At 62.5% G+C, this 56,240-nt stretch carries 53 protein-coding genes, 1 tRNA gene and 1 pseudogene (2 of these 55 only partly in view); 26 read left to right on the top strand and 29 right to left on the bottom strand.

Annotated elements, in window-relative coordinates:
• Positions 1–315, bottom strand: the 5' portion of a protein-coding gene (locus SINAR_RS0123575; protein ID WP_028001364.1) for a DUF2125 domain-containing protein. It extends 699 nt beyond the left edge of the window; 315 of the gene's 1,014 nt are visible here — the first part of the coding sequence; the start codon lies at positions 313–315; its stop codon lies off the left edge, out of view.
• Positions 316–562: 247 nt separating this feature from the next.
• On the opposite strand from SINAR_RS0123575, the gene SINAR_RS0123570 reads away from it, so the two are divergent.
• Positions 563–1,117 (top strand): gamma-glutamylcyclotransferase, encoded by a 555-nt coding sequence (locus SINAR_RS0123570; protein ID WP_028001363.1) that lies wholly within the window; start codon positions 563–565, stop codon positions 1,115–1,117.
• A 38-nt stretch (positions 1,118–1,155) separates the two neighbouring features.
• Here the strand turns inward: SINAR_RS0123570 and SINAR_RS0123565 are convergent, their stop codons facing one another.
• The 4 genes from SINAR_RS0123565 to ftsE form a co-directional block, all read right to left on the bottom strand.
• A complete protein-coding gene (locus SINAR_RS0123565) occupies positions 1,156–1,944 on the bottom strand; it encodes a lysophospholipid acyltransferase family protein (protein ID WP_028001362.1) in 789 nt (262 codons plus the stop codon).
• Positions 1,945–2,099: 155 nt separating this feature from the next.
• On the bottom strand, positions 2,100–2,798 hold the full coding sequence (locus SINAR_RS0123560; RefSeq protein WP_028001361.1) for a YdcF family protein: 699 nt from the start codon (positions 2,796–2,798) through the stop codon (positions 2,100–2,102).
• 104 nt (positions 2,799–2,902) lie between these two features.
• The gene (locus tag SINAR_RS0123555; protein ID WP_028001360.1) at positions 2,903–3,919 is read right to left on the bottom strand and encodes a cell division protein FtsX; all 1,017 of its coding nucleotides are present in this window, start codon (positions 3,917–3,919) and stop codon (positions 2,903–2,905) included.
• Positions 3,912–4,535, bottom strand: a complete 624-nt coding sequence (gene ftsE, locus SINAR_RS0123550; RefSeq protein WP_234710661.1) for a cell division ATP-binding protein FtsE — start codon at positions 4,533–4,535, stop codon at positions 3,912–3,914. The genes SINAR_RS0123555 and ftsE overlap by 8 nt, the downstream gene beginning before the upstream one ends.
• Positions 4,536–4,957: 422 nt before the next feature.
• Here ftsE and SINAR_RS0123545 point away from each other — a divergent pair, with 422 nt between their 5' ends.
• Positions 4,958–5,416, top strand: coding sequence for a hypothetical protein (locus SINAR_RS0123545; protein WP_028001358.1), 459 nt, complete (start codon positions 4,958–4,960; stop codon positions 5,414–5,416).
• A 2-nt stretch (positions 5,417–5,418) separates the two neighbouring features.
• Here SINAR_RS0123545 and SINAR_RS1000000135725 read toward each other — a convergent pair.
• A pseudogene (locus SINAR_RS1000000135725) lies at positions 5,419–6,078 on the bottom strand (protein-L-isoaspartate O-methyltransferase family protein); the annotation flags it as partial.
• A gap of 33 nt (positions 6,079–6,111) precedes the next feature.
• Positions 6,112–6,339: a hypothetical protein gene (locus SINAR_RS1000000134730; RefSeq protein ID WP_028001357.1), complete on the bottom strand. Its 228-nt coding sequence runs from the start codon at positions 6,337–6,339 to the stop codon at positions 6,112–6,114.
• 376 nt (positions 6,340–6,715) lie between these two features.
• Between SINAR_RS1000000134730 and hpt the strand changes: the two genes are divergently transcribed.
• Both hpt and SINAR_RS0123530 read left to right on the top strand, forming a co-directional pair.
• Positions 6,716–7,261, top strand: a complete 546-nt coding sequence (gene hpt / locus SINAR_RS0123535) for a hypoxanthine phosphoribosyltransferase (protein WP_028001356.1) — start codon at positions 6,716–6,718, stop codon at positions 7,259–7,261.
• Positions 7,262–7,453: 192 nt separating this feature from the next.
• A complete protein-coding gene (locus tag SINAR_RS0123530) occupies positions 7,454–7,813 on the top strand; it encodes a response regulator (RefSeq protein WP_026168803.1) in 360 nt (119 codons plus the stop codon).
• Between the two features lie 106 nt (positions 7,814–7,919).
• Here SINAR_RS0123530 and SINAR_RS0123525 read toward each other — a convergent pair whose 3' ends face one another.
• From SINAR_RS0123525 to argH, 4 genes are all read right to left on the bottom strand, one after another.
• Positions 7,920–10,577, bottom strand: a complete 2,658-nt coding sequence (locus SINAR_RS0123525; protein WP_028001355.1) for a TIGR02302 family protein — start codon at positions 10,575–10,577, stop codon at positions 7,920–7,922.
• A 138-nt stretch (positions 10,578–10,715) separates the two neighbouring features.
• Positions 10,716–11,984 (bottom strand): diaminopimelate decarboxylase, encoded by a 1,269-nt coding sequence (gene lysA, locus SINAR_RS0123520; RefSeq protein WP_028001354.1) that lies wholly within the window; start codon positions 11,982–11,984, stop codon positions 10,716–10,718.
• A gap of 15 nt (positions 11,985–11,999) precedes the next feature.
• Entirely contained in the window at positions 12,000–12,200 is a 201-nt protein-coding gene (gene lptM, locus SINAR_RS0123515) for an LPS translocon maturation chaperone LptM (protein ID WP_084617608.1), read from the bottom strand.
• A gap of 345 nt (positions 12,201–12,545) precedes the next feature.
• Positions 12,546–13,949, bottom strand: coding sequence for an argininosuccinate lyase (gene argH / locus SINAR_RS0123510; RefSeq protein ID WP_028001352.1), 1,404 nt, complete (start codon positions 13,947–13,949; stop codon positions 12,546–12,548).
• A gap of 25 nt (positions 13,950–13,974) precedes the next feature.
• Here argH and tlpA point away from each other — a divergent pair, with 25 nt between their 5' ends.
• Positions 13,975–14,649: a thiol:disulfide interchange protein TlpA gene (gene tlpA / locus SINAR_RS0123505; RefSeq protein WP_028001351.1), complete on the top strand. Its 675-nt coding sequence runs from the start codon at positions 13,975–13,977 to the stop codon at positions 14,647–14,649.
• A gap of 31 nt (positions 14,650–14,680) precedes the next feature.
• Here tlpA and SINAR_RS0123500 read toward each other — a convergent pair whose 3' ends face one another.
• From SINAR_RS0123500 to SINAR_RS0123470, 7 genes are all read right to left on the bottom strand, one after another.
• Complete coding sequence (locus tag SINAR_RS0123500; RefSeq protein ID WP_028001350.1) at positions 14,681–15,553, bottom strand: 3-hydroxybutyryl-CoA dehydrogenase; 873 nt, start codon at positions 15,551–15,553, stop codon at positions 14,681–14,683.
• A 143-nt stretch (positions 15,554–15,696) separates the two neighbouring features.
• Entirely contained in the window at positions 15,697–16,626 is a 930-nt protein-coding gene (locus SINAR_RS0123495; RefSeq protein ID WP_028001349.1) for an electron transfer flavoprotein subunit alpha/FixB family protein, read from the bottom strand.
• 115 nt (positions 16,627–16,741) lie between these two features.
• Complete coding sequence (locus SINAR_RS0123490) at positions 16,742–17,491, bottom strand: electron transfer flavoprotein subunit beta/FixA family protein (protein WP_028001348.1); 750 nt, start codon at positions 17,489–17,491, stop codon at positions 16,742–16,744.
• Between the two features lie 306 nt (positions 17,492–17,797).
• On the bottom strand, positions 17,798–18,589 hold the full coding sequence (locus tag SINAR_RS0123485) for a rhomboid family intramembrane serine protease (RefSeq protein ID WP_028001347.1): 792 nt from the start codon (positions 18,587–18,589) through the stop codon (positions 17,798–17,800).
• Positions 18,590–18,627: 38 nt separating this feature from the next.
• A complete protein-coding gene (locus SINAR_RS0123480) occupies positions 18,628–19,206 on the bottom strand; it encodes a cob(I)yrinic acid a,c-diamide adenosyltransferase (protein ID WP_028001346.1) in 579 nt (192 codons plus the stop codon).
• Positions 19,207–19,222: 16 nt separating this feature from the next.
• Positions 19,223–19,426 carry a twin transmembrane helix small protein gene (locus tag SINAR_RS0123475; protein WP_028001345.1) on the bottom strand — a complete coding sequence of 68 codons (204 nt, stop codon included), beginning with the start codon at positions 19,424–19,426 and terminating at the stop codon, positions 19,223–19,225.
• 22 nt (positions 19,427–19,448) lie between these two features.
• Complete coding sequence (locus SINAR_RS0123470; RefSeq protein ID WP_028001344.1) at positions 19,449–20,282, bottom strand: SDR family oxidoreductase; 834 nt, start codon at positions 20,280–20,282, stop codon at positions 19,449–19,451.
• 167 nt (positions 20,283–20,449) lie between these two features.
• On the opposite strand from SINAR_RS0123470, the gene SINAR_RS0123465 reads away from it, so the two are divergent.
• Complete coding sequence (locus SINAR_RS0123465) at positions 20,450–21,325, top strand: YihY/virulence factor BrkB family protein (RefSeq protein WP_028001343.1); 876 nt, start codon at positions 20,450–20,452, stop codon at positions 21,323–21,325.
• A 21-nt stretch (positions 21,326–21,346) separates the two neighbouring features.
• On the opposite strand, the gene gluQRS is transcribed toward SINAR_RS0123465, so the two are convergent.
• Complete coding sequence (gluQRS, locus tag SINAR_RS0123460; RefSeq protein WP_028001342.1) at positions 21,347–22,240, bottom strand: tRNA glutamyl-Q(34) synthetase GluQRS; 894 nt, start codon at positions 22,238–22,240, stop codon at positions 21,347–21,349.
• 157 nt (positions 22,241–22,397) lie between these two features.
• Between gluQRS and SINAR_RS0123455 the strand changes: the two genes are divergently transcribed.
• Together SINAR_RS0123455 and SINAR_RS0123450 are read left to right on the top strand one after the other, a co-directional pair.
• Positions 22,398–23,045, top strand: coding sequence for a DNA-3-methyladenine glycosylase family protein (locus SINAR_RS0123455; protein ID WP_028001341.1), 648 nt, complete (start codon positions 22,398–22,400; stop codon positions 23,043–23,045).
• 106 nt (positions 23,046–23,151) lie between these two features.
• Complete coding sequence (locus tag SINAR_RS0123450) at positions 23,152–23,709, top strand: HNH endonuclease (RefSeq protein WP_028001340.1); 558 nt, start codon at positions 23,152–23,154, stop codon at positions 23,707–23,709.
• 146 nt (positions 23,710–23,855) lie between these two features.
• On the opposite strand, the gene SINAR_RS0123445 is transcribed toward SINAR_RS0123450, so the two are convergent.
• The gene (locus tag SINAR_RS0123445) at positions 23,856–24,365 is read right to left on the bottom strand and encodes a disulfide bond formation protein B (protein ID WP_028001339.1); all 510 of its coding nucleotides are present in this window, start codon (positions 24,363–24,365) and stop codon (positions 23,856–23,858) included.
• Between the two features lie 316 nt (positions 24,366–24,681).
• On the opposite strand from SINAR_RS0123445, the gene SINAR_RS0123435 reads away from it, so the two are divergent.
• Together SINAR_RS0123435 and SINAR_RS0123430 are read left to right on the top strand one after the other, a co-directional pair.
• Positions 24,682–24,766, top strand: a tRNA-Leu gene (locus SINAR_RS0123435).
• Positions 24,767–25,105: 339 nt separating this feature from the next.
• Positions 25,106–26,755, top strand: a complete 1,650-nt coding sequence (locus SINAR_RS0123430; RefSeq protein WP_028001338.1) for an AMP-binding protein — start codon at positions 25,106–25,108, stop codon at positions 26,753–26,755.
• 13 nt (positions 26,756–26,768) lie between these two features.
• Here the strand turns inward: SINAR_RS0123430 and SINAR_RS0123425 are convergent, their stop codons facing one another.
• The 4 genes from SINAR_RS0123425 to secA all read right to left on the bottom strand — a co-directional run bounded on the left by SINAR_RS0123425 (position 26,769) and on the right by secA (position 33,736).
• Positions 26,769–28,043, bottom strand: coding sequence for a GNAT family N-acetyltransferase (locus SINAR_RS0123425; protein ID WP_028001337.1), 1,275 nt, complete (start codon positions 28,041–28,043; stop codon positions 26,769–26,771).
• Positions 28,044–28,046: 3 nt separating this feature from the next.
• Positions 28,047–29,435, bottom strand: coding sequence for a lipopolysaccharide biosynthesis protein (locus SINAR_RS0123420; RefSeq protein WP_028001336.1), 1,389 nt, complete (start codon positions 29,433–29,435; stop codon positions 28,047–28,049).
• Between the two features lie 151 nt (positions 29,436–29,586).
• Positions 29,587–30,786 carry a CmlA/FloR family chloramphenicol efflux MFS transporter gene (gene cml, locus SINAR_RS0123415; protein WP_028001335.1) on the bottom strand — a complete coding sequence of 400 codons (1,200 nt, stop codon included), beginning with the start codon at positions 30,784–30,786 and terminating at the stop codon, positions 29,587–29,589.
• Positions 30,787–31,024: 238 nt separating this feature from the next.
• A complete protein-coding gene (gene secA / locus SINAR_RS0123410; protein WP_028001334.1) occupies positions 31,025–33,736 on the bottom strand; it encodes a preprotein translocase subunit SecA in 2,712 nt (903 codons plus the stop codon).
• Positions 33,737–33,983: 247 nt separating this feature from the next.
• Between secA and SINAR_RS0123405 the strand changes: the two genes are divergently transcribed.
• From SINAR_RS0123405 to SINAR_RS0123380, 6 genes are all read left to right on the top strand, one after another.
• Entirely contained in the window at positions 33,984–34,838 is an 855-nt protein-coding gene (locus SINAR_RS0123405) for a peptidylprolyl isomerase (RefSeq protein WP_028001333.1), read from the top strand.
• Between the two features lie 157 nt (positions 34,839–34,995).
• Positions 34,996–36,237, top strand: a complete 1,242-nt coding sequence (gene argJ / locus SINAR_RS0123400) for a bifunctional glutamate N-acetyltransferase/amino-acid acetyltransferase ArgJ (protein WP_028001332.1) — start codon at positions 34,996–34,998, stop codon at positions 36,235–36,237.
• Between the two features lie 74 nt (positions 36,238–36,311).
• Positions 36,312–37,127 carry a GNAT family N-acetyltransferase gene (locus SINAR_RS0123395; protein WP_028001331.1) on the top strand — a complete coding sequence of 272 codons (816 nt, stop codon included), beginning with the start codon at positions 36,312–36,314 and terminating at the stop codon, positions 37,125–37,127.
• 5 nt (positions 37,128–37,132) lie between these two features.
• Positions 37,133–37,540 carry an 8-oxo-dGTP diphosphatase MutT gene (gene mutT / locus SINAR_RS0123390; RefSeq protein ID WP_028001330.1) on the top strand — a complete coding sequence of 136 codons (408 nt, stop codon included), beginning with the start codon at positions 37,133–37,135 and terminating at the stop codon, positions 37,538–37,540.
• 259 nt (positions 37,541–37,799) lie between these two features.
• Complete coding sequence (locus SINAR_RS0123385; RefSeq protein WP_028001329.1) at positions 37,800–38,120, top strand: hypothetical protein; 321 nt, start codon at positions 37,800–37,802, stop codon at positions 38,118–38,120.
• 97 nt (positions 38,121–38,217) lie between these two features.
• Complete coding sequence (locus tag SINAR_RS0123380; protein WP_028001328.1) at positions 38,218–38,391, top strand: Flp family type IVb pilin; 174 nt, start codon at positions 38,218–38,220, stop codon at positions 38,389–38,391.
• A 9-nt stretch (positions 38,392–38,400) separates the two neighbouring features.
• On the opposite strand, the gene SINAR_RS0123375 is transcribed toward SINAR_RS0123380, so the two are convergent.
• Positions 38,401–39,300, bottom strand: coding sequence for a methyltransferase domain-containing protein (locus SINAR_RS0123375; RefSeq protein ID WP_028001327.1), 900 nt, complete (start codon positions 39,298–39,300; stop codon positions 38,401–38,403).
• 258 nt (positions 39,301–39,558) lie between these two features.
• Here SINAR_RS0123375 and SINAR_RS0123370 point away from each other — a divergent pair, with 258 nt between their 5' ends.
• From SINAR_RS0123370 to SINAR_RS0123355, 4 genes are all read left to right on the top strand, one after another.
• The gene (locus SINAR_RS0123370; protein WP_028001326.1) at positions 39,559–40,335 is read left to right on the top strand and encodes a ComF family protein; all 777 of its coding nucleotides are present in this window, start codon (positions 39,559–39,561) and stop codon (positions 40,333–40,335) included.
• A gap of 21 nt (positions 40,336–40,356) precedes the next feature.
• Complete coding sequence (gene grxC, locus SINAR_RS0123365; protein WP_028001325.1) at positions 40,357–40,641, top strand: glutaredoxin 3; 285 nt, start codon at positions 40,357–40,359, stop codon at positions 40,639–40,641.
• A gap of 118 nt (positions 40,642–40,759) precedes the next feature.
• On the top strand, positions 40,760–41,617 hold the full coding sequence (locus SINAR_RS0123360; protein ID WP_028001324.1) for a carbon-nitrogen hydrolase family protein: 858 nt from the start codon (positions 40,760–40,762) through the stop codon (positions 41,615–41,617).
• The gene (locus SINAR_RS0123355) at positions 41,614–42,042 is read left to right on the top strand and encodes a DUF1178 family protein (RefSeq protein ID WP_028001323.1); all 429 of its coding nucleotides are present in this window, start codon (positions 41,614–41,616) and stop codon (positions 42,040–42,042) included. Before SINAR_RS0123360 ends, SINAR_RS0123355 begins: the two co-directional genes overlap by 4 nt.
• 17 nt (positions 42,043–42,059) lie before the next feature.
• Here SINAR_RS0123355 and ubiG read toward each other — a convergent pair whose 3' ends face one another.
• The 3 genes from ubiG to SINAR_RS0123340 all read right to left on the bottom strand — a co-directional run bounded on the left by ubiG (position 42,060) and on the right by SINAR_RS0123340 (position 45,124).
• Positions 42,060–42,806, bottom strand: coding sequence for a bifunctional 2-polyprenyl-6-hydroxyphenol methylase/3-demethylubiquinol 3-O-methyltransferase UbiG (gene ubiG, locus SINAR_RS0123350; protein ID WP_028001322.1), 747 nt, complete (start codon positions 42,804–42,806; stop codon positions 42,060–42,062).
• A 127-nt stretch (positions 42,807–42,933) separates the two neighbouring features.
• Positions 42,934–43,479 (bottom strand): dihydrofolate reductase family protein, encoded by a 546-nt coding sequence (locus tag SINAR_RS0123345; RefSeq protein ID WP_028001321.1) that lies wholly within the window; start codon positions 43,477–43,479, stop codon positions 42,934–42,936.
• Positions 43,480–43,600: 121 nt separating this feature from the next.
• The gene (locus tag SINAR_RS0123340) at positions 43,601–45,124 is read right to left on the bottom strand and encodes an ABC-F family ATP-binding cassette domain-containing protein (protein ID WP_028001320.1); all 1,524 of its coding nucleotides are present in this window, start codon (positions 45,122–45,124) and stop codon (positions 43,601–43,603) included.
• Positions 45,125–45,791: 667 nt separating this feature from the next.
• Between SINAR_RS0123340 and SINAR_RS0123335 the strand changes: the two genes are divergently transcribed.
• The 6 genes from SINAR_RS0123335 (at position 45,792) to clpB (ending at position 55,527) form a co-directional block, all read left to right on the top strand.
• On the top strand, positions 45,792–47,066 hold the full coding sequence (locus SINAR_RS0123335) for an aspartate kinase (protein WP_028001319.1): 1,275 nt from the start codon (positions 45,792–45,794) through the stop codon (positions 47,064–47,066).
• A gap of 189 nt (positions 47,067–47,255) precedes the next feature.
• Positions 47,256–49,523, top strand: coding sequence for a phosphoenolpyruvate--protein phosphotransferase (ptsP, locus tag SINAR_RS0123330; RefSeq protein ID WP_028001318.1), 2,268 nt, complete (start codon positions 47,256–47,258; stop codon positions 49,521–49,523).
• Between the two features lie 69 nt (positions 49,524–49,592).
• Positions 49,593–50,675 (top strand): peptide chain release factor 1, encoded by a 1,083-nt coding sequence (prfA, locus tag SINAR_RS0123325; RefSeq protein WP_028001317.1) that lies wholly within the window; start codon positions 49,593–49,595, stop codon positions 50,673–50,675.
• A 6-nt stretch (positions 50,676–50,681) separates the two neighbouring features.
• Positions 50,682–51,563 (top strand): peptide chain release factor N(5)-glutamine methyltransferase, encoded by an 882-nt coding sequence (gene prmC / locus SINAR_RS0123320; RefSeq protein ID WP_028001316.1) that lies wholly within the window; start codon positions 50,682–50,684, stop codon positions 51,561–51,563.
• A 332-nt stretch (positions 51,564–51,895) separates the two neighbouring features.
• Positions 51,896–52,534, top strand: coding sequence for a DUF4167 domain-containing protein (locus SINAR_RS0123315; RefSeq protein WP_028001315.1), 639 nt, complete (start codon positions 51,896–51,898; stop codon positions 52,532–52,534).
• A 386-nt stretch (positions 52,535–52,920) separates the two neighbouring features.
• Positions 52,921–55,527: an ATP-dependent chaperone ClpB gene (clpB, locus tag SINAR_RS0123310; protein WP_028001314.1), complete on the top strand. Its 2,607-nt coding sequence runs from the start codon at positions 52,921–52,923 to the stop codon at positions 55,525–55,527.
• 174 nt (positions 55,528–55,701) lie between these two features.
• Here the strand turns inward: clpB and SINAR_RS0123305 are convergent, their stop codons facing one another.
• Positions 55,702–56,240, bottom strand: the final stretch of a protein-coding gene (locus tag SINAR_RS0123305; RefSeq protein ID WP_028001313.1) for a M23 family metallopeptidase. Its footprint extends 1,405 nt past the window's final position; the window shows 539 of its 1,944 coding nt (coding positions 1,406–1,944); the start codon falls outside the window, past its right edge; it ends in the stop codon at positions 55,702–55,704.

Raw genomic sequence — 56,240 nt, 5'->3', positions numbered from 1 at the left:
GGGCTGATAAACCTGTGCCGCCGATCGCAGAGCGCCGAAGGATGCGGACGCGCCGCGTCGCGTGTCGTCGAGGCGCACCTTGTCGCAGAAGAGACCGAGCCGGAAGGGAAAGCCGCGCACCTCCATGTCGGTGCATTCGCCGCTGAAGCCCATCGCCTGCCTGTCCGTCAGATAAGCGGTCAGCCGCTTCTGGATCTGGTCCGCGGCAAGAAACCAACCGGCGGAGTAAAGGCCGCTCACGAAGACGATACCTGCTGCCAGCCACAAGAATTTCCTGCCGGTAGGCGATGGCTTGGCGACGGCGGTCACAGTCATGATTTCGGGTACTCCACACTTGCCGCCGGGGGTGGCCTTTCGGGTGGCCGATTTCCATGCGGCGAACTAATCTTCATCCGCAATCGCGCGACACGCGCCTACCGGCACGGGAGGTTCGATTGCAAGAGAAACTGCTGCACAATCTTGTCCTTCGATCGATATGATCTCGGCAATTATGCAGTAAAAATCTCGGTACGCCGCAGCGGCGCCGGTCACTGATTCGGTGATTGGCCGGCGGCATGTTTGAATGGCAGTGGATATGGACGAATTTTGGGTCTTTGGCTACGGGTCGTTGATGTGGAATCCGGGCTTTCGCTTTGAGGAGAAGCTGACGGCGCGCGCATTCGGCTACCGCCGCTCTCTCTGTGTGCGCTCCTGGGTCCACCGCGGGACTGAAACGCGCCCCGGCCTGGTTCTGGGGCTCGACTATGGCGGCTCATGCCTCGGGACGGCATTCCGAGTGGCGCCTGCGCAAAAGGCGGAGGTGATCGACTATCTGCGCGAACGCGAGCTGGTCACGCACGTCTACAGGGAACGAATCATGCCTGTGCAACTCTCCAACGGACGCCGCGTCCTCGCGGTGACCTATGTGGTCGACCGCTGCCATGTGCAGTATGCCGGCGCGCTAAGTGCGGAGGAGGCGGCTGCGGTTGTCGCCGTCGCCACTGGCAAGTCGGGACCGAACAGAGAATACGTCCTCAACACGCTCGAGCATCTTCGCGAAATGGGTATACGCGACCATTGGCTGGAGGAGGTGGTAGCGAGGTTGACGGCCGGCGAAGCTGCGTCCGTCCGAGCCTGAACCGGGGCCTGCAAGCCACGAATCCCCGTCCGCATCGGTCATCGCGGCTCGGCTGCAAGCTCTTGCAGCCGCTGTTTGGCGGTTGACGGCAGCGGCAGATGCGGATTGGCGTTCACCGTTTCGACGAGGAGATCGTCGCTTGCCGCCTCCGTCACTTCCACGAGCCTGGCCAAGAACGTGTCCGGATCCAGGCCGGCCTCGATCGGCGGGAGGATGCGAACCTTGAAGTGCCCAGGAAAACGCAGGAACTTGCGCCGCGGCCAAAACAGCCCCGGGTGCATTGCGACCGGAACCACCGGCACCTGGAGGTCTCGGTAGAGCCGGGCAATGCCGTATTTGTATTCCGGCGGTGCGCCGGGCGGGCGGCGCGTCCCCTCGGGGTAGATGATCAACTGACGCCCCGTCGCCATCTCGTGTTTCGTACGGTCCATGACCTCTGTCATCGCCTTGCCGCGTGCGGCGCGGTTCACCGGAACCATGCGCTGCTTGACGATGTACCAGCCGAACAGCGGTATCCAGGTGAGCTCCCGCTTGAGGATATAGAAGGGATCGTCGAGCCAGGGGAGAAGCGCATAGGCATCCCAGAAGGACTGATGCTTCGGCGCGAAGATGTAGGAGCCCTTCGGAATGTTATCGAGCCCCTCGATCTCGAAGGTCGTGCCGACGATCTTCGCGAGCAGCCAATGGTTGCTTCGCGCCCAGTTCTTGGGCACGAACCAGGCCGTCTTGCGCGGCACAAGGAAGTAGATCGGCGTCAGCACGATCATCTGCACGATCAGATTGGCGTAGAAGACCAGATTGAAGAGGATCGAACGCAGGATGATCATCAGGCAGACTCTCGATGCGGGTGCGGGGCGCCACGCTGCCTACACGAATATGCGACGCAGGAAAACACTTTGCTGGAGGAACGTTCTCGAAGCCGTTTCGTCTGCAGCAAGGCTTCGCCGCGCCGGCTGCGGGCAGGAGGGAGTTTGCGGCGGCGCTATTTCTCCCCCGGTCTGACCTCCAGGTGTTCGGTCCTGAGCCCGTTGGTCCATCGGGCCCCTACGGCGTCACGCAGCGACGCGATCGAATACTTGCCGTATTCGAGCAGGATGGCCTTCAGCACGCGGGGGTTGCGCAGCCAATTGGTCGTCCTCAGATCGGAATTGACGACCGGATAGGCGATGAATTCGGTCTCCGGCCTGGCGCGGCGCAGTTCGAGCAGGCTACGTGGCATATGATAGTTGTTCGTCACGACGAGAATTGCCCGGTAACCGCGGTCGCGGATCCATTGCGATGCTTCGGTGGCATTGCCGATCGTGTCGATCGCCTCATGGCCGATATCGACGCAGCATTTGAAGAGGGCGGCGGAGCTCTGAGTGTTGCGTCGGATCTGACTCCCCGTCGTCGACGGATTCACACCGGAAATCAGCAGCCGTTTTCCGGCTCCGGACTTGAGGAGGTCGACCGCCTGATCGATCCTCTGAAAACCGCCGGTGAGCACGACGATCGCGTCGGCCCTCGGGGAGGCCGGCGGCTGCAGCGAGGCTACGGTATCGGCGAATTGCAGGAAGCCCGCGACGAATACGGCGAGGATTGCCAGCAGCACGAATCCCCCGCGGCGCAGTATTTTTCGCAGCACGCTGCGGGACCGGCGATGGCGCGCGGCCCTAGCCAGCCATTTGCCCCTCCCGGCCATTTCGCTTCCGCGTAGTTCTCCCACCTTCATGATTCTCATCACATAGCCGCAGATTGCGGCAGGGAATAGATCGATTGCGGGTGATTCATGGCTTTCGGCCGATTTCAACCCTGAAAGCTGTCGGTTCGGCCGGGATCGGACCGGACAAGATCGATTTCGTAGATCGTTCGCATGACGGTAAGGCGAGCCGTTAAGGTCGTCAGCAGGGCAATGACGACGATAATCGCGACGATGCCGAGATAGCCGGTGTAGCCGATGGAGAAGGTGCCGAACAGGGCGGTCGCCTGATCCGTTTCCGGAGTCGAGAACGTTCGCGACTGCCAGAAGCTGGCCATTGCAAAGGACAACGCCGCCAGAAGGCCTCCGGCGCCGGCACCCTTCAGGCTGATTCGAAGAAAGTGCTTCTGAAATTCTGCGGCGACGAAACTCGCTTCCGCTCCGACGAAATGGAGGACCTCGACGATGTGGCGGTTGCCCGAAAGGGCGCCGCGGGTTGCGAAAACGACCGTCAGCACCATTGCGGAGAAGACCAGAACCAGGACGCCGGTGCCGATCATCGTGGTAGTACTCGCCATCGCGACCAGGCGATCGACCCAGGTGCGGTGATCATCGAGGAAGGCCTGGGGGATGGTTTCCGTCAGCGCTGTGCGCATCGCGGCGAAATCGGGGGGATTGTTCTCGTCGATCGTAACCACGACGAGCCGCGGCACGGGCAGTTCGTTGAGGTCCAGCCCGCCACCGAGCCACGGTTCGAGGAGGCGTGCCGTCGCGGCGCGGTCGATGATCGTGCCGCCCGTCGTCCCGCTGAATGTCAGCGCCAGGTCCCGCGCATCGGCCAGAGCCTTCTCCATGTCGAGATTGTCGTCCGGCTTGATCTGAATGGTGATCTCACGGGAGATTTGCGATTGCCAGCTTTGTGCGGTCGCACGCACCATGCTGACGCCGCCGAGCGTCAGGCAGGCGAGAAAGGACATGATGGCGATGACGCACATGAGCGCGTGGCCCGAGACATTGGCGGAAGGGACGATCGGCCCCGTCGGACGCACGCGCATCTCGCTGCGGCGCTGCTGCTGTTGCGGCTGAGGGGCGCGCTCGCCGCGGGGGACGCGGTTCTCATTCATAGATATCGAGCCGCCCCTGTGACAGGATCATCCGTCGGGCCTCGACCTGATCCATCAAGGACAGGTCGTGCGTAGCGATCACCACTGCGGTTCCGAGTCGGTTGAGTTCCAGAAAGAGATTGAGCAATCGCCGCGCCATCGGCGGATCGACATTGCCGGTCGGCTCGTCGGCAAGCAGGATTTCCGGCCGGTCGATCAGCGCCCGCGCGATCGCAGCGCGCTGCTTCTCGCCGCCGGACAGCACCGGCGGCAACACGTTGATGCGCTCACCGAGACCCACCCATTTGAGGAGCTCGAGCACGTCGGAGCGATAGCTCGCCTCCTCTTTGCCGCGAACCCTCAGCGGCAAGGCGACGTTTTCATAGGTCGTAAGGTGGTCGAGCAGCCGGAAGTCCTGGAAAACGATGCCGACCCGGCGGCGCAGCATCGGAAACTCCTCGCGGGGGATGGAGGAGATGTTCCGGTCGAACATGCGGATGAGGCCGCGAGTCGGCTTAAGCGACAGGAAGAGGAGCCTGAGCAGCGTCGTCTTGCCGGCGCCCGACGGCCCGGTCAGGAATTGAAACGAACGGCGCGGAATGTCGAAGGTCAGGTCCCGGAGGATCTCTGGCCCCATGCCATAGCGCAATCCGACGTTTTCAAAGTGAATCAATGGGACAGTCCAGTCTCTCGTCACGACCCCCGCCAATCCGCCGAAGGCCGGATTATCGCAGCTCCACCCGTCTATCAGATGCGCCACGGCCGGTGAAGCACTTGAAGCACCCGCATGTCCGCCTACACCGGCTCCGAATTCAGGAACATGCAGCAGGGCGACGCTCCTGCCAAGGCAAAACCGCGCGTGACACGGTTAAGCAAGGGTGAACTTTCCACAAAAAGGCGCCGCTTTCGCGGCCTTCTTTCCAAAGCATTAACCATTTCGGTTTACGTCTCGTCAGGATTCGAAGCAATGCCTTGTCTCCATCGCAGATGGCATGTGCATCGAGCGAAGACGTACGGCGCTGCAGGCAGGACGTTCGGCGCCGCGTTCGGGGAGCGCCCATGCAGGCATTTCGCGCAAAGACCGCGGGCATCGACCTCATTCCACCGGAGCGCGCCTCGCGTTCCGGTGCCGCTCAGCCGAGGCGCCTCGACTATATCGATGTCGAATTCGAGACGGTTGCGCCGACGGCACGGCGTAGCCCCTATCCGGTGTTCAACGACAGGCGGGGGGCCGGCGCCCCACCGAAGGCCAGCGCCGCGGCCGCCCCGGGAATGCGGAGTGCAGCACGGCGGATCCTGGTCGCGGCCGGGACCAGGCTCGATGCGATGCCGCCCCGGCGCTTTGCCGGCCTGGCCGCCTTTCTCGGGCTTACGGTCTTCCTGCTGATCGCCGGTTTCGGAGAAGGACGCGCCGATATGCACCTGCTGCCGACGGAGGGCGGAAACATGCCGGACTTGACGATTTTACCTGCCGAAGACGGTGCTTCCCCCGCGGAATGTGCTCGTAGCGGCGACTGACTTCAATAGACATCGGCAGGGCCAGATCTGGAAAGCGGTTCGTAGGACAGCCCCCAATCCTCACCGGAAAACCACTCATCCGATGTTTTTGCTTTGCCCAAACGCAAACTTCTGATTCTGTCCGCTTGTTTTGTTTCGATGCTATCTTGCAGCTGCCTTAGGTATTTCTTTCTATTGTAATGGATAGCGGTCTCATCATGAGAACCCTCTCCCCAAACAAAGTAGCTGGGGCCCAGCGACGAGGCTTTGTAACCCGAAGGTTCTCGTTGCACGAGCAAACATATACCTTTGGCCGTCTTAGCTCTTTTGTTCTGTGATTGCTCCATAGGTACGCCCAGCGGAAATATTAGCCTGCCACCGACCTGAAGGTTCTCAATCCAAGACTTCGAAGGGCGAGAAGTAGCAAAGTTTACGTAAATTCGATCGACGGGATCTTGTGGCCAGACACTCCCGTCTCCCCAAGTAACCTTTATGTTTTCATTGTCGCGTAAATTTCTTTTGGCGCTATCAGCCAATTCATCATCAAACTCTACCGCTAGAATACGGCCTGTTTCTCCTGTTAACCTGGAGATGATAGACGTGTAATAGCCAGTGCCGCACCCAATGTGTGCGACGCTGTTTCCGCGTTTTATTTGCAGAGAATGCAGAGCCCAAGCGTGTAAAACTGGACTTCCGTTATTGACGTTCCTTTCCTGCTAAATGGAAAGAACACAATCTTGATACAGCACGGCCGGATCCGACGAAGGAATCTCGTAGTAGCCGTCATACCTTGCGAGAAACCAGGGGGGAGGTCCAAGGTAGCGCTCACGGCGCTCCGCCGCAAATGCGTGTTCCAGGTCTTCATCGGCAATCCTTGCAGCTGCCAGGATTTGTTTAGCATAGGCGCGTCTGATGACTGCCAGCTCATCGTTTGAAAAGCTCATTCAGACCTCGCAACGTAAACCGGGCCCATCGGCCGATTCTCCGAACATTTCCGATGGGGCCTCTGCGTAGTGCGTGTGCATGAGGGGGAGGTGTCTCGAAAGACGACTGCCAACTCGATGATTGGTTGAATTTCCGAATTCTAACTAAATCTGAAATATTCGTAGCTCGGCTGGTTTGCGCCAAGTTCGCGGACAGTTTACAAAAAATCAAACGCCGGCGGGACGCACCATAGGGCCATAGACTCTACCGACGCAGGCGGAAAAATGCCGGACATGGCTGTTTCCTTTGCCTAAGCCGGTGCTTCCGATCGCCGAATGTGCTAATCGCGGCTAAGAAGGGAGGCCGGTGTTCTTCCTTACGAATGGAGAAGCCCGCATGCCCGTCGTCCGCGGTAAGAATATCGACGTCCTCTACAGTGCCGAAACCATTGCGGCGCGCAACCGGGAAATGGCCGGCGACATCGTTCGCGGGCCACATAAGGATCTCCTGGTCATCTCGATCCTGAAGGGATCGTTCATCTTTGCGGCCGATCTGATCCGTGCCATGCACGCGGCAGGCCTTGCTCCGGAAGTCGAGTTCATCACGCTTTCGAGCTACGGAACCGGGACCGAATCCAAGGGCGTGAGGATCACCAAGGACATCGACAGCGACGTGCGCGATCGCGACGTGCTTCTCATCGACGATATTCTGGAGTCCGGCCGCACATTGCGCTTCGCCAAGGAGCTGCTTCTGGAGCGCGGTGCGCGAAACGTCACGATCGCCGTGCTGCTCGACAAGCGGGTGAAGCGCCGCGTCGATCTCGAAGCGGATTATGTCGGCTTCGAATGTCCTGATCATTTCGTGGTCGGCTACGGAATGGATGTCGCATACGCGTTCCGGGAACTGCCGTTCGTCGGGGTCGTGACCGGCGACGCAACATAACCGGTCGCACCATTTCTGCGCCTGAATGATTAAAATGCCGCCTATCGCGTTTACCGGAAACAAACGAAAACCTGTTTGTTTGGAAGACGTATCGCGGCCGCATGAGGCGGCCGAGGATACGGAGATCCAACGGAGCGTCCATGGCATCCAGTCGCCGCGCCGCTCCCCGCAGAAGAAATACCGGAGGCCATGATGGCGAAAATCCTGATCACCGAGGATGAAGATGGCTTGCGCTCGTTCGTCGCGCGCGCTTTGCGGCTCGATGGGCACGAAACGGTCGAAGCAGGGGATGGAGCCGATGGACTCGCCTGCCTTCGCGATCAGCCGTTCGACCTGCTGCTGTCCGATATCCGGATGCCCGTCATGGACGGCATCGAACTTGCGCATCAGGCGTCCGCCGCTTTTCCGGCATTGAAAATCCTGTTGATGACCGGGTACGCCGAGCAACGCGAGCGTGCCGACGACCTCTCCGGCAAGGTCGTCGACGTCATCGAGAAGCCGTTTTCACTGCCCGACATTCGCAAGGCCGTAGCGCTGGCGCTGGCCGCCTGACGCCGTTCACAGGGTAATGCGCTCCTTCGCCCCGCCTGCGGGAGGAGGCGGCCGGCAGGCCGGATGAGGGGCCGCGACGCGCGCAAGCGCCGAAGGCCATAAATCATCACCGCATGTCGAGCAGTCGCTCGAGATACTGCCGCTCCAGCTCGGGCGATAGGCTGTCGCCCAGCTTGCGCCGGATCTCTTCGAGGATTTGGCGGGCGCGCTGAGTATCGATCTCGTCCGGCACCTTCACCTGATTGCCGAAATCGGGTCCGGCGTTTTGCTGTCGGCGGCCGAGCGGGTCACGCCCGTTCTGGCCGTATTGCGGAATGCCCTGTCCGGGACCTTGCCCCTGTCCCTGAGCCTGCATCTGGTTCATCATGTCCTGCGCACCCTCGCGCAGCGCCTGCAGCGCTCTGCCCTGGCTGCCGACCGCCTGCTCGCCCTGGCCCTTCCCGAGAGCGCCGGCAGCACCTTCCATCTCGCGCTGCGCCTGGCCGAAGCCCTTGCCAGGCTTGATACCCAGGTTCTCGAGCCCCTTCTGCAGGTCACCGAGCTGCTTTCCAAGTGATTCCTGCTGCTCTCTCAATTGTTTGAGAGCCTCCTTCAATTGCTCGGCGGTCATTTCGTCCAGCGGGTTGGGTTGCCCGTTGGGGTCACCCTGCTGCCCGGGCTCCTGGGGCATGTCCTGCCCGAAGAGTTCCTCGTCCTCGCCATCGAGCGGATCGCCGCGCTGCATCCGGTCGCGCAGTGCCTGGTCGAGCTTGAAGGTTTCGTCCATCAACTGCTGCTGCTTCTGCATCAGCTCGCCTAGCTTGTCCATCTGCTGCCGCATGGCGTTGTTCTGCTCGCCCATCTGCTGCTGCATGCGTCCGGCCTGGAGATTATTCATCATTCTCTGCAGTTCGGAGAGCATCTGCCGCGCCTGATCGCGGGCGCCGGAGCGGGCCAGATTTTCGATCTGGTCCATCATCTTCTGCAGATCCTGCTGGCGCAGTACGTTGTTCATCTCGGGGTTGGCGGCGACAGCGGGATTCTTCGCAGCCTGCTCGGCGAGCGCCCGCATGTATTCCTGCATCGCCTGGCGAAGCTCGTCCATCAGGCGTGCGATTTCTTCGTCCGGGGCGTTGCGCTCGAGCGCGTCCGACAGTTTCTGCTGCGCGTCGCGCAGCCGCCGGTCAGCGAGCGACAGGTCGCCGTCCTCAATGCCGAGCGCAATTTCCCACAGATGGTCGGCGGCATCGCGCAGCATGTCGTCGTTACGGGCGAGCTGCATGCGTGTGCGTGCCGACTTCAGCAGCAGGAAGTGCGTGACATCCGGAATCGTCTCCTCGGGGTAAAGCGTCAGCGCGTCGTTGAGGTCGATCGCGCGCGGCAATTGATTGGTGTCCAGCGCGAAGACCTGCCGCTGCTCGGCGACGGCAGCCGCAAGGGGTTCGAAGAACCGGCGCGCCGGCAGAACGATCTCCTGCGGTACGCTTCGTCCCTCCTGGCCGGCTGCATCCCGTGTGACCAGCGTGATGCTCACGCGCTTGCCGGCAAGCGGATGCTCACTCAGATTGCGGCTCGTGGTGCCCTTTGCTTCGCGAGCATTGCGGCGCGGGAGGTCGAGGCGATATTCGGGTGGACCGTAGAGCGGATGAGCATTCTTTGCGGGCTCTTCGAGCGGCTTGATCTCGGCCCAGGCCTGCGCGACGCCGTAGTCGTCATGGGCCAGGTAGCTGATATCGAGCGCTGCATTGACGGTTGGACGCGGTGCACCGTCGAAAGCGATGCCGGGCACGCTGTCCGGCGTGATCTTGAAGCTCCAGCTCTGGCCGCCGACGGAGAGCGTTCCGTCCTTGGCGATCTTGTAAACGTGATTGCGTACCGCATTGGGTGAAGCCTGGGGCGCTTCAGGCTTTGGCGCTTCCGGCCTGGATGCCGCCTCTGCCTTGGCGTCCGACGGCGGGATTACCACCGGCTCGTCGTCTGCCGCGGCGTAACTGACCGTTTCGTCGGCCCCGGAGCCGGTTATCCGCACCGTAAGGTCGCTGAACTGCGGTATCGTGATCGGAGCTTGCTCCTGCAGATCTTCGGCCTGTCGATCCTTGCCCTGGATCGGGCCCGCTGCGTCCTGACGGCCCGTAAGAAAGATCGGTGCGCGGCCGGTATAGGCGGGCGGCGTCACCCATGCATCGATGCGGATGTCGGCAGCCGTGGCTTCCCGCTCGGGAAGCCGGAAGGCATCCGAAACCAGCCCGGCGCGGTTCGAATAGGAATAGGCGAAGGCAATGCAGGCAAGCAGGACGGGGACGGCCCTCAGCGCCCAGGGATCATGCCGAGCGATATCGGGACGCGGCAGACCCGCATCGAGTTCCCGGACCATACGCGCCATACGCGCCTGATGTTCGCGCCAGAGTGCGGCGCCGAATGCGCCCTCCGTCGCCGGCGCATCGTCCTGGACGCGGATCGCCTGATGCGGCAGCTGGTTGCGTTCTTCCAGCATCCTGTCCGCTTCGGGCGTTTCGGGCCAGCGGATTCGGGTCAGCGGCAGCAGGGCGAAGAACAACCCTGCGACGAAGGCGAGAAGAAGAGCGGCGTGCAGCCAGAACGGCGCAGCCCGGAAGAGGCCGAGCCAGCCGGCGGAGAGAAACAGAAGCACGAGCGAGGCGGGGAGGAGCGCCCGTGGCAGGAGTTTTTCGGCGAAAAGAACGAGGCGGGCAAGGAATCGCTTCGCTGCCAGCATTCTGGCGAACGACTGCGGTCTTGGCGTTTCATCCTGCCGGAATTGCGTCATCCGCCCAAACTTCCTTTCGATCCTTTGACCGCCGGCGGTCTAGGGTCAGGATAACATTGTTTGTGGCGAAGACGAGGGCGGCGCCGAAAAACAATATGTGATCGCCGTCGGCGTCCAAACCGGAACGCGCCGTTCGGCTCAACCGAGCCAGTCCGGCACCGAGTCCAGGCCGATCAGTTCGTCATAGTCCCGGCGCGGGCGGATCACGTGGAAACGATCGCCTTTGACGAGCACCTCCGGCACCAGCAGGCGGCTGTTATAAGTGCCTGACTGCACGGCACCATAAGCGCCCGCCGAGCCGATCGCGAAAAGATCGCCCGGCTTTGGCATCGCCATCTCCCGATCGAGTGCCAGATAGTCGCCGGTCTCGCAGACCGGGCCGACGATATCGGCCTTGATGCGCGGCGCGCTGGCGGCGGAAATCCTCACCGGCCGTATCTCGTGATAGGCTTCGTACAGCGTCGGACGAATGAGATCGTTCATCGCGCCATCGACGATGACGAAGGTCTTGTCGCCGCCGTCCTTCACATAGACCACTTCGGTCACGAGAATGCCGGCATTGCCGACGATCAGCCGGCCCGGTTCGGTGACGATCTTGCAGTCGAGCCCCTTGAGCTGGTTCTTGACGATATCGGCATAGGCGTCCGGGAGCGGCGGCGGGTTGTTGTCCTCCCGATAGGGGATACCGAGACCCCCGCCGATGTCGACGTGCTCGATGACATGTCCGTCGGAACGCAGCGTATCGACCAGCTCGCGCAACAGCTTGAACGCGTCGTCGAAGGGTTGCAGCTCGGTGATCTGACTGCCGATATGCATGTCGATCCCGGTCACTTCAATGCCGGGAAGCGTGGCGGCGTGGGCATAGATGCCGCGTGCCCGCTCCCAGGAAATGCCGAACTTGTTCTCTTTCTTGCCGGTCGAAATCTTCGCATGCGTGCGGGCATCCACATCGGGATTGATGCGGAAGGAAACTGGCGCCCTCTTGCCGGCGCGGACGGCTCTCTGGTTTAGGACCTCCAATTCCGGCTCGGATTCGACGTTGAAGCAATAGATGCCCGCCTCGAGAGCGAAATCCATCTCGCGCACGGTCTTGCCGACGCCGGAGAACATGATTCTGCTTGCCGGAATGCCGGCGGCAAGCGCGCGGCGCAGTTCGCCTTCGGATACGACATCCACGCCTGCCCCGAGGCGACCGAGCGTTTTCAGTACGGCCTGGTTCGAATTGGCCTTCATCGCGTAGCAGACCATGGCGTCCACATCGGCGAAGGCTTGCGAAAAGACCTTGTAATGGCGCTCCAGCGTGGCGGTGGAGTAACAGTAGAACGGCGTACCGACGGCGCGCGAGATCTCCGTCACGGGCACATCCTCGGCGTAAAGAATTCCGTCGCGGTATTGGAAGTGGTTCACGGTCTTTCCTAGGCCTCAGAGGAGGGGGTCAAGCAGAAATGGCCGGTCTTCGACCGTCTGCTTCGGTTCGTCTGTACCGGCGGGCGTTTTCGTATTGATCGCGGCGGTGGTCCCCGGTCGGTCGAGATCGCCCTTACGCCCGCAGCCGGCGAGAACAAGGCCCGGGATTGCCAGCAGAAGCACGAACCGGGCGGCCTTCCTGAATATCATCGTCATTTCCCTTCGCCGAAGCCGAGAGCCGATTGATCCTGGGAGTGCGGGTGGGGCAATAACGCGCTCCCCGTCCCACTCCGGTGCGATGTCTTATCGATTTTTCAGCCCCTTGTGCACCCTGTTTCTGCGCGGGGCAGGGCGGCCTCGCAGCGTTGATTGAATCGGTGAAGCGCTCCAATCGTTGAAACGACCACTTCCCCAAGCACAACGGTCATGCACTTACCAGAAACTGCTCTAGTTCACGATGATTTAGGTCCGGTCGACCTAAAGTCATGAACGTGATCGATTCTAACGGGTAGAGACGCGGAATGCGGGCGGCAAGCCGCACGCATTTTTCCTCGCCCCGCTCTAGTTGCGCGCCCGCCACCAGGCGATCTGCTTGCGGACTTCGGCAGGCGCGGTGCCGCCGAAACTGGTGCGGCTTGCGACGGAGGCCTCGACCGTCAGGACGTCGAAGACTTTGTCCGTTATCGCGGAATTGATCGTCTGCAGCTCGGCAAGCGAGAGGTCGGCGAGGTCGCATCTCTTCTGTTCCGCAAGCGCGACGACGCGGCCGGTTACATGGTGGGCGTCGCGGAAAGGGAGGCCTGCTTCGCGCACCAGCCAGTCCGCCAGATCGGTCGCCGTCGAATAGCCGGAGCCGGCGGCCGCCCTCATCCGGTCAGCGCGTACCGTCACGTCACGGATCATGCCGGTCATGGCGGCGATTGCGAGTTCGAGGCTCTCGGCCGCATCGAAGACCTGCTCCTTGTCTTCCTGCATGTCCTTGGAATAGGCAAGCGGCAGGCCCTTCATCACCGTCAAAAGGGCGATCAGAGAACCGTTGATGCGGCCGGTCTTGGCGCGCACCAGTTCGGCTGCATCCGGATTCTTCTTCTGCGGCATGATCGAAGAGCCGGTCGAGAAGGCGTCCGACAGGCGGATGAAGCCGAATTGCGGCGTCGACCAGATGACGATTTCCTCCGCCAGCCGCGACAGGTGCGTTGCCGCGATCGCCGCGATCGAGAGGAATTCCAGCGCGAAGTCGCGGTCGGAAACCGTGTCGATCGAGTTGCGCGTCGGTTCGCGGAAGCCGAGCGCCTTTGCGGTCATGTGCCGGTCGATCGGAAAGCCGGTGCCGGCAAGCGCGGCGGCGCCGATCGGGCTTTCGTCCAGGTGCTCGATCGCGTGGCGCACGCGTGCGCGGTCGCGGCCGAACATTTCCACATAAGCCATGCAGTGATGACCGAAGGTGACGGGCTGTGCCGTCTGCAGATGGGTGAAGCCGGGCATGACCGTGCCGGCATGCTCCTCGGCGCGGTCGAGAAAGGCCGAGATGAGGCCGGTCAGCGCTTCCTCGGTCTTGCGAAGCTCTTCTTTGACCCATAGGCGGAAATCGAGCGCGACCTGGTCGTTGCGCGAGCGCGCCGTATGCAGGCGCCCTGCGGCCGGGCCGATCAGCGTCGCCAGCCGCGCCTCGATGTTCATGTGGATGTCTTCGAGGCGGCGTGAGAATTCGAAGGTGCCGCTTTCGATCTCTGACAGGATCGTGTCGAGGCCGTGAACGATCTTGTCTTTGTCTTCGGCGGAAATGATGCCTTGATGGGCCAGCATCGTCGCATGCGCTATTGAGCCGCGGATGTCCTGGGCATAGAGCTTCTTGTCGAAGCCGATCGAGGCATTTATCTCCTCCATGATCGCGTCAGGACCCGAGGCGAAGCGACCGCCCCACATCTGGTTGGAGGATTTCGTCTCGGAACTGCCGTCAGCCATGAGGATGCCCGCCTTGGAGAATGAAATGCAAGACCAGAAGAAACGCCCTCCGGTCCTGAAATTGTTCGCGCTCGCCGCCCTTTTGGGCGTGATCGCCGGTGCGGCTGCGGTATACGTGAAGGAGACGGGGTCTGGCAATGGCAGCGTCACTGCGACGGCCGATGCGAGCTGCCCTCTGGCAGGTCAAAAAGTCGCTTCGCTCACCCCGCTGATGCGCGGTCAGGTCGCCGCGATGACGCCTGCGGCCAACGCACGCCCGATCGGCGGCCTCGATTTCGCAGGTCCCGACGGCAAGCCGTTGACGCTTGCCGCCTTTGCCGGCAAGACCGTTCTGGTCAATCTCTGGGCCACGTGGTGCGTGCCGTGCCGGGAGGAGATGCCGGCGCTCAACGCCCTGCAACAGGCGCTCGGCGGCGATCGTTTCGAGGTGGTCGCCATCAACATCGATACCGGCACCGACGACAAGCCGAAGGCGTTTCTCGACGAGGTTGGCGTTCATGCGCTCGGCTACTACCGCGATGCCTCGATGGGCGTCTTCAACACGCTGAAAAAAGAGGGGCTCGCCTTCGGCCTTCCCGCTACCTTGCTTCTCGACGAAAAGGGCTGCCTGTTGGGGTCGATGAACGGACCGGCCGTATGGGACAGCAATGACGCGAAGAGTCTCATCGAGGCGGCGATCGCGCCGCCTGCGGGCAGCTGAGGGATCGCCGCAGGAGCTCCGCCTGAAAAAGTCAGCGCGTCGGTACGGGCACCTCGCCCCGGTAGTCATAGAAACCACGGCCGGACTTGCGGCCGAGCCAGCCGGCCTCGACATATTTCACCAGCAGCGGACAGGGGCGATACTTCGAATCCGCCAGGCCGTCATGCAGCACCTGCATGATCGACAGACAGGTGTCGAGACCAATGAAATCGGCGAGCTGCAACGGGCCCATCGGGTGGTTGGCGCCGAGCTTCATGGCCGTGTCGATGGCATCGACGGTGCCGACACCTTCATAAAGCGTGTAGATCGCCTCGTTGATCATCGGCAGGAGGATGCGATTGACGATGAAGGCCGGAAAATCTTCGGCGACGGTGACGGTCTTGTCGAGATGCGCGACAAATTCCTTTGCCGCCTTGAAGGTCTCTTCCTCCGTGGCGATACCGCGTACGAGCTCCACAAGCTTCATGACCGGGACCGGGTTCATGAAGTGGATGCCCATGAAACGCTCGGGCCGATCGGTCGCGGAGGCCAGCCGGGTGATGGACAGAGACGATGTATTGGTCGCCAGGATCGCATCCGGTCTCATGACCGGGCAAACCTGGCCGTAAATCTTGCGCTTGACGGTTTCGTCTTCGGTGACCGCCTCGATGACGAGGTCGGCCTGCGCCAGGTCGTTGATATCGCCTGAGCCCTTGATCAGGGAGAGCGCCCGCTTGCGGTCCTCGTCGGTCATCTTGCCGGACGAGACCTGCCTCGCGAGATTGCCGTTGATGGTGGCAAGTCCTGCCTCGATGCGATCGGCAGCGATATCGTAGAGCTGAACCTTATATCCGGCGGCAGCCGAAACATGGGCAATGCCGCAGCCCATCTGTCCTGCGCCGATAATTCCCACCGTCTTGATCATTGAAGCGAACACCCATGTTCAACATGTTGCGGCAATGACGCTGCCGCAGATGCAAAGATACCGGGCCGGCAGCGCCGACCCGGTATGATTGTTAATGCCATGCCGGCGCTTTTTCCAGCTTTTTCGTGCCGGTGACCGCTGCCTCAAAGCGCCTTTTCGAGTTCCGGCAGGACTTCGAAGAGATCGGCGACGAGGCCGTAGTCGGCGACCTGGAAAATCGGCGCCTCCTCGTCCTTGTTGATGGCGACGATCACCTTCGAATCTTTCATGCCGGCAAGATGCTGGATGGCACCGGAAATGCCGCAGGCGATGTAGAGATCAGGCGCCACGACCTTGCCGGTCTGGCCGACCTGCCAGTCGTTCGGCGCATAGCCGGCATCGACGGCGGCGCGCGACGCGCCGACGGCGGCGCCGAGCTTGTCGGCGACCGGCAGGATGACTTCCTTGAACTTCTCCGAGGAGCCGAGCGCCCGGCCGCCGGAGATGATGATCTTCGCCGAGGTCAGTTCCGGCCGGTCCGAGGACGACAGCGCATCGGAAACATGGGCAGAGACGCCCGGGTCCGCCGCGGCGGCAACCGGCTCGATCGCGGCAGAGCCGCCCTCTTCGGCGGCGGCAAAGGAGGCAGTGCGCACGGTGATCACCTTTTTCGGCTCGCTCGTCTGCACCGTCTGGATGGCGTTGCCGGCATAGATCGGCCGCCGATAGGTGTCCGGCGAGACGACCTCGATGATCTCCGAGACCTGGGCGACGTCGAGAAGGGCGGCAACGCGCGGCATGACGTTCTTGCCGACCGACGTCGCGGCGGCAACGACGGTGTCGTAACTGCCGGCGAGCGAGACGATCAGCGCCGCCAGCGGCTCGGCCAGATTGTTGGCGAGCGACGCGTCCTCGGCGACCAGCACCTTGGCGACGCCCGAGAGCTTGGCGGCTTGCTCGGCGATCGCCTTGACGTTCGCACCGGCAACCAGCACATGCACATCGCCGCCGATCTTCGTTGCCGCCGTCAGCGCCTTCGCCGTCTGGTCGGAAAGGTGGCTGTTGTCGTGGTCAGCCAGAAGCAGAATGGCCATTTTGTATCTCCCTTTCGATTGAGCTCAACGATCTGTTCCGGATCGGAGCTCGATGAGTCTAAAGTCGTCCATGCTTTTGTCCGGAAACCGGCATCCACTTTCCGGACGCATGAACCTAGAGCACGCCGGCTTCGGTCTTGAGCTTGTCGACGAGCTCGGCGACCGTCTTCACCTTGACGCCGGCCTTGCGGCCGGACGGCTCTTCCGTCTTCAAGACTTTCAGCCGCGGGCTCGTGTCGACACCGAAATCGGCCGGGGTCTTCTTGTCGAGCGGCTTCTTCTTCGCCTTCATGATGTTCGGCAGCGAGGCATAGCGCGGCTCATTGAGCCTGAGATCGGTGGTCACCACCGCCGGCAGCTTCAGTGCCACCGTCTGCAGCCCGCCGTCGACCTCGCGCGTGACGTTGACCGTGCCGTCGCCGATCTCGACCTTGGAGGCAAAGGTGCCCTGGCCCCAGCCGAGCAAGGCCGACAGCATCTGGCCGGTCTGGTTGGAATCGTCGTCGATCGCCTGCTTGCCGACGATGATCAGCCCCGGCGCTTCCGCCTCGGCCACTCCCTTGACGATCTTGGCAACGGCGAGCGGCTCGACCTGGTCGTCGGTCTCGACCAGGATCGCCCGGTCGGCGCCCATGGCGAGCGCGGTCCTCAGCGTCTCCTCCGCCTTGGCCGGGCCGATCGACACGACGACGACTTCGCTCGCCTTACCGGCCTCTTTCAGCCGCAGCGCCTCTTCCACCGAGATCTCGTCGAACGGGTTCATCGACATCTTCACATTCGCAAGCTCGACGCCCGTACCGTCCGCCTTCACGCGGATCTTTACGTTGTAGTCGACGACCCGCTTCACGGTCACAAGTATTTTCATGGAATCTTTCCCTCCAAGAACGTTCGCAGGAAAATGCGCCTTAACAGGGCGGCCTGATTGTCGGTTGGCGACATCGATACGCGTTTTTGCTCCATAAACAAGCCGTTCCTGACGCTAAATCGCGATGACCCAAGGCCAAATCGATATGACCGTGTGCAAATTCACTTACGTTTACGTACAAGTAAAATAATTCCCTGGCAAGGTCGAGCAGGCAGTGCGGCTTCATCCGGGCGCCATGCCCAACCGGATCTCGGGCAACCTGTTGAAAACCACCGGCTATTGCGGTCCAGCCGTGTTTCGCAGAGATCAAGTCGGGCGGCCCCAATGCGGAGCGGGCCTCGAAGCCGTGCGATCGGTGGGCAGCGCCTGGTCCGGCGTTCTTGTCCGATGCTCCACCGCCCGGGGCGTAACGATGGTCCGATCGAACAGGGGCACACCGCGGCGTCGCAAAAGGACAACCAGCAGGAGACCGGCGACGATGCCGCCGACATGGGCGCTCCAGGAAACGCCGCTTTCCGGATCGGCCATCAGCATGAAGAACTGCTGGCCGATCCAGAATGCGAGCGGAATGGCGGCGGGAAGGGGCAGGGGGATGCGGAAGAGCACGAGCACCCAGACCCGCACCCTCGGGTGCAGGAGGAAATAGGCGGCCACGACGCCGGAAATCGCGCCGGAGGCGCCGATCAGCGGCGCCTCCGAGGCCGGATCGAGGAGCCCGTGCGCCAACGCTCCAGCGGCAGCGCACAGAAGATAGAAGACGAGAAAGCGGAAGTGCCCGAGCGCGTCCTCGACATTGTCGCCGAAGACCCAGAGGAAAAGCATGTTCATGGCGAGATGCATGAAGTCGCCATGCAGAAAAGAATAGGTGACGAAGGTGAATTCGTCCGGAACGATCATCAGCGACGGATCGAGGGCGGCGTAGTCGAAGATGATCGCGGGGATATAGCCGAGCCCGAGGATCGCAGCATTGGCGAAATCCTCGGTCGCAACGGGTCCCGTAGCGAGCCAGGCAACGAAATTGACGACGATCAGCGTGATCGTCACATATTGCATTCTTATGTGCTTCAGCTCGTTCCTGTCATGCAGCGGTATGAACATGCGATCCCCGAGACGACATCCACCAAAACAAAAATATGCTATCTGTTCTTGCCGGGGATCCAGAGGACGTCGGCGCGACCCTGGTCGTTTGCCCAGCGAGCTGCGACGAACAGGAAATCGGAAAGACGGTTGACATAGGCGATCGCCTCTGTGCTGACGGCCTCGCCTTCCGTCGATGCGAGCGCGACCATTTGCCGCTCGGCGCGCCGCGCTACCGTACGGGCCACATGGAGTGCGGCGGAAGCGGGGTTGCCGGCCGGCAGGACGAAGGAGCGCAGCGGTTCGAGGCCTGCATTCAGCCGGTCGATCTCCCCTTCGAGGCGCGCGACCTGGGCGGCGACGATGCGCAGCGGTTCATATTCGGGCTTCTCGCCCGTGTCCGGTGTCGCGAGGTCGGCGCCAAGATCGAAGAGATCGTTCTGAATGCGCAGGAGCATGGGGTCGAGATCAGGGATCTTGCCCGTATGCTGGCGGGCGAGGCCCACAAAGGCGTTCGCCTCGTCAATCGCCCCGTAGGCCTCGACCCGGAGATCGCTTTTCAGGCGGCGCGGACCGGAGACGAGGCCGGTCGTGCCATTATCGCCGGTCCGGGTGTAGATCTTGTTCAATTTCACCATGGTGCGGTTGCTCTATTCAGGTCGGGCGGCCGCCGCCGGTCACCCACAGCGTCAGCATGATCAGCACGATGGCGACCGCCTGGAAAACGATGCGCGCCTGCATGAGCTTGTTGGAGGTGTTGCCGCTGCCGCCCTTGGCCATGTTGAGGAGGCCGCGGATAAGCACGATCGCAACCAGACCCATGACGAGAAGGGTCAGGCCGGTAAGGAAGCTGTTCATGGCGTAGATCCTTATGATTCGGTCAGCCGAGGCGACCGATGATGCGGTAGAACAGTGCCGCCGGCAGGAGCTTTTTGAGGAGCGCTCCCTGTTTGGCGGGCCTTGTCACTATATAATGCGGCCTCGGACGGCGTGCAGTCAAAGCGTGTTTCAGCACGGCATAAACCGCGTCGGGTCCGAGCTTGCCGGGTGCCGGTTTGCTCTCGCCGCGAAGGCGCCGCATCTGGCGCTCGTATTCCACGCGGTGGACAGAATTCTCAAGATCGATGAACCGCTCGATATAGGCGATTGCATTGGTCGTGAATCTCGACGCGATCGGGCCGGGCTCGATCAGACTCACGTCGATGCCGCTGCCGGCGAGTTCCATCCTCAAGGTAAGCGAGAGCGCCTCGAGCGCGAACTTCGAGGCATTGTAGGCGCCGCGCCAGCGATAGGGCACAATGCCGAGAATGGACGAGCACTGGACGATGCGCCCATGTCCGCGGGCGCGCATCGCGGGGATGACGCGCCGCGTCAGGTCGTGCCAGCCGATGACGTTGGTCTCCAACTGGAGGCGCAGGGCCTCCGCCGGAAGGTCCTCCACCGCGCCGGCCTGACCGTAGGCGCCATTGTTGAAAAGCGCGTCGATCCGTCCGCCGCTCAGTGCCATTACGGCCTCCACCAGCGCGACGATCGTGTCCGGCCTGGTATAGTCCATGATGAATGTCTCGATGCCTTCGGCCTCCAGCGGCGCCTGATCCTCGGGCCGGCGAACGGTCGCGAAGACGCGCCAGCCGTCCCGCTGCAGCGCCCGGGCGCAGTAGGCCCCGATGCCCGAGGAGCAACCGGTGACGATAATGGTGGGGCGATCCGGCATCCACGCGATTCCTGTAGAAATCCAAGCCCCATTTCCCATATTCATCGTTGGGATACAATTGATTTGCATATGCGATGGCCGGGACGGAGCGGGACGTCGGGGCCGGTCGCAGGTGCCGCGCGGGCTGGTCCTTTGGGGAGCGGGGCTGGTGGAGAATCGGAGACGGAATGCCGGCATTCGTTCGCATCATCTGGAAGGTCGTGTTCGATGCGCTCTGGCATTTCAGCGAGGACGACGGCTGGGCGATGGCCAGCCATGTGGCGCTCTCTTCGCTGATGGCCGTTTTTCCCTTCCTGATCTTCGGCACCGCGCTTGCCAGTTTTCTGGGCGCCGATCAGTTCGCGCAGACGGCAGTCCATCTGATCTTCGACACCTGGCCGGAATCGATCGCCAAGCCGGTCGCCGACGAGGTCGTGCGCGTATTGACCATTCCGCGCGGCAGTCTGCTTACGGTCTCCGTTCTTGCTGCAGCCTATTTCGCATCGAACGGCGTCGAGGCGTTGAGGATCGCGCTCAATCGCGCTTATAGGGTTGCCGAAAGCCGCTCCTGGTACGTGACGCGGCTTGCGAGCCTCGGCTTCGTGCTCGGCGCCGTTCTCATTCTTGCAGCTCTCAGCATTCTGCTGGTGGCAGTCCCTCTGGCGGTCCGCAATGCGGATCAGTGGTTCCCCTGGCTGGATACGGTGATGGCGGCGGTGGACGATTGGGGCTTGCCGCTGACGCTGGCAATGCTGACCGCCGGCCTGCTGGTCTCGCATCTGTGGCTGCCGGCCGGCCACCGCAATGTCGTCGACGTCCTGCCCGGAATCTTCCTAACACTCGTGCTGTGGTCCGTCGGCGCCTACGCCTTCGCCTCCTATATCGCGAATTTCTCCAACTACGTCACGACCTATGCCGGACTCGCTTCGATCATGATCGTCCTGGTCTTTCTCTACATGCTCGGCGCGATCTTCATCATCGGCGCGGAGATCAACGCCGCCATTCTGAAATACAAGGTGAAGCTCATGGTCAGGCGCAGTTTTCAAGCGGGACGCAGCGAATGAAGCCGCTGGTATCTCTCCGCATCATTGGCCGAGAACCATCGCCCTGACATCGGCCGGCTCGTGCCCTGCCGCGCGGAATGCGGCAATGCCGGTGTCCCTGTTGCTCTTCGACAGTTTTCGGCCGTCCGGTCCAAGGATGAGGCGGTGATGGTGATAGACAGGCTCCGGCAGGTCGAGAAGCCTTTGCAGCAGGCGGTGAACCGATGTCGCGTGGTAGAGGTCGCGGCCGCGCACGACATGGGTGATGCCTTGCAGGGCATCATCGACGACGACCGAGAGATGATAGCTCGACGGCGCATCCGAACGCGACAGGACGACGTCCCCCCAGGCTGCCGGGTCGGCGTCGATCGACGTGGTCTCGTCCGGCCGGACCGGATCTATTTCCCGCCATGCGAGTGGCTCGCCGGCGCGTTTCACGGCATTCTGCATGTCGAGACGCCAGGCATAGGGGCGGCCGCTCGCCAGAAGGGCCGCCTGCTCCTCCGGCGAAAAGCCGCGCTCGCCGCCGGGATAGAGCGGTGTTCCGTCCGGGTCGCGCGGCCAGGCCAGACCCGTCGCCTCCGCCGCGGCTACCGCCGCCCTTATGTCACCCCGGGTCATGGCCGAGGGGTAGACGAGGCCCATCCTTTGCAGGCGCTCGATCGCTGCGGCATAGAGGTCGAGATGATCGGACTGGCGCCGCACCGGTTCCTCCCAATCGAGCCCGAGCCAGGCGAGATCCTCGAAGATGGCGGCCTCGAACTCCGGCCGGCAGCGCGTCCGGTCGATGTCCTCGATTCTCAGCAGGAAGCGCCCGCCCATCGCCGTCGCCATGTCGTGATTGACGATCGCCGACAGGGCGTGCCCGAGATGCAGGAGACCGTTCGGACTCGGCGCGAAACGAAAAACCGGTTGTTCTGGTCGTGAAATCGGCATTCTTTTCCTTTGCCATGGAAGCGTTGTAAAGATCACCCGTTTTCTACGGCGCCGTGCGTCGTTCCAGATGCGCAAGGACGCTGTAGCACTTTGGTTTGCTTCATGATTTGTCCTTCGATCGGCGACGGCATAGGGAAAACATGCAGTGGGAGGATGCATGCGGATCATCCGGACACATGAGGATATAGAGGCTGGCCTTGCCGGTCTGGTGATGCTCGATGCCCGGCTTGAACACGTCGTCGAAAAGGCGGGGCCGGTGCCGCTGAGGCGCACCGATCCCGGGTATCGCGGTCTCGCCAACATAATCGTCTCGCAGATGGTCTCCAAGGCGAGTGCGGCGGCGATCTGGAAACGGATGGAGGCCTCGCTCGGCGAGATCACCGCAGACGCAGTGCTTGCGCTCGACGACGACGATTGCCGGCGCATCGGCCTGTCCCGAGCCAAGGCCGATACGCTGAGAAGGGTCGCCGCTGCCGCGACCAGGGGCGAGATCGATCTCCACGCCGTCTGTAATGCCGAAGCGGTCCGGGCGATCCATGAACTCACGGCGATCAAAGGCATCGGTCGTTGGACTGCCGAGGTCTACCTGCTTTTCTGCGCCGGCCACCCGGATGTGTTTCCGGCCGGCGATGTTGCCCTGCAGAATGCCATCGGCCATGCGCTGGGGCTCGAACTGCGCCCGACGGCAAGCGAGGTCGATTCGCTTGCGGCCGCCTGGTCGCCATGGCGCAGTATCGCCGCGCGGCTTTTTTGGGCCTATTATGCGCAGGAGATGCGCCGCGATGCGCTTCCCGTGACGCCTTGAAGAAAAAAGGCGGGTCCATCGCTCCCTTTTCTTTGTGGCTTCACAATCCTGTCGCAACGCGCCTAATATAGAAGATGCAGATGCCGAATCGCTCAGGAGAATACGCTTGACGATTGCAGTCTCACCTCAGGCCCTGCCGGCGCTCGTGCTGAACGCCGACTACAGGCCGCTGAGTTATTATCCCTTGTCGCTCTGGTCCTGGCAGGACGCGATCAAGGCGGTCTTTCTCGACCGTGTGACCATCCTTGCCGAATACGAACACTCCGTATCGTCGCCGAGTTTTTCCATGCGGCTTCCGAGTGTCGTCTGCCTCAAGAGCTATGTTCAGCCTTCGCGCCATCCGGCTTTCACGCGGTTCAACGTTTTCCTGCGCGACAAATTCGAGTGCCAGTACTGCGGATCGCCTGATGACCTGACTTTCGACCACGTCATCCCGCGGGCCCATGGCGGCCAGACCACCTGGGAAAACGTCGTTGCGGCCTGTTCCCCGTGCAATCTGCGCAAGGGCAGCAAGCTGCCGAAGCAGGCGGGCATGTTCCCGCACCAGAAGCCCTATCATCCGACGGTCCAGGATCTGCACAATAACGGCCGGCTTTTCCCGCCGAACCATCTGCATGACAGCTGGATGGACTATCTCTACTGGGATGTCGAGCTGCAGCCGTAAGGGCCTCATGCTGCTGTCGGCGCTGCACTCACCTCGTCAGTTGCGTTACCGCACGACCTCTCCCCGAACGTCATTCCTGTGCCTGTCACAGGGACCAGCCAGCCCAGATATATTGCGGCGTCTGATTTGGGCGTGCGGCCCTGAACTCATGCCTTCGAGGCACCACGCAGAGCGATCGCCGCGAGAACCAGGCTCGCGATGACGTTCCAGCCTGCGAAAGAAAGCCCGAGCACGCGCATTGCCGCATCGCTGCAGGACGGCGCATGCTTTGCATCGAGATCGCCGAGCAGGTCGCCGACGTCGGGAGAAATGCCTTGGGCCGTGGTGGCGCAGGTCGAGGGGCCCTCCCAGAAATGCCACTCGGCGCCGGCATGATAGACGCCGAGGCCGGCACCGACCAGCATCAGGATGCCGACGATGAGCAGCAGCATGCGCGTGGTCCAGGCGGGCAGCTTCAGCACGCTGGTGAGTATGGCGAGAAGACCGACCGGTATGCCGTAGTAATAGGGATCGCGCTGAAGGAGGCAGAGCGCGCAGGGGATATAGCCGCCGATATGCTCGAAACCGAGTGCAGCACCGACGGTCGCAGCCATGCCGATAGTGACGAGCACGGCGCAAAGCAATTGCCGGCGCTGAGCAAACGAAGCCTCGATCATGCACACCTCTCGTCACGCGCAGAGCGGCGAGCACGTCGCCCGGGCGCCCGTTAAATCGAACGACGCCTTCTTAGGCAGGATCGCTCCCTCTGTAAATCGCCTCGGGCGTTCAGCCGCTTGCACGCTTTTGTGATCGGTCGGAGCGGGGCGGAGAAGAGCGGAAGCGGGTTTGTACGCTTGCGGTTCCTCCGGGCGACCGATGCCGTTCGTGCCGCATCCGAGCAAATTCATGCGATCGACGGAAATCGCAAACTTCGCGGTTGACCGGCGCGAAAACGATCGTGTAAATCCCAAGCGCTGATATCGCAAGCCTCTAGCCCCATTGGCGGAATTGGTAGACGCGCTCGACTCAAAATCGAGTTCCGAAAGGAGTGCTGGTTCGACTCCGGCATGGGGCACCACCCGGCTACCGCGCCTTTGCGCGCCTGCGCTGAGAATCTCGGACACTTTTCTTCATTCCGCTCGAGCACTTTGAAGCTATGCCCTTCCACAGGGGAAAGCTTGGCCCTGAGCGACAACACCAGCGTCAGGGGATGGTTGGGCGAGCACTGGAGCCGTAATGCTCGCCGACAGCATCACTGTGTATCCGTTCCGGCGAACATTCATGCGGGACGCTTCTGAAGCGCAGTGGAATCGGGATGAGTCTTGCGTCTGCTCCGCTGCCCCGTCGGCTGCCCCATTGAACTCCACCGCCCGCAAATGTTAGCTGCGTTGCAGCAAAATTCAGCTGCAGCAGGCCCATGCTCCCGAAGATCGAATCCTATGAAGAACTCTATCGCGAATTCCGCTGGCGGATTCCGGAGAGGTTCAATATCGGCGTGGCCGTCAGCGATGCTTGGGGAGCGCGCGACCCGGAGCGCATCTGTCTTCAGCATTTCAGCCCCGATGGCGCGCATCTTGCGCTGACCTATGGCGACTTCGCTGCGCGTTCGTCCGCTTTTGCCGGCGGGCTTGCCGCGCATGGCGTGAACCCCGGCGAACGCGTCGCCATCCTGCTGCCGCAGGGTTTCGAGGCGGCGATCGCCCATGCGGCTATCTATAAGTTGGGTGCCATCGCGCTACCGCTGGCACTGCTCTTCGGCGTCGAGGGGCTTGCCTATCGCCTGAAGGATGCGGGCGCGGCCGCAGTCGTGACCAACCGCTTCGGCTATGAGCGGCTTGCGGCGATCCGCGACGAGCTGCCGGATCTTCGTCTGGTCGTGCTGGCCGAGAAGGACGAGAAGCCCGGCACGGTTCGTTTCCGAGATCTAGAGGCAGGGCAGGGCCGATTCGAGCCCGTGGAGACGAAACCGGACGATCCGGCGCTGATGATCTATACGTCCGGAACGACCGGACCGCCGAAAGGGGCCCTGCACGGGCATCGCGTGCTGCTCGGCCATCTGCCGGGGTTTCAGTTCCATCATCATTTCCTGCCGCAGCCGGGCGACCGGATGTGGACCCCCGCCGATTGGGCCTGGGCGGGAGGTCTCCTGAACGCCCTGCTGCCGTCGCTGTTCTTCGGTGTGCCTGTGGTTTCCTCGCCGGCGCAAAAGTTCGATGCGCATATGGCGTTCCGGATCATCGAGGAGATGGAGGTGCGCAACGCCTTCATCCCGCCGACGGCACTCAGGCTTCTCAAGTCGGTGGAGCGGCCAGGCGATCGCTACGCGCTCAAGCTCCGCACCGTCGGTTCGGCGGGAGAGGCGCTCGGGCGGGAGACCTTCGAATGGGCCAGGGCGGCCCTCGGCGTGGAGGTGAGCGAATTCTACGGCCAGACGGAATGCAATATCGTCATTTCTTCCGCGACGGATCTCGGCGTGGTGAAGCCCGGTTCCATGGGCAAGGCGGCACCGGGTCATCAGGTCGCGATCATAGACGGCGACGGACGGGTGCTGCCGCCCGGAACGGTCGGGCAGGTGGCGGTCAGGCGCCCCGATCCGGTGATGTTCCTCGGCTACTGGCGGAACGAACAGGCGACCAGGGCAAAGTTCATCGGCGACTGGATGACCACCGGTGACCAGGGCATCGTGGACGGGGAGGGCTATTTCACCTTTTTCGGCCGTGATGACGACGTCATCACGTCCTCCGGCTACCGCATCGGTCCGGGCGAAATCGAGGATTGTCTGGCCGGACATCCGGATGTCCAACTCGCCGCGGCCGTCGGCAAACCGGACCCGATCCGGACCGAGATCGTCAAGGCCTATGTGGTACTGAAACCCGGCGTCGCTCCCGGCGAAGAGGTCGCGGCAGGGATTCGCGACTGGGTGAAGAACAGGTTGTCGATGCACGAATATCCGCGCGAGATCGCTTTCGTCGAGAGCCTGCCTTTGACCACTTCGGGCAAGGTGATCCGCCGGCTTCTGCGGGAGAAGGCGGCGGCAGAGGCGCGCGCCGCGTCCGGCGGCCGATAGCAGGCTGGAAGGATCAGCGGCCGGCGAGCGCCCGGATCTTTTCACGCAGCAGGCGGGCCATATTGCGGGTGTTGCGATAAAGGTGGAGCTGAGCGGCGACCTGGCGCACGTCGCGGTCACGGTTCTGTTCGAGCCCGATCACGAGCGTGCCCATCTCCTCGCGCTCCTGCCAGAGGCGGCTCATGACCGGGTGATCGGGAACCGCGCAGGAATCGGAGCGGATGATATTGGCGTCGTCGAGATGCCACTCCGTGAGCTCTGCGGCAAGCAGCTTTCCTGGCGAGTGTTTCGCGAAGCGCTCGTCATAGGCAGTCTTCCAGGTGTAGGCTTCGCCGGCCATCAGCAGAACGATAATGGTCGCGATCGCCTTGCCGTCCAGATCGAGCGTGTGAATGCGGACGCTGTCGGCCTCGGCGAGATTGTTCACCGCCTCCCTCGCGAAAGCGGCGCGGAACCGGTCCATAATCATGGCACTGCGTTCGCGGCCTTTCCAGCCGGACGCTTCGAGGACCAGAAACTCCTCCATGCGCAGGCGGACCTCATCGGGCCGGCGCGCGACATTGTAGGTCAGCGACCCCTGTCTTGCGAGATTGTTCCACTGGCGCTTCAACTCCCGCAGATGCCGGGGGCTGATCGATTCGCGCAAATAGGTGGAGCCGTCCAGCAGGCTTTCGAGCATCGGCCGGCTGAAGGTATCGGTCACCGTCAGCGGCAGGTTTTCGCCGATCGCAACGGCACGGGCGAGCTGCGCGAATTTGCCGTTCAGCCTGATATCCGGAAGCACGAGCACCGGCGGCAGGCCGGCGGCGGGCGCGGCGAGAGCTTCGTAGAGATTGCTGATCGTTTCGGCCGCGTCCTCCGCATCGAGGAGGGGTGTACCCAGCGGCCCGAAAGGATTGGACCAGGCGCGGATGATGGTTGCGCCGATCGAAAAGCCGGGCTTCTCTATGGAAAAGGGCATCAGGAACCGGAGCCGGCTTCGCTGCTCGTCGGTGTCGCGCAGGACCGCGAGCCGGATCACCCGATCCTCGAGGCGCGGCATGGCCGGCGCGAGAAAGCGCCCGGTGAAGAAGACGTTCTGCTCGATGGCGCGATTGGAGAGAAAGTCGAGTTCCCGCTGCAGGTCGTATCCTGCTCTTGCCGGATAGACCGCCAGGTGCCGTCCGGGCCTTCCGACCATCAAGGTCCGCTCCGACTGCAGCGCATCCATACCGGATTGTGCGAGACCCCCAAGCAGGCGGTTCGCGCTCCCATTCGCGTCTGCGGGAAGATGGACATTGCCGATCATGGCTTAAATCGCCTCGTTCTTGTTGTTCATGCCCGCCGCGCCGGCAATGGCCAGCAGGGGAAAGCCGAAGGTGCGCCTGACGGCGAAGTGCAGTATGGCTGCCTCCACGAACATCGCGCCGGCGGTGGCGGCGGCCGCGCCCGTCAGGCCGAAGACCGGGATGAGCGTCACGTTCAGGGCGATGTTCGCACCGAGTGCGGCCGCATAGAGGATGACGCAGAGCTTTTGTCGCCCCGCCATCGTGAGCAGTGTCTCGGCGGGCCCGACAAAGGCCTTGGCGAGAATTCCCGTCAGCAGGATCGCCATCAAGGGGGCGCCGGCCGTGAAAGCCGGGCCAAACAGCGAAAGCAGCATGTTGCCGGCTGCGAGCACGCAGCCGCCGATCACGACGGATGGCCAGAAGGACCAGCGCGCGCTCTCGACGGAGATTTCCGCCAGCTGCCGGCGGTCGCCTGCTGCCATTGCCGCGGAGAAACGCGGACCTGCCGCCGCCTTGACGGCGAACATGACGAAGTGGACGAGTGCCATGGTCTTGGCCGCCGCAAAATACACGGCCACATCGTCGGGTTTCAGATAGAGACCCACGATGACGACGTCGGAATTGGTGAGCAGGAAACCGAAACCGTCGACCAGAAAAATGGGCAGGGAGACGCTGAGCCACCGCCCGAGTTCGATCTTCATCGGCCCGCGCACGTAATGCCGGCCGAGCCGCCATGCCATCGTCAGAAATTGTCCAATCGTGGTGACATAGGCTGCCGCCAGTGCTGCGCCCATGGCTGTCGTCGCGTCACGCGGAAGTCCGGCGGCGATCGCGATGACCATGAAACCGAGGATCAGCAGCGGACGCACGAGATAGGTCGGGCTCATCGCGACGATCGGCCAGCTATGCGCCCGCGCGGTGCCGTCCAGTACGTCGCCGAGGGCGATCATCGGCAGGGTGAACAGACCGAGATAGAGGGGAACCAGGTAGTAGCTTTCGATGGCGGAGCCGAAGAGCCAGAGGCCGGTTCCGCCGGCTGCGGCGAGCACGGTCGCGGAAAGCAGCGCAAAGACGCGCGCCGTTGCGGTCAGGCCGCGGATGTTCGCAAGCGCGGCGGTCGTATGGTATTCCGGCAGGAAGCGGATCACGGTCGCATGGAAGCCGAGGCAGGACAGGTTTCCGAACAGAACGACCAGGACCCAGACGAAAATGAAGATGCCGTATTCGAATTCGCCGACGAGGCGAGCAAGGACGACTTGCGAGACGAAGGCGATTGCCGCGCTGATGATGCGGATCAGAAAGGCGATGAGCGCCACGCGCTGTGCCCGGCTCCTGGGATCGTTCCCCGCAAGAAGCGGCGCTACGCCCTGCAAAAGAAGAGACAGGCGATACCTCAGCGCCGACGGCAGCATTCGTCCGGCCGATTGACATACCGCCATGAACACGAGGACACCCTGACATTACGCAATACAGGGCCTCACTTCTGCCAGATCACCGTTAACAAAGGGTTCAGCCCCGGTGTCGGGGCGGCGGAAGCCGGGCCTTGCCCGGCTTCCTCTTCAATCATGCCTGTGCGTGCCAGCTGGAATGCAACCGCCGGCGCGCGATCAGCACGATACCGGCCATTATCGAGGCGTAAACCGCTAGCGGCCATGCGGTGTCACCGGGCAATCCGATCACGAGCAGTGTGCCCGCCGTCCCGACGATGAGGCTCTGGACGCAGAAATAGACTGCGACCGCCGAACCCGCCATGTCTCCAAAATCCCTGAGAGCGCCGTTTGCAGTCACCGACACGGTGAAGACGATGCCGACCGCCATGACCCACATGGGCGCGACGAACGTCCAGGACGAAGGGCCGCCGAAGGTTCCTCCGGCAGTGAGGAGCGCCGCCCCAAGGAGCAGCATGCACATGCCCCGCAGGAGGCTGCCCGAAGTTCCCCATCGGGCGACGAACCGCTTGGCAAAGCGCGCCGTGAAGATCATGACGGCCGCTACGGTTGCGAAGGCGAGGCTGAATTGCAGCTCCGAATACCCGGCCTTGTCGATCAGAACGCGGGGCGAGGTCGAAAAGAACACGAAGAACGTGCCCATGGCGGCGCTGAAGCCGAGCGTATAGGTCCAGAAGGCAAGGCTGCGGAACAGGGGGCCGAATGCATACCGCGAAACCGCTGCCGCCAAAGGCCGGGTTTCATGCCACCGCGGCAAAGCCCGTACCAGCGCGACCACGGCAAACGCGCCCAGCGTGACGAAGATCGAACGCCATCCTAGCCTCTCCGCCAGCATGGCACCGGCTATCGGTCCCAGAGCGGGCACGAATGCCAGGATGGAACCGAACAGGCTATAGATGACCGCGCTTTCCGGACGGTCGGCATAGACATCCCGGATCGTTGCGAAGGTGGCCACCAGGGCCGCCGAGGCGCCAACCGCTTGCAGGAAGCGGAAAGCGACGAAAGGAATGGCGCTTGAGGACGCCGCAAGGCAGAACGATGCAGCGGCAAAGAGCGCGGCTCCGCCGATCAGGACGGGCCGCCGTCCGATGCGATCGGAGACCGGCCCGAAAACGATCTGGCCGAGGCCGAGCATCACCATATAGAGGCTCAGCGTGAGCTGGATCACGGCGGGGCTCGTGCCGAGAATTCGGGGCATCGCCGGAACGATGGGGAGATAGATATCCATAGCCAGGGAGGCGAGAATATCGAAGGGCGCCATCAGCAGCAGCACTGCCGGCAGCGAATAGCGCCAACGAGAAGGCGTTGAAGACATGGAGAGACTTCCGCTCAAATGAGGAACATTTGGCGGCGGCCTGCCTAATCAGCACGGGGTCGGATCGACAGACGCCGCAACAACGAGAAAGAGCGTTGTTGCGGCTTACTTATCCGACGACTTTTGAGCTCCCATGCTCGGGCTCCGTGCGCATCTTGAGGTGAGGCATGCTGCCTACCATGTCAGCGGCAGGCAGACAATCGTCCGCGTGTCCGATCGGACACGCGGCACTTGCTGATCAGGCTTCATAAACGCCGTGGCAGTGCTTGTATTTCTTGCCCGAGCCGCAGGGGCAGGCTTCGTTGCGTGCGACTTTGCCCCAGGTGGAAGGGTCTGCCGGATTGCGGTTCGCCGGGGCGGTCGCCAGCAGCGTCTCGCCGGCCCGTGCGAAGTCGTCTTCGCCGGTCAGGGGATCGATGTGGTGCGCCTGCATCGGTGGCAGCGGCTGGGGCTCTTCGGGTGCCTCGCGAACCAGCTCGACGCGCATCAGCTGCGCCGTGACCGCCTGGCGCAGATTGCCGAGGAGGGCCTGGAACAGCTCGAAAGCCTCGGACTTGTATTCCTGCAGGGGGTCGCGCTGGGCATAGCCGCGGAAGCCGATGACCGACCGCAGATGGTCGAGATTGACGATGTGCTCGCGCCAGAGATGGTCGAGCGTCTGGAGAACGACCGAGCGCTCGACATACTGCATGATTTCGGGGCCGAAACGCTCCGCGCGCTCGGCGGCCGCCTTATCCGCCGCGTCAGTAATGCGTTCGCGGATATCGTCCTCCGCGATGCCTTCTTCGGCGACCCAATCGGCGATCGGCAGGTCGAGATTGAGATATTGCTGGACGTCGGCCTTCAGGCCCTCGGCATCCCATTTCTCGGCATAGGCCCGTTCCGGAATGCGTCTGGCGACGATTTCCTCGATCACTTCGTTGCGCATGTCGGTCACCGTGTCGGTGACGCTTTCGGCGTCCATCAGTTCGATGCGCTGCTCGAAGATGACCTTGCGCTGGTCATTGAGCACGTCGTCGTATTTCAGAAGGTTCTTGCGGATGTCGAAGTTGCGCGCCTCGACCTTCTTCTGGGCGCGTTCGAGCGCCTTGTTGATCCAGGGATGGACGATTGCCTCGCCTTCCTTCAGCCCGAGCTTCTGCAGCATTCCGTCCATGCGGTCGGAACCGAAGATGCGCATCAGATCGTCCTGAAGCGACAGGTAGAACTTCGAGCGGCCCGGGTCGCCCTGGCGGCCCGAACGGCCGCGCAGCTGGTTGTCGATGCGGCGGCTTTCGTGCCGTTCGGTGGCAAGAACGTAGAGCCCGCCGGCGGCAAGCGCCTTTTCCTTAAGCTTTTGAACCTCTTCGCGAATCGCCCTCTCGCGCGCCTCGCGCTCCGGGCCGGCCTCTACATCGGCCAGCTCCTGCTGGATGCGCATGTCGGGATTGCCGCCAAGCTGGATGTCGGTGCCGCGGCCGGCCATATTGGTGGCGATCGTGACGGCGCCGGGGACGCCGGCCTGCGCGACGATGTAGGCTTCCTGCTCGTGGTAGCGGGCGTTCAGCACCTGGAACTTCGAGAAGCCGCCCTTCTTCAGCATATCGGCCAGAAGCTCGGACTTCTCGATCGACGTGGTGCCGACGAGCATGGGCTGGCCGCGCTCATGTGCAGATTTGATCTCGTCGATGATCGCCTTGAATTTTTCGCCGACGGTGCGATAGACCTCGTCGTCCTCGTCGACGCGCCTGATCGGCAGGTTGGTCGGCACCTCGATAACTTCGAGGCCGTAAATGTTGCCGAATTCCTCCGCTTCCGTGGCTGCCGTACCGGTCATGCCCGCCAGTTTGTCGTACATGCGGAAATAATTCTGGAAGGTGATCGAGGCCAGCGTCTGGTTCTCGGGCTGGATCTGCACCTTTTCCTTGGCTTCGAGCGCCTGGTGCTGGCCTTCGGAATAGCGGCGGCCCGGCATCATGCGGCCGGTGAACTCGTCGATGATGACGATCTCGCCGTTGCGCACGATGTAGTCCTTGTCGCGCGTGAAGAGCTTATGGGCCTTCAGGGCGTTGTTGACGTGGTGAACGATCGCCACGTTCTCGATATCGTAGAGCGACTCGCCTTTCAGCAGGCCGGCCCCGCGCAGCATGTTCTCGAGCTTTTCGGTGCCTTCCTCCGAGAAGTTGGCCGAGCGCTGCTTCTCGTCGATCTCATAGTCTTCCGGCGACAGGCGCGGAATGAACTCGTTGATGGTGTTGTAGAGATCGGAACGGTCGTCGAGCGGGCCGGAGATGATGAGCGGCGTGCGCGCCTCGTCCACGAGGATCGAGTCCACCTCGTCGACGATCGCGAAGAAGTGACCGCGCTGCACCATCTGGGAGCGTTCGTACTTCATGTTGTCGCGCAGATAGTCGAAGCCGAGCTCGTTGTTCGTCGCATAGGTGACGTCGCAGGCATAGGCGTCGCGGCGCTGCTCGTCGGAAAGTCCGTGGACGATGACGCCGGTGGTCATGCCGAGGAAGCCGTAGACGCGGCCCATCATGCCGGCGTCGCGCTGGGCCAGGTAATCGTTGACGGTGACCACATGCACGCCCTTGCCGGCGAGCGCGTTGAGATACACGGGAAGAGTGGCGACGAGGGTCTTGCCTTCGCCGGTCTTCATTTCCGCGATGGCGCGCTCGTGCAGGATCATGCCGCCGATCAGCTGGACGTCGAAGGGGCGCAGCCCGAGGACGCGGCGCGCAGCCTCGCGAACGACCGCGAAGGCAGGCACGAGAATGTCGTCCAATGTCTTTCCGTCGGCGAGCTGCTGGCGAAATTCCGCCGTTTTTGCCGCCAGGGCCTCGTCGCTCAGCGCCTTCATTTCGGCTTCGAGAGCATTGATGGCGTCCACCCGGCCCTTGTAGCCGCGAACGCGGCGATCGTTGGCGGAACCAAACAACTTGCGGGCAAAGCCGCCGAGACTGACCATGCGAATGGTCCTTTCCTTAATTGTCGCCTGGGGTTTCACGCGCGCGGTCGAAAAACCGCGTCACGCCGCGAAACGCCCGGAAACTGATCTGGACGCGAGGTTGCGTGACAGATAAGAGGGGGGTCGGATTATGTCAACGCACTTGCACGGCCGGACGGCTACAGAACCGCCACATTCTGGTTGTTGTGGCAGCTCTCGGAGGGCCGGAGACAATCGCGCTGGCGGCCAATGGTGAAAGGTTAGGAACATGTCTAGATACAAGACCCTTGCGGCCGCGGCACTGGTCGCGATGATTGCAGCGGGCGCCGCCCGCGCCGAAGGGACCGACCCGGTCATTGCGAAAGTCGGCGACCAGGAAATCCGCCAGTCGGAACTTGATCTCGCAATCACGAGCCTCGATCCGCAGCTCCAGCGAATGCCCGACGAACAGAAGCGCGCCGCAGCGCTTTCGGCCGTCATCGATGTCAAGCTGCTTTTGAAGGACGCCGAGAAGGAAGGGCTTCAGAACGACGAGGCGTTCAAGCAGCGCGTCGCCTTCCTGACCGAGCGCGAATTGCACAACGCCTTCTTCAAGAAGCACGTGGTCGATGCCGTGACGGCGGAAGAGGTGAAGGCGCGCTACGACAAGGAAGTCGCAGCGATTCCGCCGCAGGAAGAGGTGAAAGCCCGCCACATCCTCGTCAAGACCGAGGACGAGGCGAAGGAAGTCATCAAGGAGCTCGATGCGGGCAAGGATTTCGCCGAGCTCGCCAAGGCCAAGTCCACCGATCCGAACAAGGACGACGGCGGCGACCTCGGCTACTTCACCAAGGGCCGCATGGTGCCTGAATTCGAGACGGCCGTCTTCGCGCTCGAAAAGGGCGCCTACACGAAGACCCCGGTCAAGACGCAGTTCGGCTTCCATGTAATTCTCGTCGAGGACAAGCGTCCCCAGGCTCCGCCGACGCTCGAGCAGGTCGAGCCTCAGGTTCGCCAGCTCGTGATGCGCGACAAGTATCTCGCGCTTCTGAATTCCGCGAAGGAGAGCACTGCGGTCGAAATCTCCGATCCGGCGCTCAAAAAGGCCTATGACGAGGCCGGCAACCCGCAGGAAAACAAATAAGGACGGGCGGCGGCCCCTTCGGGGAGACGCCTCGGGCGGAGGCTGACGTCGCTCGCAGTGCTCCGCTCGGCCCTCAAGAGATCGGGATGCCCGACGGCTGAATGCCGTTCGGGCATTTCGCGCAACATCCGAAGCTTCTGAATAGCAGGTGAATTCCATGTCCGGTTCCGTCTCTCCGCTTGCTCCGAAAACCTTCGCCGAAATGCCGGCCCTTCGCGGCGTACGCATGGCGACCGCTGCGGCAGGGATCAAGTACAAGAACCGCACCGACGTGCTGATGATGCTTTTCGACCGGCCAGCATCTGTCGCCGGCGTGTTCACGCGGTCGAAATGCCCCTCCGCCCCGGTCGACCACTGCCGTCAGAACCTGCCGGGCGGCATTGCGCGCGCGGTCGTCGTCAACTCGGGCAATGCCAACGCATTCACCGGAAAAAAGGGCAGGGAGGCGACCAAGCTTACGGCCGAGGCCGCGGCCAGGGCCGTCGGCTGCAGCGAGGCGGAGATCTTCCTGGCGTCGACGGGCGTCATCGGCGAGCCGCTCGATGCAACCAAGTTCGCCGGCGTTCTCGACAGGCTTGCCGCGGCTGCCACCCCGGACTTCTGGCTCGAAGCGGCCAAAGCGATCATGACGACCGATACCTATCCGAAGGTTGCCACCCGCGACGCCGAGATCGGCGGGGTCAAGGTCGTGATCAACGGGATTGCCAAGGGCGCCGGGATGATCGCACCCGACATGGCGACCATGCTCTCCTTCGTCGTTACCGATGCGGACATTGCTCCGGCGGCGCTTCAGGCGCTGCTTGCGGCCGGCGTCGGGCCGACCTTCAATTCGGTGACGGTCGACAGCGACACCTCCACCTCCGATACTCTGATGCTTTTTGCGACCGGTGCAGCGGCGGACGATGGCCAGGCGAAGGTGGAGGATGCCGCCGACCCGCGTCTCGACGGGTTCCGCGCCGCACTCAACGATCTGCTGCGTGACCTGGCGTTGCAGGTGGTGCGCGACGGCGAGGGCGCCCGCAAGATGGTAGAGGTGACAGTCGAGGGGGCGGAGAACGATGCCGCCGCGAAACGGATCGCGCTTTCGATAGCCAATTCGCCGCTTGTCAAAACGGCTGTTGCCGGCGAGGACGCCAATTGGGGCCGTGTCGTCATGGCGGTCGGCAAGTCCGGTGAGATGGCCGAGCGCGACCGGCTGGCGATCTGGTTCGGCGATATCCGCGTCGCGGTCGAGGGCGAGCGCGATCCGGCCTATTCGGAAGCGGCCGCGACAGCGGTCATGCAAGGCGAGACCATTCCGATCCGCGTCGATATCGGTCTCGGGTCGGGCCGGGCCACGGTCTATACCTGCGACTTGACCAAGGAATATGTCGAAATCAACGGCGATTACAGAAGCTGACATGGGCGGGGAGTTGAGAGCGGGATGCGGCCGGGGAAACCGCGCGCTCTTTCCGGCCGCCGGCATTCAAGGCTATGGACATGACATCGAACGGCAGAGAGCCGCCCGACGGGGCGGGGAACGGGGAAGCGGTCACGGTCGACCTACCGAGCGTGCGGCGGCTGGAAGCGGTGGGTTTTCGCGCCTGGCCGGCCGCCTCGGTGCAATATGACGGCAGCTGGCTTATCCGTCTGACGGCGGGGCACCCTTCCAAGCGCCTTAACTCCGTCAACCCGCTCGATCCGTCCGACTATCGCGACATAGCCATCCGGCTGGAGAAGGCGCGCAGGCTTTTCGCCGAATCCGGCCGTATTCTCACGGTTCGCCAGACGCCGCTGACGCCGCCTAGGATGGTCGCCCATATGGATGGCGAGGGTTGGACGGCGTTTGCGCACAGCCGGGTCCTGTCGCTCGACCTGGCGGAACGCGATTTCAGCGAAGGCATCGACCATCTGCCGATCAAGGATGTCGGCCGTTTCGTGGATGCCCGCATCCTGATCGGCAAGGATCCACCGCAGGCCAAGCCCGCGCTGACGGAGATCATCAATGCTATCAAGCCCGAGTGCGGCCTGTTCCTGTTCGAGGACCGGAAGATCGGGCCGACTGCGGTATCGCTCGTGGTCCATGACAATGATCTCGCCGGCATCATGCAGTTCGCGGTTGCCGAAGCGGTGCGCCGACGCGGCGTCGGCAGGGCGCTCCTCGACGCTTCGCTCCGGTGGGCACGCCTCAAGGGCGCAAAGAAGGCCTGGCTGCAGGTGGAAGCTGACAATGAGGCTGCGATCGAGCTGTACCGCAAGGCCGGGTTCACCGAGGTCTACCGCTATCTCTATCGAACGCCGAAGGTCTGACGGACATGCAAGATAGGAAGATCGTGCTCGTGGCCGCCTGCGCGCTCGTCGACGCCGATGGGCGCGTTCTGCTGGCACAGCGTCCGGAAGGCAAACCGCTTGCGGGACTCTGGGAGTTCCCTGGCGGCAAGGTCGAGAGTGGCGAGACGCCGGAAGAGACGCTGATCCGCGAACTCGAAGAGGAACTCGGCATTCGCACGAAGGTTGCCTGTCTGGCGCCGCTCACCTTTGCGAGCCACAGCTATGACGACTTTCACCTTCTGATGCCGCTTTACGTCTGCCGTCGCTACGAGGGGTTCGCTGAGGGCCGCGAGGGCCAGGCGATAAGGTGGGTGCGTCCGAAGGCACTGCGCGACTATGCGATGCCGCCCGCCGACGAGCCGCTGATCCCGTTTCTGATGGATTTGCTTTGACGCTGCGCCCTTCCGGGCGGAGAACCCTTGGACACCTTTCCTGGAAGCGCTCCGGCACAGGCGTCGGAAGCCTCGCGTAGCGGTGCATTCCCTCAAATTCGGAAATTTATTAATCGAAAGTTTATCACCCTCTGGGAAGATCGGACTATCAGTTTCGGCGCCTCTCATACGGACGGTGCCGTTTTCGGGCAGGTGTGGTCAGGACGAGGCTTTGGGAAGGGTGCTTCGCCCGCCGCTCTTCGTGTTTCATGAGGCTGGAATGGTGGACGAGGATTTCTGGAGGACGGTTCAGGACAAGGATCTGGTGACGAGCCAGTCCCGCCGGACAGGCGTACTCAATCTATCGCTGCTGTTCGGCACGGCGGTAATCGCACTGACGCTCATTCTTACGCCGATGCTGTCGTCCAAGAGCGACAAGCGGATGCTTGCGAACACGCCGGTCGACTACGACACCATCTCGACCGGCTCCATACCCTCGGTCGGTACGGCCAAGCGCTATACCGTTCGGCGCAGCGTGCTTCAGGAGATGCCCGGTGCGGTCTGCATCATCGATGCCGATGGCAGCAGGAGTGGATGCTGATCGCAGAGGAACGGCGGAGAAACAGCGGCGCGTACCGCTTCGTGCTGGGTCTATGGCGCAGCGATGCCTGGTTTGCCATTAAGCGGCTGGAGGACCAATGGAAACGCTGAGACGCCTGCTCAGAGACCCCGACGGCGCGACTGCCGTGGAATACGGCCTCCTCGCCGCGCTGATCTCGGTCGGGCTTCTGATAGGCCTGCAGAATTTCTCCGGCGCACTGCTCGACATGCTCACCTTCATCACCGAGACGCTCGAGGACGCCTGGGTTTAACAGCGCGGATCACGGCTCGCCTTCGCCATCCTCGAGCTTGTGCTCCTTCGCCCCAAGCGCATCGGACAATCTCTGCTTCGCCGAACCGGGTTTGAGCGGCTTCTGCTGGCTCTCATGCGGTGCCCAGCCCGAAAGATAAATGATCGAGAAGGTGGCGCGTATGCGGCCGTCCGGGTCGGAAAAACGCTGCGCGTAGATTTCTGCCGCCCTGAGAAAGAAGCGCCGGGGCATTGGCCTGCGGTTGCGGGTGGCGAGCGGGTTCGTCATCCCCATTGCTCGCAGGTCCCGGATGAGACCGAACAGCGAATCGTAGCGCACGGTGTATGTCTCGGCATCGGCCACCGGCAGGGCAAAGCCTGCCCGCTGAAGAAGCGCGCCCATTTCGCGCACGTCGGCAAACGGGATCACCCTGGGGCTCGCCCCGCCGGTCAGCTCCGCTTCGGCGGAGAGGAGCGCCTCGCGCAGTTCCTGCAGCGTGCCGGCGCCGGGGATTGCGGCAAGGAACAGCCCGTCGGGCTTCAGCACGCGGCGCGCCTGGATGAAGACGCCGGGCGTATCATTGGTGAGATGAAGCGACAGCGGCGACACAAGGAGATTAAGCGACGCCGGTTCAGCCGGGATATGCTCCAGCGGCGCCTCCGTCACCGGTTCGCCCGCCAAACCAAAGGCGCTGTCCGTTTCCACACGCTCGATCGTGCCGACCTTGCCGGTCGCGGAAAGGCTGCGCGCGGCAGCTCCGGTATAACCATGCAACTCCATGGCCTTATCGAACTGCCGTTCGACAACGCTCACCCGCTCGGCCAGCTCCTGTGCGACGATGTCGAGAAGGAAGCCCGCCTTCTCGTCGCCCTGGCGCAGTGCGCGTCGGCGGCGCGCCTCGACGAGGCTCTGGTCAAAGATGATTTCCACGATGGTCTCTCCGAAATACGGGTGCGAGAGAAAACGTACAGCGCCGCGCGTCCTACCAGACCGCAAGGCCGCTGCAGCGCTTTTAGAACTTGCCGCACCTTCTGTCTTCTGATCAGTTAGAGCACTCCCAGGAAACAGTGTAACGTTTTCCGTCGGAAGTGCGTGGTCTCGAGGTTAAAGCGTTTCGGTCTTTCAATGACAGACTGAAAGGCCCTAGGGTCTTACAAGACGGGCAGCAATACGAATTAAGTCATCCGCATGAATCGGGACGGGCAGGAAAGCTGGACGAGGGATTGGGCGGGCATCATCCGCCGGATTGCGTTCCAGACGGTCGATCTCGTCTTTCCGCCCGTATGTTCGGGATGCGGCCGGCTGACCGGATATGCGCATGCCGTCTGCGCTTCCTGCTGGGCGGGCATGCCGCTCATCGAACGGCCCTATTGCGAGGTCCTGGGCATGCCCTTCGCATACGATCCGGGTGAGGGTGCGGTTTCGCCCGAGGCCATCGCCAATCCTCCGGTCTTCGACAGGCTGCGTTCCGTAGCCATTCATGAGGGCATCGTCCGTGATCTCGTGCATGGCCTGAAATACGGCGACCGGACCGATCTTGCGCCCATGATGGCCGAGTGGATGATCCGCGCCGGCGAAGGTGCCGTGGCGGCGGCGGACATGATCGTGCCGGTACCGCTCCATGCGCTCCGCCTGTGGAGGCGCAAGTTCAATCAGGCCGCGGAACTGGCGCGCGTCATCGCCGGACGCTCCGCAAGAGCCTATCGGCCGGATGTCCTCCGCAGGACCAGACGCACGAGCCGGCAGGTCGGCCTTGGCGCGAGGGCGCGCGAGGAGAATGTCCGCGGTGCCTTTGCAGTACCCGAAAGCGTCAAGGGAGAGCTCGCGGGCAAGCGAGTCGTTCTCGTCGACGATGTCTATACGACGGGAGCGACCGTCTCTGCCGCAACCAGGGCCCTGAAGCGTGCGGGGGCCGGAGATGTCACGGTTTTGACCTTTGCAAGGGCCATGTCCGGTCCTATATGACAAAAAAGAATGTCCGGCTCGATGCCGGTGAAGGAGCAGTTGGAGACTATGGCCTCGGTTGTCATCTATACGCGCCAGTTCTGTGGCTATTGCACGAGGGCGAAGAAGCTTCTGGAAAGCAAAGGCATCGGCTTCACGGAGTATGACGCCACCTATGCCCCCGAACTGCGCCAGGAGATGATCGAAAAATCCAGGGGCGGAAGGACCTTCCCGCAAATCATCATCAACGGCGTTCCTGTCGGCGGTTGCGATGACCTGCATGCGCTCGATCGCGCCGGCAAGCTCGACGATATGCTCGCGGCCTGAAGCGGGAATGAAGACGCGCGGGCGCTCGGCCAAGGCTGGCCTGCCCATCCGAACAGAGATGAATGGAGTAATGCTGGATTGTTCTGATCCAGAAACTCCGGTTGGAAGAGAGAGAGCAATGACGTTCAAGGCCGCCGCCGTCCAGATGTGCTCCGGTGTAGACCCCGCAAGAAATGCGGAGACGATGGCGAAGCTGGTGCGTGAAGCGGCTGCTCTGGGCGCGACCTATATCCAGACGCCGGAGATGACTGGAGCGGTCCAGCGTGACCGGACGGGCTTGCGGTCGGTGTTGGCGGACGAGGAGAGCGACGGCGTCGTTCGCGAGGCGTCCCGCCTTGCCGGCGAGCTCGGCATCTATCTGCATGTCGGCTCGACGCCGATCGCGCGCGCGGACGGCAAGATTGCCAATCGCGGACTCCTGTTCGGACCCGACGGCGCGAAGATATGCGACTACGACAAGATACACATGTTCGACGTCGATCTGGAGAATGGCGAAAGCTGGCGCGAGAGCGCCGCCTATCATCCGGGCACGACTGCCCGTATCGCCGAGCTTCCGTTCGGCAGGCTCGGTTTTTCGATTTGTTACGATGTCCGCTTTCCCGAGCTGTTTCGACAGCAGGCCGTTGCCGGAGCCGAGATCATGTCGGTACCGGCGGCATTCACGCGTCAGACCGGCGAAGCGCATTGGGAGATACTGTTGCGCGCCCGCGCCATCGAGAACGGGCTCTTCGTTATTGCCGCCGCGCAAGCGGGCACGCATGAGGACGGCCGCGAAACCTTCGGTCACTCGATGATCATCGACCCCTGGGGCAGGGTATTGGCGGAAGCCGGCCCTGCCGGCGAAGAGCTCATAATCGCCGAGATCGATGTGGCGGCGGTGCACGCGGCGCGTGCCAGGATCCCCAACCTCAGAAACGCGCGGAGCTTTCTATTGGACGAGGTGGTTCTTGCCGGAAAAGGAGGCGCTGCAGCTTGATCCACTACACTCTTGCCTGTGACAATGGCCACGCCTTCGAAGGCTGGTTCTCGTCGAGCGACGATTTCGACGGACAGGTCGCTCGCCGACTGGTCACCTGTCCCACCTGCGGCTCCGATTCCGTCAGCAAGCAATTGATGGCGCCTGCCGTTTCCACCGCGCGCAAGAAGGAAGCCCGCCGTGAGCTGGTAATCGATCAGGCGCAGAAGGAAACGATCGCCAAGCTCAAGGAACTGGTGAAATCGATCCGCGAGAATGCGGAAGACGTCGGCGAGCACTTCCCCGACGAGGCGCGCAAGATTCATTACGGCGAGGCCGAGCAGCGCGGGCTGATCGGCAAGGCGACCGCGGAAGAGGCAATTGCTCTTATTGAAGAAGGAATCGAGATCGCGCCGCTGCCGGTGCTGCCGGACGACGCGAACTGACGACATCCTGACACGGCTCAGATCGGCCGCTTGGCCACGATCATGTAGTTGACGTCCATATCCCTCGACAGGTTCCACTGGTTCGCGAGTGGATTGAAGAAGACGCCGGTGCGGTCGGCGATTTCCATGCCGCTGGCAATCAGCGGCTTTTCCAGCTCCTCCGGCCGCACCAGTTTTTCGTATTGGTGGGTTCCGCGCGGCAGCCAGCGCAGCACGTTCTCAGCGGCGAAGATCGCGAGCGCCGCCGCTTTCAGCGTGCGGTTGATGGTTGCGACGAACATCAGACCGCCCGGCCGCACCATATGGGCGCAGGTCGTCATGAAGAATTCGACGTCCGCGACATGCTCGACGACTTCCATGTTCAAAACGATATCGAAGCTCTCGCCGGCTTCGGCGAGGGCTTCCGCCGTGACGGCGCGATAGTCGACGCTGACGCCGCTGCCGGCCGCATGCGTCCTGGCGATGCCAATATTTTTTTCCGAGGCGTCGGCCCCGACGACGTCTGCGCCCATCCGGGCCATCGGCTCGGAAAGGAGTCCGCCGCCGCAGCCGATGTCGAGGACCCGCAGACCTTCAAGCGGATGCCGGCTTCTCGGATCGCGCCCGAAATGTTCCGAGGCCTTGTCGCGGATGTAGGTTAGGCGGACGGGATTGAATTTGTGAAGCGGGCGGAACTTGCCGGTGGGATCCCACCATTCGGCCGCCATGGCCGAAAAGCGGTCCACCTCGCTCTGGTCGATCGTCGTGCGCGCCGTCTCGCTCATCAGAGCCTCCTTGCGTCGTCCTTCAGCGCCGCGCGTCCTGATCAGGCGCGCAAAGGTCGCTGTAGCTCTTCTTTCCGATGCTGAAGTCGGACGATCGAAGGGGGATGTCAAGGGCCCGAGGCTCGCCTCACGCCGCTTCCGGCCGGTAATGCAGGATGACGACGCCGGACTTCAGGGGGCGGACGTGAGTCAACTCAAGCTTCGTCCGCTCGGGAACGTTCTGAAAGAGGGGCGTGCCCTTGCCGAGCAGCACCGGGTTGATGCCGAGACGGTATTCGTCGACGAGCCCATGCGCGATCAGCGTCGAGACGAAATCGGCGCTGCCGAAGATGAAGATCGCGCCGCCTTCACGTTCTTTCAGGCGCTTGACCTCGGCGGCGGCATCGCCGGAAACGACTGTCGTGTTGTTCCAGTCGGCGCCCTTGAGTGTCCGGGAGAAGACGTATTTCTCAACGCCGTTCATGAAAGCGGCGATGTGATCCCGGGCCGATGGCCAATAGGCGGCCATGAGTTCGTAGGTGGTGCGGCCGAAAAGCAATGTGCCGGCTTCGAACTGCGTCTCGCGGATATAGGCGTCGAGCTCGTCGTCGAAAACGAACCAGCCGATGTCATGTTCAGGCGCTTCGAAGAAACCATCGACGCTGACCATATCCCACATGATGACTCTCCGCATTGTCCTTCCTCCCGTTTGCAGGGCGGCCTCTCGCCCCTCAGAGTGATAGAATGGCAAACTGGTTGTATTTTGCAAGCAGTATTATGCTGGTGGCGACCGTAAGGGCTCGCACCCCCGAGGGCTACCGTTCGGATGCCGACGAAAAAAAGGCCTCGGGGTCATCGACCTCCAGCAAGCGCCGGTTCTCGATCAACCAGAAGCGGTTGCCGACTGCGCGCACGAAACTCCGGTCGTGCGACACCAGGAGGCAACTCGTCTGCTGAGCCGTCAACTCCGATTCCAATGCCTCCTGGCCCTCGATATCGAGATGGTTGGTCGGTTCGTCGAGCAGATAGAAGTTCGGATTGGTGAGCCTCAACACGAGCATGGCCAATCGGGACTTCTGCCCGCCCGAGAGAACTCCGACCGGGCGAGCCTGCAGTTCGATCCCGAAGCCGGCCCCGGCAAGCAGGGAGCGGGCGCGTTGATCGCCTACCTCGAAGCGCCGGATTATCGTCGCAAGCGGTGTCTCATTCTCCGCGAGCTGGGCAAGTGTCTGATCGCTATAGCCCAGCGCTAGTGATGGTGTCGCTTTGATCGCCGCGGCTGACTTTTCCGGCTCTGCAATCGCCGTTCTGATCAAATTGACGAGCTGCGATTTGCCCGCACCGTTTCGGCCGAGGAGAACGATCCGATCACCCTGACAGATCCACTGCTTGCCCGTTCTGAACAGCAGGCCGCCTTGCGGAGTTTCGACCGTGGTATTGTCGAGCGTGATCAGAACCTTGGCATGCGTACCTCGATGGGCGAGCCGGATCGCGCCGGACGATCGCTCCTGAAAGGCGGGGCGTGCAGCATCCTCCAGCCGTTCGGCTCTTTGGCGTATCTGCTTTGTCTTTACCGTCAGAAGATCGCTGCCGGAATTGATGCCGATATTGTTGAGCTTTGCGGCCTGGCGGCGAAGCTGCTGCGCCGTCTTCATATCCTTCTGGTAGCGTCGCTCCTCGGAAGCGTCGATCTCGTCCAGCGCCTTTCGCGCCAGCGAATAGGGCAACGAAAACATGCGCGACTGTTCCGCCCGCAGAAACAGCGTCCGGTTCGTGGTCGCGTCGAGAAACGCCCGGTCATGGCTTGCGATCAGCACGGGCATCTCGCGCGGAAGGCTTGCGAGCCAGGTCTCCAGCCGCAGTATCTTTTCAAGATCCAGATGGTTCGTCGGCTCGTCCAGCAGCAGCGCATCCGGATCGGTGACGAAGACGCGGGCAAGCAGTGCCAATCTTTGCCAGCCGCCGCTCAACCTTCCGATCGGCAGCTGGCGCAGGGCTGGCGGCACGTCGAGCGAGTCCAGCGCGACGTCAATGCGCCAAGCTTCCGTTTCGGCCTGTTCGTCCGGCAACGCGTGGCCGAGCGCGTCATGGAACGGAATTTCGGAAAGGCCAGGCGGAACGGTCTGTTCGACATAACCGATGCGCAGGCCTCGCGAGCGGCTGATGTCGCCCGCCGTCGCGTCAAGCGTCCCGGCAATGCATTTCAGCAGGGTGGATTTTCCCCTGCCATTGGCGGCGACGATGCCGATACGATCGCCCGGCGAGATAGCAAGGTCGAGTTGAGAAAAGAGCGGTGCACCCAAGGTGACACCGAGGTTTTTGATGGTGATCAATGCCATTGTCGTTCTCTGGACTGCCCGAGCGGTTCAAGCCCGACGCATCGCGCGTCGTTCGGCTGTTGCTCTGGGGGAATGACGATATGCGATGCGCTCAGAACCGGTTGGGTTTAGCGCCGCATGACGACCGGGCAGACCAGGAAGAGATAATGGGAGATGTCTCTGGTCAGCCCTGCAAACGCATTTGCAGGGCTGAGACGGGGCCACGCTGGCGATGGTGCCGGAAGTATGTCATCACGCGCAGCCCTCCTTTCGTGTTGAATTGCCTGAAACCGATAGCACTGAAAACTCGTCGTTGCAATCCTGAGGCGATCGCCGCCGGATATATGTGCTGCCTGCCGTTGCCTTCACGGTGACGGCAGCGTGCTTCGTGAGGGGAGAAGTCTTCCCAGCCTTCCCATTGCACGCAGCCCCCTGATCCGCTAAGAGACGCCGCGACTTTCCGCTCCCGAAGCGGTGACTGGCCGATGTCCGAGAAGTCTCCCTCAAGCTTTTTGATCGTCGGGCGCCGGCGGGAGCATTTTCCTGTCGTGCTACGGCGCCGTGCGTCTCCTTGGACGCACAAGGTCGCTGCGGCACTTTGAATTGCTGCATGTTCTCATCTTAAATCGGCGATTTAAGATGAGAACATGCAGCCGGCGCGCAAACATGTTGGTACGGTAGAGGCGAAATGGCACGCATCGTGATGAAATTCGGCGGGACCTCCGTCGCAGATTTGAACCGCATCCATAATGTCGCCCGCCATGTGAAACGTGAAGTCGATGCCGGCCACGAGGTTGCGGTCGTCGTCTCGGCCATGTCCGGCAAGACCAACGAACTGGTCGGCTGGGTCGAGAACATGCCGAAGGTCGCGGGCTCCAACGCCCCATTCTACGACGCTCGCGAGTACGACGCCGTGGTCGCTTCCGGCGAACAGGTGACGTCCGGCCTGCTCGCGATCGCACTGCAGTCGATGGGCATCAACGCCCGGTCGTGGCAGGGCTGGCAGTTGCCCATCAAGACCGACAACGCCCATGGTGCGGCCCGCATTCTCGACATAGACGGTGCGGATATCATCCGCCGCATGGGCGAGGGCCAGGTCGCGGTCGTCGCCGGCTTTCAGGGGCTCGGTCCAGACAACCGGCTGGCGACGCTCGGCCGGGGCGGTTCCGATACCTCGGCCGTCGCAATCGCCGCCGCCGTCAGGGCCGACCGTTGCGACATCTACACCGACGTCGATGGCGTCTACACGACCGACCCGCGCATAGAGCCGAAGGCCCGGCGATTGAAGAAGATCGCTTTCGAGGAAATGTTGGAAATGGCATCGCTCGGCGCCAAGGTGCTGCAGGTACGTTCGGTCGAGCTCGCCATGGTGCACAAGGTGCGCACATTCGTGCGCTCTTCTTTCGAGGACCCCGATGCGCCGGGCATGGGTGATCTCATGAACCCGCCCGGAACGCTGATTTGTGATGAGGATGAGATCGTGGAACAGGAAGTCGTAACCGGCATTGCCTATGCCAAGGATGAAGCACAGATCTCGTTGCGCCGCCTGGCCGACAGGCCGGGCGTGTCCGCCGCGATTTTCGGACCGCTTGCGGAAGCCCATATCAATGTCGACATGATCGTTCAGAACATCTCGGAAGACGGTTCGAAGACCGACATGACTTTCACCGTGCCGTCCGGCGACGTCGACAAGGCGCTGAAGGTGCTGGGCGAAAACAAGGAAACGATCGGCTATGACGTCATCCAGTCGGAATCGGGCCTCGTCAAGGTCTCGGTCATTGGCATTGGAATGCGCAGCCACGCGGGCGTCGCCGCTTCCGCGTTCCGGGCGCTTGCCGACAAGGGCATCAACATCAAGGCGATCACCACCTCAGAGATCAAGATTTCCATCCTGATTGACGGGCCTTACGCTGAATTGGCCGTTCGCACTTTGCATTCCGTCTACGGTCTGGATAAGAGTTAAACGGCAGGCATTTGATTTGGGATTCGCGACCCGACGCCGCGCGTCTGAAAAGTCGCGGAGGCGTCGCTGTAGTGATTTGAACTGCTGCATGATCCCCTCCTTGAGGCGAGTTCGCCTCGAGGAAGCATGCAGAGACAGCGGCGTCCCGGATGGGCCCGACGTTTATTCTTACTCAGGAGACCCCACGCGATGAGAGACCTTTCCGCAGGTCCGCGCGTTCTCCTCAAGCGGTTGCGCGAGCTCATGGCGGAACCGCTCGAGCCGCAGGAGCGCCTTGACCGGATCGTGCGCCAGATAGCGCAGAACATGGTTGCGGAAGTGTGCTCGGTTTACGTGCTGCGCTCGGATGGCGTGCTCGAACTTTACGCGACAGAGGGTTTGAACAAGACGGCGGTGCACCTGGCCCAGCTGAAAATGGGGCAAGGCCTCGTCGGCACGATCGCCGCTTCGGCGCGGCCGCTCAATCTCTCCGATGCCCAGTCGCACCCGGCCTTCACCTATCTGCCGGAAACGGGCGAAGAGATCTACCATTCTTTCCTTGGCGTTCCGATCCTGCGCACGGGCCGCGCACTCGGCGTCCTCGTCGTGCAGAACAAGGCGCAGCGCAACTACCGCGAAGACGAGGTCGAGGCGCTGGAAACGACCGCCATGGTGCTCGCCGAGATGGTCGCCACCGGCGAGCTCAAGAAGATCACCAAACCCGGCCTTGAGCTCGATCTGTCACGCCCGGTGGCGATCGAGGGCAACAGCTACGGCGAAGGCATCGGGCTCGGTTACGTCGTCCTGCACGAGCCGCGAATCGTCGTCACCAATCTGCTCAACGAGGACACGGAGCAGGAACTGCAGCGGCTTGCGGAGGCCCTCGGATCGCTGCGCATTTCGATCGACGACATGCTGTCGCGACGCGACGTATCGATGGAGGGCGAGCACCGCGCGGTGCTCGAGACCTATCGCATGTTCGCCCACGACCGCGGCTGGGTGAGAAAGCTCGAAGAGGCGATCCGCAACGGCCTGACGGCGGAAGCGGCTGTCGAGCGGGTGCAGAGCGAGACGAAGGCGCGGATGATCCGACTGACGGATCCGTATCTCCGCGAGCGGATGCACGATTTCGACGATCTTGCGAACCGGCTGCTGCGCCAGCTTTCCGGCTACGGTGCAAAGCTTTCGGCTGCAGATTTTCCGAACGACGCGATCATCGTCGCGCGCGCCATGGGCGCTGCGGAATTGCTGGATTATCCGCGCGAGAACGTGCGCGGCCTCGTGCTGGAGGAAGGAGCGGTCACCAGCCATGTGGTCATCGTCGCCCGCGCCATGGGCATTCCCGTCGTCGGCCAGGCGGCAGGAGCAGTGGCGCTCGCCGAGAACCGCGACGCGATCATCGTCGACGGAGACGATGCGAAGGTGCATCTGCGGCCGATGGCCGACCTGCAGCGCGCCTACGAGGAGAAAGTGCGCTTCCGCGCGCGCAGGCAGGCGCAGTTCCGGGCTCTCCGGGACGTCGAGCCGCTGACGAAGGACGGCAAGCGCATTACATTGCAGATGAATGCCGGGCTGCTGGTCGACTTGCCCCATCTGAACGAGGCGGGCGCCGAAGGTATCGGTCTCTTCCGGACCGAACTGCAGTTCATGATCGCTTCCACCATGCCGAAGGCCGAGGAACAGGAAGCCTTCTACCGCAACGTCATGAAGCAGACGGCGGGGAGGCCGGTCACCTTCCGGACGCTGGACATCGGCGGCGACAAGGTCGTTCCCTATTTCCGGGCCGCGGAGGAGGAGAACCCCGCACTCGGCTGGCGCGCCATCAGGCTGTCGCTCGACCGGCCGGGGCTCCTGCGGACGCAGTTCAGGGCTATGCTGAGGGCGACGGCCGGCGCCGAGCTCAAGATGATGCTGCCGATGGTAACGGAGGTCGCGGAGCTGAAGAGCGCACGCGAGCTCCTGCAGAAGGAGATCGAGCGTCAGTCGAAGCTCGGCGAGCAATTGCCGCGCAAGCTGCAGTTCGGGGCGATGCTGGAAGTGCCGGCGCTGCTTTGGCAGCTCGACGAACTGATGGCCGAGGTCGATTTCGTTTCGGTCGGCTCAAACGATCTCTTTCAGTTCGCGATGGCAGTCGACCGCGGCAATGCCCGTGTTTCCGATCGCTTCGACATTCTCGGCCGGCCGTTCCTGCGGATTCTCCGGGAGATCGTGCGTGCCGGGGGACGCAACAACACGCCCGTGACGCTCTGCGGCGAGATGGCAAGCAAACCGCTTTCGGCCATGGCGCTGCTCGGGCTCGGCTTCCGGTCGGTTTCGATGTCACCGACGGCTGTAGGCCCGGTCAAGGCGATGCTTCTGGCGCTGGATGCCGGCAGGCTCAATGAGCTCCTCGAGTCTGCGCTGGACGACGTCAAATCGGAGACGTCGATCCGACAGATCCTGGTCGATTTCGCCGCTGCGAACGGCATACCGGTTTAGATTGAGCAAGAGGACGCTTGTCTTCGTCCGGACGCAATCCGGGCGAGGCGGGTGTATTTGGAGTGAGATTTGGCAAAGCTTCCCGTTGAAAAGATGCGCGAACTGGAGCGGCGGTTCGGCGAAATCGAGGCGCGTATGTCCGCCGGTCCGTCGGCCGACGTTTACGTGAAGCTCGCCTCGGAATATTCCGAGCTGCAGCCGGTCGTCTCGAAGATCCGCGCCTATGAAAAAGCCACGGCCGAGCTTGCCGACATCGCGGCAATGCTTGCCGATCGGGCAACGGACAGGGACATGCGCGACCTGGCGGAGATGGAAAAGCCCGAGATCGAGGAGCGGGTCGAGGCGCTGGAGCAGGAAATTCAAATCCTGCTCCTGCCGAAAGACGCGGCCGACGAAAAGAGCGCGATCCTCGAAATCCGTGCCGGCACCGGCGGCTCGGAAGCAGCCCTCTTCGCCGGCGATCTCTTCCGTATGTACGAGCGCTATGCTGCGGGCAAAGGCTGGCGTGTGGAAGTGCTGTCGGCGAGCGAGGGCGAGGCCGGCGGCTACAAGGAAATCATCGCTACGGTATCGGGCCGCGGCGTTTTCTCGCGGTTGAAATTCGAGTCCGGCGTCCACCGGGTGCAGCGGGTACCGGAGACGGAAGCGAGCGGCCGGATCCATACCTCTGCGGCGACCGTAGCGGTGTTGCCGGAGGCGGAAGAGATCGACATCGACGTCCGGCCGGAGGACATTCGCGTCGACACGATGCGTTCCTCGGGCGCAGGCGGGCAGCACGTCAACACGACCGATTCGGCCGTGCGCATAACCCATATTCCGACCGGCATCGTCGTCACCAGCTCCGAGAAGTCGCAGCATCAGAACCGTGCGAAGGCGATGCAGGTGCTGCGCTCACGGCTCTATGACATGGAGCGGCAGCGCGCCGACACCGAACGTTCGGCCGACCGCAGGAGCCAGGTGGGTTCCGGTGATCGTTCCGAGCGCATACGCACCTACAACTTCCCGCAGGGGCGCGTTACCGACCACCGCATCAACCTCACGCTCTACAAGCTCGACCGGTTGATGGAGGGAGAGATCGACGAGGTCGTCGATGCGCTTCTGGCCGACTATCAGGCAAGCCAGCTCGCGCTGCTCGGCGAAAGGCAGAACTGAGTTCCAATGGGCGAAACCCTCGACAGCCTCCTGATCGAGAGCCGCGACAGGCTCAAGGCCGCCGGCATCGAACCGGCAGGGCTCGATGCGCGGCACTTGATTTCCGGCCTGCTCGACCTTGCGCTGGCCACGCTTGTGACACGCGGAAGGGAGCCCGTCAGCGACGAGGATGCGGCTCGCATACGTGCCGCGGTCGAGCGACGCGCGAGGCACGAGCCGGTCTACCGGATTCTCGGCGAGCGGGAATTCTTCGGCCTGAAGCTCAAGCTCTCACAGGAGACGCTTGAACCGCGCCCGGACACAGAGGTCCTGGTCGACTGCCTGATTCCCCACGTGCGGCGGATCGCTGCCAGTAAAGGGAGCTGCCGCATCATCGACCTCGGAACGGGCACAGGTGCGATTTGTCTCGCCCTTCTCGAGGCGGTACTTGACGCGCGCGGTCTCGGTACCGATATATCGGAAGACGCCCTGGCGACGGCACTTGAAAATGCTCGCAGGAATGGCTTGGCGGAGCGCTTCGGAATCCTTAGAAGCAAATGGTTCGAGGCGGTGAATGGACGGTTCGATATCGTCGTCTCAAATCCGCCTTATATCCGGTCCAATGTGATATCGCAGCTTGAGCCGGAAGTGAGATACCACGATCCGGTCGCCGCACTGGATGGCGGAGAAGATGGGCTTGATGCCTATCGTGCCATCGCTTCTCAGGCCGGTCGCCATCTTGAAGCAAACGGCGTTATAGGCTTGGAAATCGGTTTCGATCAAAGGCAGGCGGTAACGGCGCTATTCGAAGCGCAGGGCTTTCGTTTGCTCTCTGCCGCGAAGGACTTGGGCGGCAACGATCGCGTCCTTTTGTTCCAGCAGGATATCGAGCGCAGCAATAACCGTTGAAAAAATGCTGCACTCGCACTTCTCTTTTCTGGAAGAGCAAAGAAAGGGCTTGGAATTCCGAAGGAAGCGGGCTAGTTTCACCCCGCGCACTGGGCAGAAGGTCATGGACCAAGGATTCGTTCCAGTATGACCTGGCCACGGGGATTGCTCTCAAGAAAGAGTTGCTAGGGTTCGACAGTGCCTTGTGCGGGTACCTGTTAATTTAACGTCGACCGGCGCCGAGATCGCGAAGAGGCGATCTGCTATGGCGCATGTTTTCTCGGGTGCGGACTGCCGGACCGAGAGCGGAACCACATGATCATCATTATCAAGAAAATTCAGGTGAATGGACTATGAGGCCAGGACAGCAAAACAAGCGCGGCCGTGGGCGGAATAACAACAACAGCGGAAACAACAATAATCGCAAGGGATCCAATCCCTTGACGCGGACCTACGACAGCTCCGGCCCGGATGTGAAGATTCGTGGTACCGCACAGCACATCGCCGAGAAATATGCGGCGCTTGCTCGCGACGCGCAGAGCTCCGGCGACCGCGTTATCGCTGAGAACTACCTGCAGCACGCCGAGCACTACAACCGCATCATCGCGGCTGCGCAGGCTCAGATGCAGGACCGGTTCCAGCGCGAGGAACGCCAGGACTATCAGGATCGTGACTCTGGCGATCGCGAACAGGACGATCTGGATCAGGGCTATGCGGAAGAAGCGCCGGCCGCTCCGGCGGCCGCCGCGGCTCCCGCCAACGAGCCTCAGCCGGTCATCGACGGCTCAGGTCCCCAGCCGGTGATCGAGGGCATGCCCGCTGAAGTCGCAATGGAAGAGGAGGCGCAGGGCTCTGCCGGTCGTTCGGCCTCCCGCCGCCGCAGCACGAGCCGGCCTCGCCGGCAGCCGCGTCGTGGCGCGCAGGACGAGGCAGCCGGTGACTCGCAGCCCGCAACCGACGGCAATACTCCGGCGCTCGCCACCTCGGAATAACCGCTTCCGCAGTTGAACTTTTTTGAAAGCCCGGCCCGTAGCGGCTGGGCTTTCGCGTGCGTGGAGAATCGAACCGGCTTCCGGCCTCTCCATCGCAGCCGAGTTTCCGACGCGCCTTCCGGCGGGCTTCCGTGACCGGTACAAATCGCGCGCAATTGTCTCTACTGCCTCCACTTGCCGCTCTTTAATTCCAAAGACCGCTGCCCCATATTTCACTTCGAAGACCTGGTCTCGCCATGCGAGACGAGACTGGAACTCAAAGTGCCGACAGCGCGTCCAATACGATGCGCGGCGAAGTAGTAACGGGCTTGCCGAATGCGGGAGCCTGATCCTGAAACGCCGGCCAGTGCCACAATGATGGGCTCGCCGGACTATGGAGGTAGAGAATGGATATCGAAAAATATTCTGAACGCGTCCGCGGTTTCCTGCAGTCGGCCCAGACCTATGCACTGGCCGAAGGGCACCAGCAATTTACCCCGGAGCACGTCCTCAAGGTACTTCTCGACGACGATCAGGGCATGGCGGCATCGCTTATCGAGCGCGCCGGCGGCAATGCGCGCGAGGCGAAAGTCGGCACGGCCGCAGCTTTGGCGAAGCTTCCGAAGGTGACCGGCGGCAACGGCTCGGTCTATCTGTCGCAGCCGCTTGCCAAGGTCTTCACCACGGCCGAAGAGGCGGCCAAAAAAGCCGGCGACAGCTTCGTCACTGTCGAGCGTCTGCTCCTGGCGCTGGCGATCGAAAGCTCGTCCGCCACGGCGTCGATCCTCTCAAAGGCCGGCGTCACGCCGACGAAGCTCAATCAGGTCATCAACGAGATTCGCAAGGGGCGCACCGCCGACAGCGCCAATGCGGAACAGGGGTTCGATTCGCTCAAGAAATATGCGCGCGACCTGACCGCCGAGGCGAGGGAAGGCAAGCTCGATCCGGTGATCGGCCGCGACGACGAGATCCGCCGAACGATCCAGGTGCTCTCGCGCCGGACGAAGAACAATCCCGTGCTGATCGGTGAGCCGGGCGTCGGCAAGACGGCGATCGCCGAAGGCCTGGCGCTCAGGATCGTCAACGGCGATGTGCCCGAGAGCCTGAAGGACAAGCGCCTGATGGCGCTCGACATGGGCGCATTGATCGCGGGTGCGAAATTCCGCGGCGAATTCGAAGAGCGGCTCAAGGCGGTACTGAACGAAGTGCGCTCGGAAGGGGGGGAGATCATCCTCTTCATCGATGAGATGCACACGCTGGTTGGTGCCGGCAAGGCGGACGGGGCGATGGATGCTTCGAACCTCCTGAAGCCCGCGCTGGCCCGCGGCGAGCTGCACTGCGTCGGCGCGACCACGCTCGACGAATATCGCAAGCATGTCGAAAAAGACGCGGCGCTTGCCCGCCGGTTCCAGCCGGTGATGGTGGACGAGCCGACGGTCGAGGACACGATTTCGATCCTGCGTGGATTGAAGGAAAAATACGAGCAGCACCACAAAGTTCGGATCTCCGATTCCGCGCTGGTTGCGGCTGCGGCACTTTCCAACCGCTACATCACGGATCGTTTCCTGCCGGACAAGGCGATCGACCTCATGGACGAGGCCGCCTCGCGTCTCAGGATGCAGGTCGACTCGAAGCCGGAGGAACTCGACGAGCTCGACAGGCGCGTCATTCAGCTGAAGATCGAACGCGAAGCTTTGAAAAAGGAGACCGACGCCTCCTCCAAGGACCGCCTTGCCAAACTCGAACTCGACCTGTCTTCGCTCGAAGAGCAGGCGGCCGCATTGACGGCGCGCTGGCAGGCCGAAAAGCAGAAGCTCGGGCGGGCGGCCGATCTGAAGAGACAGCTGGACGAGGCGCGCAACGAACTGCAGATCGCGCAGCGCAAGGGTGAGTTCCAGCGGGCAGGGGAGCTTGCCTACGGCGTGATCCCGAATCTGGAAAGGGAACTTGCCGAAGCCGAAAGCCAGGATGGCGCCAGCGCCAACCCGATGGTGCAGGAGGTCGTGACTCCCGACAACATCGCCCATATCGTGTCGCGCTGGACTGGCATTCCGGTCGACAAGATGCTGGAAGGCGAGCGCGACAAGCTGCTCAGGATGGAAGACGAGCTGGCTAAATGGGTCGTCGGCCAGGGCGATGCCGTGCAGGCGGTATCGCGGGCGGTTCGCCGTTCGCGCGCAGGGCTTCAGGATCCGAACCGGCCGATCGGCTCCTTCATCTTTCTGGGTCCGACCGGTGTCGGCAAGACGGAGCTCACCAAGGCGCTTGCCCGATTCCTCTTCGACGACGAGAGCGCGCTGATGCGGATCGACATGTCGGAATATATGGAGAAGCATTCGGTCGCCCGCCTGATCGGCGCGCCTCCCGGTTATGTCGGTTACGAGGAGGGCGGTGCGCTGACGGAGTCCGTCCGCCGCAGGCCCTATCAGGTCGTGCTGTTCGACGAGATCGAGAAGGCGCATCCTGACGTCTTCAACGTGTTGCTGCAGGTGCTCGACGATGGGCGTCTGACCGATGGTCAGGGGCGCACCGTCGACTTCAAGAACACGATGATCATCATGACCTCCAATCTCGGTGCGGAATACCTGGCCGCACTCGGCGAAAACGAGGACAGCGATGCGGTGCGCGATCAGGTCATGGAGGTGGTGAGAGCCGCTTTCCGTCCGGAATTCCTGAATCGCGTCGACGAGATCATCCTGTTCCACCGGTTGCGCCGCTCGGAAATGGGCGCGATCGTCGACATCCAGCTCGAAAGGCTGCGCAAACTCCTCTCGGACCGCAAGATCACGCTCGAGTTGGAGGACGATGCACGTGCTTTCCTGGCGGACAGGGGCTACGATCCGGCTTACGGCGCTCGTCCTCTGAAGCGGGCGATTCAGAAATACGTTCAGGATCCGCTGGCCGAGAAAGTGCTGCAGGGCGAGTTCCCGGATGGGTCGGTGATCAAGGTCGTCGCCGGTTCCGACCGCCTGAACTTCAAGCGCGGCGCCGGGACGGACAAGGAGGCCGCGTAAACATTTGTCGCAAATTCAGAAGGCCGCCTTGCGGGGCGGCCTTCTTGCGTTCATTCCAGCGACATAAGCCTCACGACAGTGATGCCATTGGGGCGAGCCTTGCTGTATCACGACCGTCGGGGTGAGACACGCGGCTGCGCGTTGACGACCCGCAACGTCGCAGAAGCGCGCCGCCTACTTGCTTGCGACCTCGTTCGTATCGTCGCCGCCGAGAAGCTCGTCGATGCGCTCGCGCTCCTTCTCGAATTTCGCCAGCGCTTCGCCCGCGAGCGATTTCCCTCCCGGCAGCCGGATACGCAATGGGTCCACCTTGTTGCCGTTGACGATCAGTTCGTAGTGGAGGTGGGGGCCCGTCGAAAGGCCGGTCGTTCCGACCCAGCCGATCACCTGACCCTGGACGACCTTGGCTCCCGGCTTGACACTCTTGGCGATCGCGCTTTGGTGATTGTAGGACGATACATAGCCGTTGGCGTGGCGGATCAGCGTCTGGTTGCCGTAGCCGCCCGAGTCCCAGCCGGCCTTCTGCACGACGCCATTGCCGGCTGCGATGATCGGCGTGCCCCGCGGAGCTGACCAGTCGACGCCTGTGTGCATACGGGAGAAGCCGAGGATCGGGTGGCGGCGCATGCCGAAGCCGGAGCGGAAATGGCCGTTCGGAACGGGGTTGCGCAGCAGGAACTGACGGATGCTCTTGCCGTCCTTGTCGAAATAAT

The sequence above is a fragment of the Sinorhizobium arboris LMG 14919 genome, assembly GCF_000427465.1.
GTDB classification, from domain to species: Bacteria; Pseudomonadota; Alphaproteobacteria; order Rhizobiales; family Rhizobiaceae; genus Sinorhizobium; species Sinorhizobium arboris.
Note: the sequence above shows the minus strand (reverse complement) of the source record. Positions and strands in the feature narration are given on the sequence as shown.

Coding starts and splice junctions, on each gene's coding strand:
- SINAR_RS0123570 (WP_028001363.1), top strand. CDS start 563: ATGGCAGTGGATATGGACGAATTTTGGGTCTTTGGCTACGGGTCGTTG.
- SINAR_RS0123565 (WP_028001362.1), bottom strand. CDS start 1,944: ATGATCATCCTGCGTTCGATCCTCTTCAATCTGGTCTTCTACGCCAAT.
- SINAR_RS0123560 (WP_028001361.1), bottom strand. CDS start 2,798: ATGGCCGGGAGGGGCAAATGGCTGGCTAGGGCCGCGCGCCATCGCCGG.
- SINAR_RS0123555 (WP_028001360.1), bottom strand. CDS start 3,919: ATGAATGAGAACCGCGTCCCCCGCGGCGAGCGCGCCCCTCAGCCGCAA.
- ftsE (WP_234710661.1), bottom strand. CDS start 4,535: ATGGGGCCAGAGATCCTCCGGGACCTGACCTTCGACATTCCGCGCCGT.
- SINAR_RS0123545 (WP_028001358.1), top strand. CDS start 4,958: ATGCAGGCATTTCGCGCAAAGACCGCGGGCATCGACCTCATTCCACCG.
- SINAR_RS1000000134730 (WP_028001357.1), bottom strand. CDS start 6,339: ATGAGCTTTTCAAACGATGAGCTGGCAGTCATCAGACGCGCCTATGCT.
- hpt (WP_028001356.1), top strand. CDS start 6,716: ATGCCCGTCGTCCGCGGTAAGAATATCGACGTCCTCTACAGTGCCGAA.
- SINAR_RS0123530 (WP_026168803.1), top strand. CDS start 7,454: ATGGCGAAAATCCTGATCACCGAGGATGAAGATGGCTTGCGCTCGTTC.
- SINAR_RS0123525 (WP_028001355.1), bottom strand. CDS start 10,577: ATGACGCAATTCCGGCAGGATGAAACGCCAAGACCGCAGTCGTTCGCC.
- lptM (WP_084617608.1), bottom strand. CDS start 12,200: ATGACGATGATATTCAGGAAGGCCGCCCGGTTCGTGCTTCTGCTGGCA.
- argH (WP_028001352.1), bottom strand. CDS start 13,949: ATGGCTGACGGCAGTTCCGAGACGAAATCCTCCAACCAGATGTGGGGC.
- tlpA (WP_028001351.1), top strand. CDS start 13,975: ATGCAAGACCAGAAGAAACGCCCTCCGGTCCTGAAATTGTTCGCGCTC.
- SINAR_RS0123500 (WP_028001350.1), bottom strand. CDS start 15,553: ATGATCAAGACGGTGGGAATTATCGGCGCAGGACAGATGGGCTGCGGC.
- SINAR_RS0123495 (WP_028001349.1), bottom strand. CDS start 16,626: ATGGCCATTCTGCTTCTGGCTGACCACGACAACAGCCACCTTTCCGAC.
- SINAR_RS0123490 (WP_028001348.1), bottom strand. CDS start 17,491: ATGAAAATACTTGTGACCGTGAAGCGGGTCGTCGACTACAACGTAAAG.
- SINAR_RS0123485 (WP_028001347.1), bottom strand. CDS start 18,589: ATGTTCATACCGCTGCATGACAGGAACGAGCTGAAGCACATAAGAATG.
- SINAR_RS0123480 (WP_028001346.1), bottom strand. CDS start 19,206: ATGGTGAAATTGAACAAGATCTACACCCGGACCGGCGATAATGGCACG.
- SINAR_RS0123475 (WP_028001345.1), bottom strand. CDS start 19,426: ATGAACAGCTTCCTTACCGGCCTGACCCTTCTCGTCATGGGTCTGGTT.
- SINAR_RS0123470 (WP_028001344.1), bottom strand. CDS start 20,282: ATGCCGGATCGCCCCACCATTATCGTCACCGGTTGCTCCTCGGGCATC.
- SINAR_RS0123465 (WP_028001343.1), top strand. CDS start 20,450: ATGCCGGCATTCGTTCGCATCATCTGGAAGGTCGTGTTCGATGCGCTC.
- gluQRS (WP_028001342.1), bottom strand. CDS start 22,240: ATGCCGATTTCACGACCAGAACAACCGGTTTTTCGTTTCGCGCCGAGT.
- SINAR_RS0123455 (WP_028001341.1), top strand. CDS start 22,398: ATGCGGATCATCCGGACACATGAGGATATAGAGGCTGGCCTTGCCGGT.
- SINAR_RS0123445 (WP_028001339.1), bottom strand. CDS start 24,365: ATGATCGAGGCTTCGTTTGCTCAGCGCCGGCAATTGCTTTGCGCCGTG.
- SINAR_RS0123430 (WP_028001338.1), top strand. CDS start 25,106: ATGCTCCCGAAGATCGAATCCTATGAAGAACTCTATCGCGAATTCCGC.
- SINAR_RS0123425 (WP_028001337.1), bottom strand. CDS start 28,043: ATGATCGGCAATGTCCATCTTCCCGCAGACGCGAATGGGAGCGCGAAC.
- SINAR_RS0123420 (WP_028001336.1), bottom strand. CDS start 29,435: ATGCTGCCGTCGGCGCTGAGGTATCGCCTGTCTCTTCTTTTGCAGGGC.
- cml (WP_028001335.1), bottom strand. CDS start 30,786: ATGTCTTCAACGCCTTCTCGTTGGCGCTATTCGCTGCCGGCAGTGCTG.
- secA (WP_028001334.1), bottom strand. CDS start 33,736: ATGGTCAGTCTCGGCGGCTTTGCCCGCAAGTTGTTTGGTTCCGCCAAC.
- SINAR_RS0123405 (WP_028001333.1), top strand. CDS start 33,984: ATGTCTAGATACAAGACCCTTGCGGCCGCGGCACTGGTCGCGATGATT.
- argJ (WP_028001332.1), top strand. CDS start 34,996: ATGTCCGGTTCCGTCTCTCCGCTTGCTCCGAAAACCTTCGCCGAAATG.
- SINAR_RS0123395 (WP_028001331.1), top strand. CDS start 36,312: ATGGACATGACATCGAACGGCAGAGAGCCGCCCGACGGGGCGGGGAAC.
- mutT (WP_028001330.1), top strand. CDS start 37,133: ATGCAAGATAGGAAGATCGTGCTCGTGGCCGCCTGCGCGCTCGTCGAC.
- SINAR_RS0123385 (WP_028001329.1), top strand. CDS start 37,800: ATGGTGGACGAGGATTTCTGGAGGACGGTTCAGGACAAGGATCTGGTG.
- SINAR_RS0123380 (WP_028001328.1), top strand. CDS start 38,218: ATGGAAACGCTGAGACGCCTGCTCAGAGACCCCGACGGCGCGACTGCC.
- SINAR_RS0123370 (WP_028001326.1), top strand. CDS start 39,559: ATGAATCGGGACGGGCAGGAAAGCTGGACGAGGGATTGGGCGGGCATC.
- grxC (WP_028001325.1), top strand. CDS start 40,357: ATGCCGGTGAAGGAGCAGTTGGAGACTATGGCCTCGGTTGTCATCTAT.
- SINAR_RS0123360 (WP_028001324.1), top strand. CDS start 40,760: ATGACGTTCAAGGCCGCCGCCGTCCAGATGTGCTCCGGTGTAGACCCC.
- ubiG (WP_028001322.1), bottom strand. CDS start 42,806: ATGAGCGAGACGGCGCGCACGACGATCGACCAGAGCGAGGTGGACCGC.
- SINAR_RS0123345 (WP_028001321.1), bottom strand. CDS start 43,479: ATGCGGAGAGTCATCATGTGGGATATGGTCAGCGTCGATGGTTTCTTC.
- SINAR_RS0123340 (WP_028001320.1), bottom strand. CDS start 45,124: ATGGCATTGATCACCATCAAAAACCTCGGTGTCACCTTGGGTGCACCG.
- SINAR_RS0123335 (WP_028001319.1), top strand. CDS start 45,792: ATGGCACGCATCGTGATGAAATTCGGCGGGACCTCCGTCGCAGATTTG.
- ptsP (WP_028001318.1), top strand. CDS start 47,256: ATGAGAGACCTTTCCGCAGGTCCGCGCGTTCTCCTCAAGCGGTTGCGC.
- prmC (WP_028001316.1), top strand. CDS start 50,682: ATGGGCGAAACCCTCGACAGCCTCCTGATCGAGAGCCGCGACAGGCTC.
- SINAR_RS0123315 (WP_028001315.1), top strand. CDS start 51,896: ATGAGGCCAGGACAGCAAAACAAGCGCGGCCGTGGGCGGAATAACAAC.
- clpB (WP_028001314.1), top strand. CDS start 52,921: ATGGATATCGAAAAATATTCTGAACGCGTCCGCGGTTTCCTGCAGTCG.